Genomic DNA, 57,671 nt, shown 5'->3' on the forward strand with positions numbered 1-57,671 from the left:
GTAGGTAGTACCGACACATTAAATGCTTGTAAGAGGTTTTAGAAGTCTAAAGTGATTTATATCACAATGCTTAAACCGTTGACGACAAGAATCACCTTGCTTTAGCTGGGTGAGCTTCAAAGGCTAGATTTAATCACATTTTTAATGATATCTTTTAACTGCTCATCTTGAGTCAATTCACCATGTGAAGGGATGAGTGTCGTAGGATTATCTTGCTCCAATTGATTTAAAGACCATGTTTTAAAAGCTTGTTTATTATTAAGAATTAGCCATTTAACAACCTGACTTATCTTCAATCCTGGTGCCGCGCCTAATATTTTTTGTAAAGTACGGGCAACAGGTTGATTAGAGAGTCGTTCATAATTTAAGAAGCTGTCACAAGTGATCCAAGTACTCGTATCATCTGAGGTTTGTTTTTTTAACCAAACATCACCAGCACGGTGTCCAGGTGGAAATAAAAGTTGGTAACCTTCTGGTAACGGTGGTTGTTTTTGCTGTAAAGCAACAATATCCTGATTTTCTGAGAATGCTTTTTTCGCAATGAGTTTAGCTTTCGCTAATTCACTGGCATATAGCGTATGATTAGGAAAGGCGGCTTGCCACGCAGATACGCCCATAAAATGCCAAGCATTAGGCATAATAATATGTATTTTTGTATCAGGTTTGCGCCACTCTTCCGGCCAATGCTCTAGCAGAGATGCTCCAGGGCTGACTAGAATAAATTCATTATCATTAACTTGAATAGCCACAGAATTAGAAACAAAGTTAGGCACTATATATTGCCCAACTAAGAGTTCAGGGTGTGAAGCAACTGGCAACCAGGTATTTTTTTTCATATCACAAGTATCAAATTAATTAAAGTTAGCGCCATTGTAGGCTGACTTTTATTTTGTAATCAACAACTAAAAGTAAATAACTTGTTACTGATACGTTTAAAAATACAACATTGTTTATGCCGAAAGAAATCCCTCTATCAGCCTATAAATCTATTCTTCCGTTAGTGAAACGATTGCTCAAAGAAATAGAGTACGATGAAGATAAGGCTTGTAGAATCAACGCAGCCTTAAGTAATACTGGGGTGGTGCATGGTGCATATGGTCGAGTAGATACCTTTTACATGAAATGATTAGAGAAGAGATTAAAAGAGTTGATGAACAAGTTGCCCTTAATAAGTTAACTTGGTTTAACTTAATTATTTTTTTTCAACATATTCCATAGAGTACATGACAGCATTGTTTTCCAGACATAGGTCATAGGAAACTTGGAGTATAATCTTGCCAACTTGCAACTTGCAACATGGACCTGAGTTATTTATCATCAAGATAACTGAATTAAGAGTGAAAAATCCATGACACAGAAAGTATCAACAGAAGTGCAAACTGAATCGACACGCATTGCTAACGGTATTAAAAAACCAGGTCAAAGCAGAGAGCAGACTAAATTGATCGCGGCAGGTATTGAGAAGGGCATTGCTGAATACAAAAAACAGCATAAAGCTAAAGCTCGCCAACTTGATAAGCATAAAAAACAAAAAATAAGATCTAATACAGCGGCAGCAGAACAAGAAAATGAAGTAGAGATTGAAATTGAACAAAAAAAATCAAGTTCAAGTCGATTACCTTGGGCATTGTTAGCGCTAAGCTGGGCTGGATTTGCAGGTTATCTTGTACAAAATGGTGTGCTTAGCATAGGTTAAACATTTCTTACCAGCCACACAAACTAATAGTAACAACACCAAATTAATATGAGGAACCGTTTATGAAAGTCATCATGTTTAGCGCCCGTAGTTATGATATTCAATACTTTGAGCCGCTAATATCAGATCCCATCAGTATTAATTTTTTTGATGCTCAGCTAAATCAACAAACAGCCACATTAGCCAGAGGATATGATGCCGTTTGTGCATTTGTTAATGATGATTTAAGTGCCCCTGTTTTAATTCAACTTAATGAAATGGGTATAAAGTGTATAGCAATGCGCTGTGCTGGCTTTAATAACATTGATTTAGATTGTGCTAAAGCACTTGGGATCACCATCGTTCGTGTCCCTGCTTATTCACCAGAGGCTGTTGCCGAACATGCCATCGCGTTATTAATGACACTCAATCGTCGTATTCACAAAGCGTATCAGCGTACCCGTGACGCTAACTTTTCCTTAGACGGTTTAGTGGGATTCAATTTACACGGTAAAACGGTCGGCATTATAGGCACGGGTAAAATTGGTGTTGCTATCATGGCTATTTTTAAAGGTTTTGGTTGTAAAATTTTAGCGTCTGATCCTTATCCTTCTGAGCATGCAATTGCATTAGGTGCTGAATATGTCAACCTAGATACTCTGTTTACTCACTGTGATGTGATTAGTTTGCATTGTCCATTAACCTCTGAAAATAAATATTTATTGAATGAAAAGACGTTTGCGTTAATGAAAGATGGTGTGACGATTATTAATACCAGTCGTGGTGGTTTGCTAAATGCGAATGATGCAATTGAAGCTTTAAAATCAGGTCGAATTGGTGGGCTAGGTTTAGATGTTTATGAAGAAGAAGAACATTTATTCTTCAGTGATCATTCCAGTGAAATCATTACTGATGATACTTTTCGTCGATTATCTGCTTGTCATAATGTAATTTTTACTGGTCATCAAGCTTTTTTGACCAAAGAAGCATTAATCAGTATTGCCCAAACTACTCTCAATAATTTAAATGATATTGGAGCAGGGAATATTTGCGCTAATCAGGTGCTTACGTAGTCTAGAGTGAGAGCTTAACGAGCTACTGTTAGACTCTATACTAGATATTCTAGGGGGTAAAATTGTCATCCCCTCACGACATCTGCTATTAACGCTTAGCACAGTAAGTTAAGCTGGGCTGGTTTTACAGGTTATCTTGTACAAAATGGTGTCATTCAACGACACCATTTTTATACATAGTGGGTGTTGTTAGCTTGCTACCCTTATAAATTTTGCGTATCCAAAAGTAATTCAGCATAGCGTTCCATCGGAATGTTCATTTCTTCTTGCAGCCATTTACCTTTAGTCAGTAGTTCTGTTCTTTTTATTGAAGGGATGTTGTTTTTGAATGCGAGTACGATCGTGTTTCCACTTTCGACTTCGAAGCTGAGTAGTCGGCCTTCAAATTCGAGTGCGAGTAATTCATCTAACTCTTGACGTGATTTAAGAGTCGTATGCCAAATATTTAGTACAAGGACACCTTGTTCGTTGAGTGCATTTTTACAATCAGATAAGTAAGATGACTGTATTTGCTTTGGGTCCATGCCTGCTGAGGTGTATAGATCTGAAAAGATAATGTCGCTTTTCATGTTGGTATTTTTCATGTGGTTCACCGCATCGTCTATATGAATGAAGAGGCGGTCAGTGTCGGGCAAGCTAAAATATTTTTTTGCGGTCTTTGCCACTGCGTCACGGTATTCAACCACGTGTACGTTTAACTCGGAGAAACTACTGAGTAGGTTCTTTGCCATTGAGCCTGCACCGAGTCCCATAATTGAGACTGTTTTTAGTATAGGGATAAACAATAAACCCGTCATCATAGCCTGCGTGTAGCCGAGTGCTAATCCATTAATATTATTCAATTTCATGTAACTTTGATAGATCTTCCCATCAAAGCTGAGGATCCGGCTAGTCCTTGTTTCGTAAACATAGATAGGACCGTGTTCATCTATAGTGTGTGAAATACAGGTACCATTAATATTCATCGTATTTTTAACTTCTAACATACAGCCATGTGATCCTTAAAGTCTAAGCTTAGTTCCGTGATGAGTTCATCGTATTTAGCGAGTGTATAGTGGGGGGTGTTAAGTACCCTTGATGATAAATGACGCGTGCCCGTGTTGCAAGTTAACGAAATAAAATGGTCACAAAGGATTAAATGAATTGTAAGTTGATCTGTATCAATGATTGGTATCAGTCTATGCGTTTATAGTTAATGTGAACAGTATGTAAAGTGATTAACACATGAGTAAAAGGCGGTAAAGATGGAATTATTACACAACCCTAAATGTTACACGGACGTGTGTATTGATGGTACTTGGTACCATTACGATCACTGTGGTTCGAAAGTTTACTCTCTAAGTGGTGGCGCATCTCCCGAGTTAGACCTTGCTCGTGAACCTGTGACAGAAACAGAGCTTATTGACCTTATTCACATAGCTGTTAATTAACCTTTTTTATTTTGTAGTACATACAGTGTCATCACTCAGCGACATTCGTATTTTGGACCTTTAGATGTATTGAGCATTTAAAGGTCATTTTTTGTTCTTTACTCCTCTTTACAGTTTCATCTCTTTTCGTTTCGGATATTTTGTCATATTATGTCACTCTATTTTTATTGGAGAAAACACATATATGAAACGCGTTATGCTATTCCTTGCAACCAACCTGGCCGTAATGGTGGTTTTTAGTATTGTATTAAACATTATCTATGCAACTACTGGTATTCAATCAGGTAGCCTTTCTGGGTTGTTGGTGATGGCGGTATTGTTTGGTTTCGGCGGATCATTAATCTCATTAATGATGTCGAAGAAAATGGCGCTACGTTCAATTGGCGGCGAGATCATCACAGAGCCTCGTAACTCGAATGAACATTGGTTATTAGAAACGGTTACGCGACAAGCAAAACAAGCGGGTATTGGCATGCCTGATGTTGCAATTTATGATGCTGCCGAGATGAATGCATTTGCAACAGGCGCTAAACGTGATGCCGCATTAATTGCAGTATCAACGGGTCTATTAGCACAAATGACACGCGATGAAGCAGAAGCGGTTGTTGCTCACGAAATTAACCATGTTGCTAACGGTGACATGATCACAATGGCCTTGATGCAAGGTGTTGTGAATACGTTTGTTATCTTCTTATCACGTATGATTGCGAATGCAGTAAGTGGTTTCACATCGAATGATGAAGAAGGCGAGGGTGAAGGCGGTAGTTTTATGACTTACTTCATCGTATCAATGGCGTTAGAAATGCTATTTGGTTTCTTAGCAAGCTTCCTAACAATGTGGTTCAGCCGTCAACGTGAGTTTAAAGCAGACTCTGGCGCAGCGGAGCTAGTTGGTAAAGAGAAGATGATTGCTGCACTAGAACGTCTTAAAACAAGTCAAGAAACACAACTTGAAGGTTCGATGATGGCGTTTGGTATTACTGGTAAGAAGACGATGATGGAATTATTAATGAGCCATCCACCACTTCAAAACCGTATTAACGCATTACGTAACCTTTAATTTACGGATGTTATAAATAATAATTTCTGATGATTAAGTTAGCCCCATTGGTAGTCTTACTAAAAATAAGATTATACCTTTGGGGCTTTTTTGTTATTATTTCATACATTACTCATACATTTGAAACTATTGTAGGTGATATAGTCGTTTTAACTTATTTAAATGAGTATATTTTCTATGGATAAATCATTCCTTGTTACACATAATGATAGAACAAAGCGAGTCTGGAATTTAATCCTACAATCATCAGCTGATAAATCAGCTATTTCTAATACACTGTTTACTCCTAATCTTGGTATAAATAGAGCTGCTACGGATCTTGCATCGAAATTACATCAACATATGCAACCTGGGAATAGACCTTGTTATTTAATGATCTCGATATACGATCCAATAGACGAAGAGCAGTCTAAAAATTTAAATGATAGAAGAGCAAAGTCGGCTAGCTCAGTAGCAAACACTTTGGGTACAATAGTTACAGGTGGTTTAACTCCTGTAGCTGGACCTTGGGTGGGCATACCAGCTGGCGGTTTGACTCGATTTGCGATCTTAGACCTTATGTTGTCTATAAAACGAAATTGGAATAGCGGTGATATATTGATTACGGTAGACGGAAAAGTAAACGGTGGAATTGGACAGCCACATTCAAGTCAGTATATAGTGATATCTCGTAACAGTTATGATAAAAACAAATTGGATCGATAGCTATGGACATGTTAATTTCTATCTGTATTGCAGGTGCTCTCTATTTTATTCTCACCCGATTTTTTTCTAAAGGTATTACACTATATTCAATTTGTACAGTTTTAATCGCAATGAGTTTATACCTAACAAATACTGTGAATGAACTTTCAGATTGGGCTTATTTTGGAGTAATTATCGGTGCTGTTGCAAGTATTATGAAGTCTGATAAAAATATTAATTAATAAGACTATATCAGTGTTGATTAAGTTAGCCCCATTGGTAGTCTTACTAAAAATAAGATTATACCTTTGGGGCTTTTTTGTTTTCTGTAAAAGTGCCAACCAAAAGTATCTCTTTATGGTTAACTAAATGTTTTTATACTTTTAAAACGTGATAGACAAACGAATAATAAATATCAAAAAAGTGTATTTTATATGTTATGAATTAGTGGCTTATGAGGTTAAAGCTAATGACGAACATGACTGTAGATAAAGTACCTGTGGTTGATGATAACCATTTGTTGATGATTAGATTAGTTAAACTATTAATTGCGTTTGGCATTCCGCTGTTTTTACTCTCTGTCCCCACATCACAATTACCCTTTGATAACCTTAGTATTATTCAACATCGATTGTTAGCCATTTTTGTCCTTGCTGCCTTGTTGTGGATCCTCGAACCTGTGCCTGTCTTTGCCACATCTATTTTAATTATAACGCTTGAGTTAGTGATGCTCTCAGATCAAGGGCTTTACAGTTTTCGTTTTTTTAATGATGGGGTCGATCCTGCCGTTAATATCGAAGGGCTGATGCATTATAACGATATTTTCGCTGCCTTTTCGTCACCGATTATCGTGTTGTTTTTAGGCGGTTTCTCACTTGCTATTGCAGCAAATAAATATGCTTTGGATACAAATCTAGCTAACGTATTATTAAAACCGTTTGGCACTAAACCCGCCATGATTATGCTTGGCTTGATGATGATCACTGCGTTGTTCTCTATGTTTATGTCAAACACGGCAACGACGGTAATGATGCTATCTTTGTTAGGGCCAATCCTCATGTCTGTGCCGAAAGAAGAAAAGGGCGTTAAAGCATTAGTACTAAGTGTGCCTATTTCCGCTAACCTTGGTGGTATTGCGACACCGATTGGTACGCCGCCCAATGCGATTGCCTTGCAGTATTTAGACAGCCTTTATAATGTCAGTTTTCTTGATTGGATGATGATTGGTTTGCCCTTTGTTATCGTGTTACTGGCTTTTGCATGGTGGTTATTACAAAAGCTGTTCCCTTTTAGCGGCGATAGCTTACATTTACAGCTTGGCGGTGACTTTCAACGTAGTTGGCAAGCCATCGTGGTTTATATCACCTTTGTGTTAACGATTATCTTGTGGATGACTACGGGTCTACATGGCATGAATACCTATGTTGTTGCGATTGTACCATTGGCAATATTTACGTTAACGGGCATCATAGGCAAAGAAGAACTTAAATTGATTAACTGGGATGTGTTATGGCTGGTTGCTGGTGGTATTGCGATTGGTATTGCACTAGATAAGACAGGGTTAGCGGGAGTGATGGCAAATGCGATTGATTACTCCGTGTTACCAGCCTTGTTGGTTATCTTGGTCATGTCTTTTGTGTGTTGGTTGATGGCAAACTTTATCTCAAATACCGCAACGGCGAATTTGTTAATGCCAATCGCAGCAGCGGTCGCGACATCGATGGATGACTTATCATTATTGGTGATGTTGGTTGTGGTGGCTTGTTCTGCGTCGCTAGGAATGATACTACCTGTTTCAACGCCTCCTAATTCGTTGGCGTATGCAACAGGGTTAGTTGCCAGCAAGGACATGGCAAGAGTGGGACTTATCATGGGGCTTGCTGGTTTAGGACTCGTTTATACGGCTATTCTATTTTTTGTTACTATCAGTTAGGTTTAGCGATAATCAGTTAAATTGAGTGAGCAAATAGCTAAATTTAATCTGTAGCAGTTTCGCCTACTGATTGTTGGTGTACGATATTGACGATGTTACGCTGATTATCTAGCTCGTATACCCAATCACATTGGTTGGGTAGTGTGGCTAAACACTGCTCGGTAATGCGTTGGAAATAAGCGGTGAAGTTACGCACCTCTGCATCTGTCATGAATGTTTCTTTTTGTTTATGGTCAGTATTTTCTTTAAGTGTTTGACGTTTGTTTTCCTGCTCTAATCGCCATGCTTGTACACTGTCAAAGCTGGGTGCTTTAAGCATTATCCAATGATCAATACGTTGATATAATCCCTGGTAGTTTTGCTTTAATTGTTGATTAACATAACTGCGCCAAATCCCGTACTTGTCTTTTATTGCTTCTAATTTGTTGATCGGATAAATGAGATCTTTCATTAACTGGGGTTGCACACCCAAACACCAACCTTCCAATATAATCACATCAATAGGGCGATCAATAATTGGCCATTGTGATTGTGGGTAAGGGTTATCAGCAAACTTGTTAAATCTCGGTAATTTTACCGGTTCGCTTTCGGTTGCGCCCGCACACAGCTTATCTAATGTCGCATTAGCAAGATTCATGTCGTGGGTGCCGGGAACACCGCGGGTACGCAGTAAAGGATGAACTTGGTTGGCCAGTTCGTTGCGTTGATGCCGACTGTAATAAAAGTCATCAAGTGATAATACCGCGACGTTTAAGTCAAACTCTGTGCTTAGGCGAGTGCCTAGATAATCAGCAAGCGTCGATTTACCTGAACCTTGGCAGCCATTGATACCAACTAGAAATGTTTTTTTTGCTTTTTTTTGGTGCGCTACGATACTCAATAGTGCACTCGAAAAATTTTCTGAGGCATGGGTTAAATAGTCTGCATCCAACTGATGGCGCTGAATGAATTGGTCTAATACTGGCATTGTCTTCATAGATCACCACTTTCTTTGAATTCACTGAATGTATATCATCAATAATAACTACAACATTTAAACAGTTTTTAATAAATATTTAAATAACTAATTATTCACATTCAACAACTATGCCAGTTTTAGTACGAGTTATTTCTTGTTAATTGAGCTGGATCTAATAATTCGATGAGCTCTTGACGCGTTAGGGCTGTGTGTTCTTCGGCTACTGCCGAGTTATAAAACCAAGATATATCATTAAATAGTATAGCGAATAGCGGGTAAGATGAAGTAGGTCGATTAAGTGTTAGGAATAAGGTAAGCTGAAGCCTGTTAAATATTTGAAGTTGATTATGTTAAGTTAAACATGTGCATAATCTAATATTGAGTAGGATAAAATAATGTCATCTTTGGAAACGAATCGTTTACTACAAGATAAAACACTAAACGACGATTCACATGCTTGCGCTGTTAAACAGCTAAGTAACTTGGGTATCTCGGGCTTGATGACACTTGAAGCGATAGAATTTCAGACCCTTGAGCTTGATGCTGTTCTCGTTAGCTGTCAGCAATTGCAAGATAGCTATTCACCGTTAATCACAAATTTACAATCAAGGTTACATACTTGTTTTCAAGGTTCTGCAATCAGTAGCGAACAGCTTGCTGCATTGGTGAAGCTTATCGAAAGTGCGCCACAAGCACTGTGGTCGTTAAGGGATGATAGTTTTAATTGTTATGAAATGGATTTTCGTTTGACTGAATTACAACAGCTGTTAGCCATTTTAAAACCGTTAAACAAGAAACTCGCGCCGTTTGTGAATACCAATGCGCTAGGTTCGGTAAGCACGCTGAGATCGATTCAATGCTGTTTGGATAATGCAGGGATGTTTTGTTGGTTCTCTTCTAAATGGCGTGTTGCTAAGCAACAAGCATTAATCCTCGCAACCAATGAACAGCTCAAGCTTGATGACATACAGTTGTTATTTCCAGCTATGATCAAATACGTTGATACTCAAGTCCGCTTTAATGAGTTGTTTGCTCAAGCACCGAACTTATCTAGTTTTCATCAAGGGGTGCATACTGATGTCGCGCCACTGTTAGCGGTACGTGAATGGTATAAAGATGCTGAGTTTGCAATGGCGGAACATTTTGTAGGGGAAGCAGGGATCTTAGCAGGTTTGTCTGTTATTGATAAACAAAAAGCAGATCAGCTAGTTGAACATTATCACGCAAGTTCAGTCTTGGTGATTAACAGCATAGATAAGCAAATGAGTAAGTTAAGATTAAGCTACCCTGGTTATCAAGCACTGCAACACGTTGATGCAGACTATGTTACTGCGGTCACAGAGTTAAAAGCGATTATTGTAAATCAGCTAAGCGCTTTGAACGATGCGGGTGTTGATAGTCGTACTTGCCTATCTGAGCTTTGAAAACGCAGGATTTAAACGCTTAATACCAAGCGTTTAAATCAGTATTGCTAAAACCTGTGGTGCTAATGCCTTCAAGCTTAATGTTAACTATTCTCGATGCACTTCAAATATAACAAATGCTGAATTTTAGATATAAAAAAGCCTCGCTCATTGAGCAAGGCTTCATTATTTGGTGCGTCCTACAAGATTCGAACTTGTGACATCTAGCATGTCGAGCTAGCGCTCTACCAACTGAGCTAAGGACGCGGAATGTGGTGCTCGCTACAAGATTTGAACTTGTGACATCTAGCATGTCGAGCTAGCGCTCTACCAACTGAGCTAAGCGAGCATAATTTGGTACGTCGTTAAGACGAGACAAATATTAGCCCGCATCCAAATTATCGGCAAGTCTTTTTTAAATAATATCAGTCCTTTGCTTTAAAACTAAGCAGTTGGGTCGATATTTAGATCGTCTGACGGACCAAAGAATTCAAAATGCACATTTTCAGCTGGGATCCCTAATTTTGGTGCGAAGCCATTCATTGCTTGCATGAAAGGTTTTGGACCTAAGAAATAGAATTCTACATCACGATCATCACCGATTTTTTCTTCAAGCATGGCTAAGTTGATGAAACCTGTAGCATCTGGTTTGCATTCTGACGTTGCATCACTGTAAACGAAGTAGGGTTTGATGTTTTCGTTTTCAGCTGCAAGGTTTGTTACATGGTCACGGAATGCATGTACCTTGGTGTTCATTGCTGCATGAATAAAGTGAATAGGGCGGTCTGAGCCTTTTAAACTATTTAGCATGCTTATTGCTGGTGTAATACCAACGCCACCCGTTACCAGTACAACTGGTTTATTGTTGTCTTTTAGGATGAAGTCGCCCGCAGGTGCTAATACGCGCAGTGTGTCACCCGCTTGAATACGATCGTGTAGGTAGTTCGATACGGCGCCACCTTCTTCACGTTTAACACTGATACGTAAGTACTCTGAATTTGGTGAATCAGATAAACTGTATTGACGACGTGTTTCTTCACCATCAATGTTTAATATTAAGCCCAAAAATTGACCCGGTATGAATGATGTAACAGGTTTGCCATCAGTCGGAGTCAGATAGAACGATGTGATGTTCTCGCTTTCTGCTACTTTCGTCGAGACTGCGAATTCACGTTCACCACGCCAGCCGCCTTCTTTTTCTGCATTAGCTGTATAAGCCGCTTCTTCTGCTGCGATTAACAGATCCGCTAGTTGCCAGTATGCAAGTCCCCAAGCTTCAATCACAGCGTCTGTTGCTGCGTCACCCAGTACGGCTTTGATTGATTTTAACAAACACTCGCCAACAATCGCGTATTGCTCTGGTTGGATATTAAGTGACACGTGCTTATTAACAATGCGGTTTACTGCTGCTTCTAATACAGATAAATTTTCGATGTTACCTGCATATGCAACAAGGGCATTCGCTAGTGCTTTAGGTTGGGCATTACCCGCTTGGTTGCTTTGGTTGAAGAAACGTTTTACTTCTGGGTATTCTCTAAACATCAAAGGATAAAAATGCGCTGTAATATCATTGGCATGAACAGAAACAGCTGGGACAGTCGCTTTGATAATATCAATAGTGTGTTGCGTTAACATAATAGCTACCTTGTATAGGTTAGTGAAATTTATTGATCTGCATCAATGTTTATATTTGTTCTATTGCAGTAGCCGTGCCAAGTTTATAAGATATTGTTTTTATTGTGTTTGGTGTTTTTTATATTAAGGTTGTTGTTTTTATGACAACCAATACTGGTTGTCATAAAAACAACGTAGGTGTCTAAAGGACAACTTTGTATGTATGTGAGTTAAATGGAATGGCGGCGAAATGTTCACAGCCGTTTACCTTGTTTCTTGAAATTGGTAAGGTGTTGTTCATAAAGGAGTTAAGATCATACCCATACTGGTTGTTGAGTTGATATATTTACAAGGACGCTCAGATGAAATTGAATGTTACAGAAAACATCGAATTACTTTCTCTAGAGGAAGGTGATGCCTTAACTATATTAAATTTAGTTGAATCCAGTCGACCCCAATTAGAGATGTATCTCTATTGGGTTGATGGCGTCCGAGATGAGGTATCCGCTCATAAATATATAGTAGAGCGTTTACATAGTGGCTTGCTAGGTTCACGATGGTTCAAAATAAAATTCAACACGCAAGTTTGTGGTGTCTTTGGTATCAAGTCTATTTCAACTGAGAGTGGTGTTGCTGAGGTCGGTTATTGGTTATCACATGCTGTTCATGGCAATGGCATTATCGTTAACATTATTGCTCAGTTATCCTCTTTTTTGTTAGAGAGGACAGATGCAAAAATAATGGAATTTAGATGTCTGGAAAATAACATTTCGAGTATTCGAGTGGCAAAAAAGTCGGGTGCAGAGTTAGTGGGTTCAATACCTAACTATATGAATGCAGGTAATGAAAATCAGGACCTACATATATACCAGCTGCAATTGCAAGCCTAATATATAACAATAGGTATCACGCACCGACAATTTAAGCGCTAATCACATCTGTAATGGTTGACTTGCTTTGGCCGGATACCTCATACGCAGAAGGAACAAAATGAAATTGATAATTAGAGACGTTCAAAAAGCAGATTCACAAGGAATCATCGACATATTGAACCCTATTGTTGAGGCTGGTCTTTATACTATTCTTGACACAACCTTTTCTTTAGAAGAGGAAGAGCAATTTATCCAAGATTTCCCTGAAAGAGGGGTTTTTAATGTTGCAGTCAACTTAGAAGAATCAAACGTTGTAGGTTTTCAAAACGTAGAACCGTTTGCAACGTATACCCATGCCTTTGATCATGTTGGTATCATCGGCACATATGTTGATAGTAGCTATAGAAGACAGGGTATTGCATCTAGCTTATTTAACGCCACGTTTGAACGAGCAAGATCCAAAGGTTATGAGAAACTGTTTGCTTATGTTCGGGATGATAACCAAGATGCATTGGCAACGTATCTAAAACAGGGATTCGAAATAATAGGCATAGCTAAAAAGCACGCTAAAATCCGCGGTAAATATATCGATGAAGTGCTGATAGAAAAGCTACTGTAAGACATATTTACAAGATATAGTCGAAGTTTCATTTTATATATGTAAGTACTAAGTCTTCCTCAGTCGTAGAGGAAGGCTTAGTACTTAACTCTCTAAGAGCTGTATAGCAAAAATTAAGCTGGCTATACTACTTAGACTGTTTCCACTTCCAATGCAGATGAACGCGATCTCATCCCTCTCTCAACGTCTACAACTTGAGACGTAGGCATGATTGGCGCCCCTAAAGCACTTAGCACTTTATCATCCATTGCAGCAAGAATCGCAGGGGCCAATTGACCGTCTTGTCTAACCCATTCTGGCACATGCAAGTCGGGTGATTGCAGTATGTCTTTGTCTTGGAGTAAACCGAATAAAATAGTACCTAAAGCATGCGTATCTTCATTACCACCTGTAAGTATTTGCTCATTTTTAAACTCAGTTAGCCAAAGTGTTAGCGCTTCAATCGTGCCTGGTAAACCGGTAATGTCCATCGCGTTCGCGACATCTTTAGTCCAAAAGTTAAACCAGACGGCTTGTTCTTTTTTACTTACTTTTGACGAGGAATAACGAGATGAAAAACGAATACCTTCACAAACAAATACGGCGATGATCATACGAAATTCGTCTGCAAAATCTTGAGTAGAAATACCAGCGCCAGCATGTGTCTGGTTAATGCGTTGTAGTGCTTTACAATCCGCACCTTTTTCAACAACACTCCAAAGTAGTTTTAGTGTTGAGACAAATCGTTCTTTAGGAAACTCTTCAATATAACCAACTTGTCGATCGGCACGTGCTGTTACTGGTGCCGCAAAAAACCAACCAAATGCCGCAGTCATGGCCCAGAAAAACATTTCAGGTCTTTCCTCCATTAACGTTTCTAATGCTTCGGCTTCGTTTGATTTTGCTAATTCCTTCATTCTTCTCTCTCCATGAATATGACTAAATACGTAGTCTTACAGAACTTTATGACAATTATTGTGATGGAGTCGTTAATTTGATACCCAGTTAGAGTTAAATTAAGCTGTTGATAAAGATGAATAAAAATTAATCGTGTTAGCCGCTATTACGACTAGGAATGGCGAGGTAAACTGTGACTATTAACGTATAAATATACGTTAATAGTCATTTAAACTGCATCCTAGGAAACTACTGTGTCATTATTTTTTATATCTCAAGCCTTAGTGATCATCGCTATTGCTTTTGACCTAATGTCTTTTCAGTTTCGAGAAAGGAAGAGGATTGTTGCTTGTTTATTTTGTGCAACGGTTTTAATTGCTGGTCATTTTGTGTTACTTGAGCATTGGACGGCTGCAAGTTTAATGTTTATTGCGAGTATTCGTTATTTGACGAGTGTTTTTTCGACGTCATCAAAACTGAAGTATTTTTTCTGTACGGCATCATTAATTGCTACCTTGTTTACTTTCTCTGGACTGTTAAGTCTTTTGAGTTGTTTAGCTTCACTTCTTCAGACTGTGGCTGCTTTTAATAAAAACGATAAGCGCTTGAGAGTTATGATGGTCGTAGGAACTGGCGTTTGGTTATTACATAACTGTTTGGTGGGATCTCCGACGGCCGTAATAATGAGTATATTGTTTATGAGCAGCAATTTAATTGGCTATTATCGCTACTATTACAAAAAAGAGGTGGTGGCATAAATATAAAATTTGCGTAAATAGTATCGATAACCCTGTAAATGCAACTTATACAAAAGCATTTACAGGTTTTTCGTAAATAACTTAAGACTTGCAAAGCTCGGCAACTACTTTCAATCGACGTGCTGGTTCTGCGACAAACGGATTGGTTTCATCCCACGCATAACCCGCTAAAATCGAACAGATCATTTGTTTAATCTTCGGATTAGGATTTTCGTGTAAAACCACATCTTGGAATTCACCAGTATACCAGCCTTCAACATAACAACGGAATGCGTTAACCCCGGTCATGAGCGTATCTGAATACTCAGTTTGCCAATTAACGGTTTCATTATTGAACTGTTTTATCAATAAGTTAGTTGCAAGCTCAGCTGATTTCATCGCAATCGTCACACCAGACGAGAATACCGGATCTAAAAACTCACCCGCATTACCAAGCAAAGCATAATTGCGATCAAACAACTTAGTCACGTTCGCAGAATAACCCATGATAGAGCTACAAGGGTTAGGGTAGCTTGCTTGTGCAAGTAACGCGGCAAGGTTGTGTTCTTCACTGACTAATTGCTTTAACGCTTCAAGATGGTCATCTGGATAGTTGGCAAAAAATTCAGGTTCACCCACAACTCCAAACGAACAGGTACCGTTACTAAATGGAATGAGCCAATACCAAACCTTACTGTCGTCTGGATGTATGGACACTAATATTTTATTACGGTCATAGTGAAGCGCAGTAATGTTATCTTCAATATGGGTGAAAATAGCGCGTCTTGGTGGCAGCGTGGATGGTTCTTCCAGTCCGAGTAAACGCGGTAATACACGACCAAAACCACTGGCATCAAGGATGAAATCAGCTTCTATTTCATAGCTATTTTTATTTTTATCTAAGATTGTTAATAACGGTTTGTCTCTATCAACATCAATGTTTTTAACTTCGTGCTCATAGCGAATCGTGACGCCTTGTTGCTCTGCACAATCGGCTAGCAATTTGTCAAAGTGTCCACGCTGTACCTGGAATGTAGTACCTTCACCTGCGGTGTATTTATCGGTGAAATCAAACTCAGTGTATTTGCCAGAAGCATGAAAAGCAGCGCCATTTTTAAACTGGAAACCAGCGGCGTTGACAGCATCAAACATATCGGCTTTTTTAAGTGATTCCATACACGCGGGCAATAAACTCTCGCCAATAGAAAAACGTGGGAATATAGATTTTTCGATAATAGTTGCGTTAATGCCTTGCTTGTTTAGTAGTGCAGCAGCGAGTGAACCTGAAGGACCTGCGCCAATAATGACGACATGTGCTGGTTGTGTTGAAGACACAAAAAATTCCTTATTATGTCGAGTCTTAGCCCGGCAGATTGATTTAGTAAAATATTTTATAGCTGTGATTTTACCACATGTTCGATACTTGGCTAAAAAATATTAGCAACTCAATAAATATAGTTGATATAAATCAAGCTAGGCTGGTGGATTTATAACTCTAAGGTGGTTATTTAACTTCTTGGTTTTTATAAAAATATAATTATAGTATTTTACGTTGTCACTATGACTACTCAATGCTATAACTAATACTTATTGAATGACCGATTTAAGGACTAGTTACAATGGAAAATCTCCGTTTTATCGAGAGCATAGATACGATTATCTATGACCTTTCTCGAGAACTACCTAAGCACCAAAGATATAACCGATTATTGCAGGCATGGCGGGATATTTTTTCATGTGACGCGTGTGTATTACTCAAGCTGGAAGGCGATAATTTGGTGCCTAAATCGGCCAATGGTTTACAAATAGAAGCAATGGGGCGACATTTCCCCATTGTCGAACATCCAAGATTTGAGCAAATTCTAGCTAACTACGAAAATGAAGTGCAAAAAAAAGTACTCCGTTTTGATGCTGCCTGTGATCTGCCCGATCCTTATGATGGCTTGATCCAAACGCCAGACGGGCAACTTAATGTCCACGATTGTATGGGCGCGGTCTTAGTGATTGATAACAAGCCATGGGGCATTGTTACGATGGATGCGCTTAATCCACAACGCTTCGATTTCCTCGACCCACAAATCCTGAATTCCATGATTGGCTTGACCGAAGTTGTGATAAAAACCGCCAACTTAATCTTTGCATTAGACCAAAAAGTGCAACGACAAGAGCAAGTGACTGCCAGTTTAATTAGCGATAAGTTCAGTGAGGAAATGATTGGCTCAAGTTCTGCGATGAACATGCTTAATTTAGAAATAGACTTAGTGGCTGATTCTGACTTGGCAGCATTGATATATGGTGAGTCTGGTTCGGGAAAAGAGCTGGTCGCGCGCCGAATTCATATGGCATCAAAACGTGCCAAGGAAGCATTAATTACAGTGAACTGCGCTGCATTACCCGAAACCATGGTCGAAAGTGAGCTGTTTGGTCATGTCGCAGGTGCGTTTACCGGCGCAACTAAAAACCGTTTGGGTAAATTTGAACTTGCTGATGGTGGCACGTTATTCTTAGATGAAATCGGCGAATTACCTATGTCTATTCAAGCCAAGCTATTAAGGGTAATTCAGTTTGGCGAACTGCAACGCTTGGGCAGTGACAAACAGCATAAAGTAGATGTGCGTTTAATCACCGCGACTAACCGAAATTTAGCTAAAGAGGTAGCGGAAGGGCGCTTTAGAGATGACTTATACCATCGTTTAACTGTGTATCCCTTAAAAGTACCAAGCTTACGCGAACGTGGTAATGATATCTTGTTATTAGCAGGTAATTTCCTTGCTAAAATTCAGCGTAAAGTCGGCATTAATAACTTAACGTTAGCCAAAGATGCTGAGCGTGCATTATTGGCGTATGAATGGCCAGGTAACGTGCGAGAACTAGAGCATCTATTGAGTAGGGCATCATTGCGTGCAGCTGCTCGCAACCGCAAAGATGATCGAGTTGTGATACTAGAAAGCCGTGATTTAGATATACAAACAGCGAATGATAGCAGTAAGTTAACGTCTTCTTTATCGATAAACAGATCGGTTTCAATGGCGATTGATAGCAATCCAGAACAAGACGAAATTGTGATTAACCCGAGCGCCAATGATAATAACTTGAAACAAATAACCGATGACTTTCAGACTCAGTTTATCAAAAAGATGTTAGCTGAAAATAATGGTAATTCGGCGGCAACAGCGCGTGCGATTGGGGTTGATAGAAGTAATTTACATCGCTTGATGAAGCGACTTGATATTCAGTAAATCATGGTGTTCGTTTAATTAAACTTCAGTAAAAGTCGTATAAAAAAGGCGGTAGAGATGTGAATCTCTGCCGCCTTTTTATTCAGCGTATCTTGCTAACTAAATAGTCATAGCGATTAAGCTGTGGCTGCTAACTCAGGTGTATGACCGTGCGTTGTTTTCTTATAAACACTTGCAAGTTTGATTGATAACAATATCGCCGCCATTGTGAGCCCTGAAATAAAGCCAATCCAGAAACCAGCTGCGCCCATTGCTGGCACAATGAGATCTGTTAACGCCAGTGTATAACCAATCGTCATCCCCACAGCCCAATAGGAAAATAGGGTGATGTAAAAGATCACACTTGTTTCTTTATAACCACGTAATGCGCCGGCTGCAATCACTTGTACTGCATCCGAGATTTGATACACGGCTGCAATCAACATTAACCCTGTTGCAATGTTAATGGTGGTCATGTCTTCGGTATAAATTTCCGCAATCTGATTACGCAGTACGATTGTTAAGATCGCTGTAATAACAGATAGACCAACGCCCATCCACATTGCTGTTATACTGGCAAACTTCGCTTGTAGTGGTTTTTTTTCACCGACATATTGTCCAACGATAATTGTCGCTGCAATACCCAGACTAAGCGGTAGCATGAATATCATTGATGAAAAGTTTAACGCAACCTGATGCGCAGCGACCGTGATCGCGCCAAGTGGTGCTAATAGAATGGACACAACAGCAAACAGGGTTACTTCGCAGAACATAGACGCGGCGATAGGGAAACCAACACCAATGATGTGCGACATTTCTTTTTTATCAATACCATAAACTTGATCGAATAATTTGATCTCTTTAAAGTCTTTATGAAAATAGCTATAAGCAATCATCGAGAAACACATCGCCACAAATACTAATACAGACGCAACAGCACAACCAACACCACCCAGTGCAGGCATACCAAAGTGACCATTAATGAAGATGTAGTTTGCTGGTATGTTTACCATGATACCGATCAAGCCAATCACCATGGTTGGTTTGGTAATACCTAACCCTTCATGGTAACTACGGATTACTTGATAACCACATGCAAACGGTAATGCTAATGAAATAACGCGTAAATAATCTGTTGTTAGCTCGGCTAATCTATCTTCAACATGCATGAATTCTAGGATCATCGGGCTGTAATATAGCAGCGCCATCATTGGCAGAAAGATGATTAATACAAACCAGACACCTTGCTGTACGACTTGCGCAATTTCACTTTGTTTTTTAGCGCCATAAAGCTGTGCAACGATCGGTGTGATCGCCATTAAAATGCCAACTAAAAACATTAATACTGGGAACCAAATACTGTTGGCAATCGCGACCGCCGCCATGTCTGTTGCACTTACTGCGCCAGCCATTACGGTATCAACAAAGCCCATGACAGTGAACGCAAGTTGTGCGATCAGAATTGGAACCATTAATCTAAATAAGTTAGAAACCTCAGATCGATATTTCTGCACTGTTACTCCGAATATTTTTTGGGTTGTTATGTTGTGTATTCTAAGAATGGACGTTGCTGAAAACGAAAGAAATGATTATGAATGTTGTGATATTCGCGTTCGTGAGGGCATACCTGATCCAGCTAGGAGCATAATAATCCTTTATGGCTGGTATTTACAGATGTATTTGAAATTATTTTATTCGATATTAACATCAGGTTATTAACTAGATGAATTATCTAAACTAACACGATATAGTTAGGTATATTCGTTTAAGTAGTGATAAAGGTCATTTATGTTTACTGGTATTGTACAAAGAAAAGCAAAGATTATTAGTATCGACAAAAAAGAGCAATTACATACGTTAGAAGTTGCGCTAGATAAAGTACATCAAGACGGTTTAGTTATCGGCGCAAGTATCGCGAATAACGGTACATGCTTGACGGTAGTAAAGATGAATGACAACAGTGTTTGTTTTGATGTGATTGAAGAAACACTTAAAGTGACGAACCTTGTAGACCTTGAAGTCGGCGATGAAGTTAATCTAGAACGCGCTGCAAAGTTTGGCGATGAGATCGGCGGGCATTTATTGTCGGGTCATGTACATACACAAGCTGAGATTGTCACCATTAACCGCACTGAAACTAACTGTGATATCTGCTTTAAAATAGCCCAAGAATGGCAAAAATACGTATTACCAAAAGGTTTCATCTCGATTGATGGTATCAGCCTCACATTAGGTGATGCAGCAGACGGTCATTTTTGGGTGCATTTAATACCAGAAACGTTAGCTGTAACGAACCTAGGCAGTCGTCGTATTGGTCAGTTTGTAAACATCGAAATTGACAGCCAGACACAAGCGATTGTTGATACTGTAGAACGTATGATGGCAAACAAGTAATTAGCGTTACTTTACTATAGCTGATAGAAATAGCATAATAAGAGCGATATTCAGGCTTAGCAATCTTTATTCAAACATGCCGCATCGCTCTAAATTAACACACTCTTCTAATATGACCTCATTTATACAATTTGTATTCAAAAGCATTTTATTTAAAGCTTCTGATTTAAAATATTTGCTCATCATCCGCATCAATAAATAATTCAAACTTCTCATGAGCTTGATCATGCAATAATTTAAAGTGAATACTATTGCAGCAGGCACTGCACTCATCATAAAAATCTTGCGCGCCATTGCTGGCATCAATATCAGCCGTGATAAATTGACCACAATGTGGACACACAACTGTTCTATGGGAAAATTGTTTCATGATAACCTCCGCAGGTTATATCGCATCCTCTAAGCTTATTTTAGCTGAAGATTGTACTTTTGCATGTTTGGAGTGTTAGGCATGGGTAGCGATGAAAATAGGCACTGATATATCTCGATATCAGTGCCTCAATGAATGGATATTATGTGGCGATACTAGAGCATCCAACTGAGTAGGTAAGGGTACAGAATCGGCGCAATAATAGATGTTAATACGCCGCTAATGAGCAATGCTGTGGTGCTAAATGCACCGTGAGTACGACTCAACTCCATCGCCTTAGAAGTACCAATAACATGTGAACCTGCACCAATAGCAAGTCCTTGGGCTTCGGGGGTGTGAATTCGTAAATGTTTCAATAAAAATGGTGCGCAGACGTTACCAAATATGCCGACCATCATAACCATGATCGCAGAAATAGCAGGGATCCCACCGATCGTTTCGCTAATTGCCATTGCAATTGGCATGGTTACTGCTTTAGGGGCAAGTGAGGCCACAATTTCAGGTGGAGCTGAAAAGCTAATAGCGACGAATACAGTAACGACCAACCCGACAACTACGCCGACACTACAGGCAATTAATACGGGTACTATTTTCGCCTTAACATGGACAAATTGTTGATATAGGGGAAAAGCGAGGGCAATAACGGCAGGTTCGAGCAAACGCGTTAGTATCGTCGTACCTTGTTCGTATTCTTCAAGCTTAAATCCAAATACCATCATGATGGTAATTAACGTACCAACACAAAGCAGGATTGGATTAAAGAGCGCAAGTGCGGTTTTATTATAAACCCATTGCGCCAGAAAATAGATAATAAGGGTTAATGGGATAGCTAAATATACGATCATTTATCGTCACCTTGTTTTTCATTTAACTTTTCATTTAGTGCTTTATTTGATTTGGAGGCACTTGCTCGATTTAAATAACAATAAGTATGTCCAACGGAAAGAAAGATAACAACAGTACCAATGAAACTCGCCATGACGAGGGGCAGCAAGTTTTGTTGTACTAAATCAAAGTAACCCATGAGGGCAACACCTGCGGGTACAAATAAGATACCTATGTAACGATTAAGTTGAAGGCATACTTTTGCTACATACTTTTTCTTTAGCATGCCACTGCTTAATGCGAAAAATAAAAGTAATAAGCCGATGATGCTTGAAGGAAGTTCGACAGGTAATAATAGACTAATTCCCCGACTTAAAATGACAAAACAAAAAATAGTGAAAATATTATACAGCCATATTTTCATTGATTACCTACCTACTAATTATGCGATTGCTAAGCAATTACTGTGCGATCGAAAGCGCCCTATATAAAATGTTAAAAATATACAGGGCAGATGATACAATAAACGTTACTTGAAGTTTATTAGGTTATAAAAATGCAGTATCCGGTTAATGAAATTTTTGAAACAGTACAAGGTGAAGGCCATTTTACTGGTTATCCCGTCATCTTTATTCGCCTACAAGGATGCGATGTAGGTTGTTCGTGGTGTGATACCAAACAAACATGGACAGTTGATCCCGAGATGCAAGTGTCACAACAAACGGTGAACAAAGCTTGCGATGATAAACCACATTGGGCGAACTTTACTGCACAAGAATTCATTGCCATGATACAAAAAAATGGTTTTGTTGCAAAGCATATTGTTATTTCGGGTGGTGAACCTTGCCAATATGATCTTGTTGAATTAACGCGTGAATTAGAACATGCAGGGTATTTCTGCCAAATTGAGACTTCGGGTACATCCGAAGTTCGCGCAACAGACACGACGTGGGTGACAGTATCACCAAAGATCCAGATGAAAGGTCAGTTACCCGTTCTACAGAGTGCACTGCGACGTGCAAATGAAATTAAACATGTGATCGCAATGGAAAAACACATTGAAGAGCTGGACGAGCTAATCGCTAATATAGACACCGCGGACAAGATTATGTGTTTACAGCCTATCTCGCAGCAAAAACGTGCAACAGATTTAGCGATCAAGCTGTGTATTGAACGTAACTGGAAACTGTCTGTTCAAATGCATAAATACATCTTTATCGATTAAGCAGTGTTACATTTGTTGATATTCGCCTACCTTCTGCTCATTTATCCGTAGCGGGGATGGCGGCATAACGTATCGTTAAAATAAGTATTAATAGAACGCAGGGACAGGTATGAATCATTTTTACACATCAGACGCTGGACTAATCGATCGCTTTAAACAACGTGAAGAAACCTTATTGCATACTGATTTTTCGAAATCACCCATGCAGCTTGATGAGGTCTTACACCCTGAATTATTTGAGATATCACCAATAGGAACCTATACCTCACGTAGCGAGATAGTGGCATGGTTATTAGCCAAGTCACCGACGCAACGTTGGAGATTGACTCAGTTTAAAGTTGTTGAGTTGGCAGCGGATACAATGCTGGTTTGTTATCAAGCGAATTCAATTAACGATGGTAAGGTAAAAGAAACAGGCAGCTTACGTAGTTCAATTTGGCGTTTTAACAACCAGCAATGGCGACTTCAATTCCATCAGGCAACAAAAAACTAACAAGTACGCATATTAATTAATTCATGTTTAACCTACCTATCTAGTACTATTTCTCTGTTTACCTCCTCTTTAGGGGGGTTACTTCCTCGATATAAAGTTTTTACATCTACTGTAATTATTTGACATAGCTCGCATAAAATATCGTCATGGCTTCGATTGACAATAATTTGGCGCGTTTAGCCTATAGCTGACACTGTGTAGTAAAAGTATTATGTGAATATAATACTTACAACCTAATTGTTAACGGAATGAAAACAAATTAAAGGTGTAGCATGGATACTATTATGAAAAATACAACTCAGAAGAAATTCTTTAAAACAACACCAATTGCTCTTGCGCTAATTGTCTCAGGCTATACAGCCGCGCCACATGCAATTGAATTTAACTGGGGTGATGTTGAAGGTTCATTTAACTCACAAATTACAGCGGGTTCAAGCTGGCGTGTTGAAAACCCAGATGCTAAAAATGCGGGTGTGGGTAACGGTGGTTTACCTGGTAATACACCAACGGGTGATGACGGTAACTTAAATTATGCTAAAGGTGATGCTTTTACTCAGACGATTAAGGGACTTCATGATCTAGGCTTAACGTACGAAACAGAAGAAGGTACAACTTTTGGTGCCTTTGTCCGTGGTAAGTATTGGTATGACTATGCATTAGATAAAAATGATGTCATACACGGTAGTGGTACCAATGGTTATGTTGCTAACCAACCGATTAATGATGATGACTTTAATGATTTAACTAAGTCGAAAGGTGTCGCATTACTTGATGCTTATATCTTCACTGGTTTCTACTTAGGCGAGACTGCTGTTGATTTACGTATTGGTAAACAAGTGGTTAACTGGGGTGAAAGTTCATTCATTCAAGGCGGTATTAATGCGGTCAACCCTGTTGATGCAGCCGCTTTCCGTCGTCCTGGCGCAGAAGTGAAAGAGGGTTTACTGCCAGTAAATATGATTTTTGCTAATATTGGTTTAACTGATAATTTAAGTGTGGAAGCATTTTATCAATTAGAGTTTGAACCAACAGTGATTGATAGCTGTGGTACTTATTTCTCGACAGCGGATTATTTAGCTGAAGGTTGTAACACGTTAGTTGTTGATCCTGGCACTGGTGTAACAGATAAAGGTCTATATGATGCAGGTATTTATGCAACTCGTGGTACGGATGAGATGGCATCAGATGATGGTCAATTTGGTGTTGCATTCAAATATTATGCTGAAAGTTTAAACGCGACAGAGTTTGGTTTTTATTACATGAACTACCATTCTCGTTTACCCTATGCGAGTGCCGAAGCTGGTGTTTATAATACTACACCAATCAATGACCCTTCTACGGGGGCTCCATTACCATTTATCCCAGGCGTTGATGCATATAACCCGCATTATCATACTGTTTATCCAGAAGATATTCAGTTGTTCGGTCTTAGTTTTAATACCACTGTTTCAGAATGGGCAGTATCAGGTGAAGTGAGTCATCGTCTGGATATGCCACTGCAAATTAATGGCGCAGATCTTCTCGCTTCTGCACTATCAGATGCCGATGGATCACCGTTAACGCCTGAATACCGAAAGGCAAATGCTGGTGATACTGTAGATGGTTTCGATCGTTTTGATTATAGCCAAGCACAACTGACATTTATTAAATTTTTCGATAAAGTACTGGGTACAGATCGTATTACCGCAGTTGCTGAACTGGGTTATGGTCACGTATGGGACTTAGATGAATCAGACGATGCCATTAAATATGGCCGTGCAACGGTTTATGGCGTTAGTTTTGATGGCGTAGGTGATGATAAAGATGGCTTTACAACGTCTGACAGTGCCGGTTATCGTCTAGCAGTAAAAGCCGATTACCGTAATGTTTTCGCTGGTGTTGATTTAGCACCGTCAGTGGCTTGGTCTCATGATGTTTATGGTTACAGCCCTGAACCACAAGGTACATTCCAGGAAGGTCGTACAGGTATCAATGTTGCCTTAAAAGCGGATTACCTAAAAAAATACAATGCGTCAGTGAGCTATACCCAATTTGGTGGTGATTTTAACCCGCTATCTGATCGTGATTATGTTTCTGTTGCCGTTGGTATATCGTTCTAATTAGGCATTGATAAGTATATTAAGTTTTAGAGAGTAAATTCGGATAGAGCGAATAGAAGTTATCGAAAAGGATTTTAATATGAAAGTTTTAAATAAAGCATATAGCGTAGCGGCGATTTCAGTAGCTATGGCATTCTCGGCATCAGCACTTGCAAAAGTAAGTGAGGCAGATGCGGCTAAATTAGGGAAAGAGTTAACGCCAGTTGGTGCGGTTACGGCGGGTAATGCTGACGGTTCTATTCCAGCATGGACGGGTGGTATTACTAACGCAATCCTAGGGACTGACATTGGTAAAAATGATCGGGTCACGAATCCATTCGCAGCAGATAAACCGCAGTTTGTTATTACAGCGGCTAATGTTGATCAATACAAAGACAACTTAACACCTGGCCAGCTGGCTATGTTTAAGAAGTATCCTGATACTTATACGATGCCTGTTTATAAAACGCGCCGTAGTTTTGCTCAGCCAGATGATATCTATGCCACAATTAAAGATAACGCGTTAAATACGAGTCTTTCGGCGGGTGGTAATGGTTTAAACAATTTTAAAATATCAATTCCGTTTCCAATTCCTGAAAATGGTTTAGAAGTAATCTGGAATCACATTACCCGTTATCGTGGTGGTCACGCTGAACGTGTCATTACCACTATTCCAGTGCAGCGTAACGGTGCTTATACGGCGGTAAAAGTACAGGATAAATTTTATATTCCTGAAGCGCTGAAAGGCGGTCGTGATGCGAAGAAAGATGACAATATTTTGTTCTATTACATGCAGCGTATTATCGCACCTGCACGTCTAACAGGTACGATTGCCCTTGTACATGAAACTATTGACCAAGTGAAAGAACCACGTAAAGCATGGATCTATAATTCAGGCCAACGTCGTGTTCGTCGGGCTCCAAACGTATCGTATGATGGCGAAGGGATTGGCGTAGAAGGTTCACGTACATCAGATAACTATGATATGTACAATGGTGCTCCTGACCGTTATAACTGGACGCTGATTGGTAAAAAAGAGCTATATATTCCATATAACTCTTACAACCTTTCTTCTACCGATCTTGAATATAAAGATATTGTGAAGCCTGGCCATATCAACCAAGAATACACTCGTTACGAAAAGCATCGTGTGTGGGAAGTACAAGCAAAAGTAAAAGATGGCCAACGTCATGTTTATGCACAGCGTAACTTCTTTATTGATGAGGATAGTTGGCAAGCCGGTGTGATTGACCATTATGATGCACGTGGTAACTTATGGCGTGTTGCTGAAGCACATTCAGTTCAATACTATAACGCAGATGTGAACTGGTTTGCTGCAGAAACGCTCTATGATATTATCGCTGGTCGTTACCTTGTGACAGGTCTGAATAATGAAGAGCGCAAAGGTATTCAGTTCGACGTTAAAGCGAAACGTAAAGATTTTTCTACGTCAGCATTGAAACGTATGGGCCGTTAATTTTAGTCAATTTGTTTGATTAGTATTACAATTATAGCGAGAGCGTTAGTACTTAATAAAAGTATTAACACTCTCGTTTTTCGTTTCCAGGCCCTTATTTTTCGAGGCGCTAGGACTGAATTTTCTAAACTGTTTTTCTGCAGACATCAAATGCAGTGTTGAATTTTGTGGTCATGTTTTGAAATACAATTATAGTGGTTAATTCAACAATTTCATCATCATTATAATAACAACGTAATTGATCTATATGTCTGTCAGTCACGTGTAATGACGTGTTTGTAATTGCGTCGGTATAGGCCAGTACTGCACATTCTTGAGGCTTGAAATCACTGCAATTTTGCCAATCTAATAATTTATCTTTATTCAACCTTTCTTTAAGACTGCGTAATACTTTAGAATCATGTTCGATGGTGAATTCACACTGATTTAGCTGTGCCACGCGTACACTCATGAGTGCGTGAATATAGAGTTGAATAGGGGAACTTTTTCTATTAATGGTTTTATATAATAGAAAGACGGCAGCGAATAGCCTAGGCTTACGCCCCAGTATTTGTGCGGGTTTTAAGGTCTTATTTTGTTTTCTCGCAAGTAACCACAAGATCGGACGTATAAACCACGAGTATTGGCTTGATTGTAATTTGGGGATACGCATAACTAACCTCGATGCACTACATAAGCTTTGCAACACTAATTATGGTTTAAATTAAGCAATAGGGTGAATTTGTGGTAGATTATTAGTTGCAAAGCATAGGGCAGTTTTTAAATAAGGGTTTAATTAATGACGACGTATTATACCGCGGCGGATCTTGCTGAAGAGTTCTCGATCACGCGACGAGCTATTCGTTTTTATGAGATGAAGGGATTATTACAATCCGAACGTCGAGGACGGTTTATGTATTATGATTATCGTCAGCGTGCCCGTTTAATTATTATTTTACGTAGCAAACGTCTAGGTATTAGCTTGGCATCAGCAAAGCATTATTTGGCGCTGTATGATGACAAACCGGATAGCCCACCTCGTATGTTGTATATGTTACACCAGAGTCGTACAAGATTAGATGAACTACGTGAGCAGCAACTTGCATTACAAGAGAATATAGCTGAATTAGAGTTATTAGAAAGCATTGCAATGAAAGATTTAACCGCATGTGATATCGACATTGAATCAAGTTATCAAGCATACCTTGGCGAACTAACCCATCAAGATAAACTCGAGCCTATCGAGTGATAACCGGATGAATCACTCGACTAAATAGACATAATCCATCAAAATAGATTACGCCGATTATTGTTGGCTATAATGCACGATAAAGTCAGTGATGACATTGATGTCGTTCAATTCTAAATAAGTTAACTCTCTCTCTAATAAAGCCGTTTTATCAATCGCTGCATCCGTGGCGATTGCAATAATGTACTTATCTTCATTCGCTAATATCGGCTTGCCTAAGCTAGGGCGATGCAATTCTATCTTGGTAAAGTTTTCATGCCTAAACCCTTCGACTAACACCAAATCCAATTCATTGGTGTTAAGCCAATTCAACTGGGTGATTAATGCGGGTTCTGCTGGTTCATCTTGTTCTGCAAATAGAATAGTTCGGTGTGGTGATGCGAGTACCATCTGGCAAGCACCTGCCTTTCTTAATTTATAACTGTCTTTGTTAGGATTATCCATTTCGATATCATGATGACTGTGTTTCACCATGCCAATACGTAGGCCTCGTTTGGTTAACTCAGGTAGCAACTGGGTGATTAATGTTGTTTTACCTGTGCCACTGAATGCGGCGAAGCCAAGCAAGGGAATAGGGAAGTGTTCTAAAGACGTCATGATGAATACTCAATTACAGGATGAAGAAGGTTAAAATTCACTAGGTGTTTAATATACCTTTGAACTGAAGTGATGGGTAAAAAAGAGGCCGCATAAGCGACCTCTTTACATCAATTCTAACTAGATATTGATTTAGAACTAATTACGGCATGATTTAGCTGCCGTTTATATGCTGGAATTAACTTGCTGGTTTTTCTTCGCAAGCTACTTTAGCACACGCAATAGCATGCTGTTTATCACTTTCTTCTAACTCTTCATCTTCAACGAAAACCGGTAATGGTTTGTGCTCCGTCGCAAGGAATGAATAAATTACAGGTAAGATGAATAGGGTAAACAGGGTACCAATTGCAAGACCAGATACGATCACTAGACCAATACTAAAGCGCTGCTCAGCACCTGCACCAGTGGCATACATTAACGGGATAAGGCCCGCAATCATTGCTGCTGTTGTCATTAGGATTGGACGTAAACGTACCTTAGCTGCTTCAATTACAGCATCAGTTCGGTTCTTACCATGATGTAGCTGTTCTTCTTTTGCTACTTCACAAATCAAGATACCGTGCTTGGTAATAAGACCGACGAGGGTAATCAAACCAACCTGTGAATAGATATTCATGGTTGAAAGACCCCAAGCAAGTGATATTAGCGCGCCTGATATCGCAAGTGGAACAGATACCATGATAACTAATGGGTCACGTGCTGATTCGAACTGAATAGCCAGTACTAAGTAAATGATTGCGAGTGCTAGAGCAAACGTCATATACAAGGCACTACCTTCCGTTACGAACTGACGAGATTCACCCATAAAGTCATAACTATAACCTTTTGGTAACTTAGTTGATGCTGTGTTTTCGAACCATGAAATTGCATCACCCATCGCAACACCAGGACTAGGAACAGCACCAATTGTTGCTGAGTTTAGCTGGTTGAAGTGAGGAAGTGAGCGTGGTTCAGCAACAACATTAATGCTGATTAAGCTGCCTAGTGGAACGGCGCGGCCATCAGCAGCTCGTACGTAGTAGCTGTTCATGGATTCTGGGTTTAAGCGGTATTTACGTTCAACTTGAGGGATAACCTCGTATGAACGACCATTTAAATCGATACGGTTAACATAACCATCAGACATCATCGTACTTAGCGTAATACCAATGTCTTGCATGGTAATGCCGTAAGCGCCAGCTTTGTCTTTATCGATCTTGATCTTCATTGTTGCTGAATCGTAGTTAAGATCTAAATCAGAATAAACAAATAGTGAATTAGATTGCACCTCAGTCAATACGTCAGTCGCTACTTGGAATAAACTTTCAAAGCTATTCGGGGTAGTAATAACAAATTGCACTGGTAACCCAGAACCCGCACCTGGTAATTCAGGCATTTCGAAAGCAATAACCGACATGCCAGGAACGTCTTTCACTAGGCCTGTTACACGCTTAACTATCTCAGCTTGACTTGCTTCACGCTCACTCCAAGGGACCATAGACGCAATACCAAGTGCTTGGTTTGAGTTAGGAATACCAGAGAAAATCTGTGCGTAGGCAATTTCAGGTTGTTCGTTTAACTTGGTATTCACTTCATCCATGGAGTTTTGAATGTAATCCAAGTTAGCATTTGATGGCGCAGTACCCAGCATCATCATTACACCTTTATCTTCAGACGGTGCTAGTTCACTTGGAATAAATTTAAACAACATAGGTAAAGCTGCAAATACGATAACAGAAAATGCGATCATGACAGGGCGCTTTTGCATCACTGCGCTGATCATTTTCTCATAACCGTTAGTCATGCGTTCGAGGAAGGCATGCACTGTTTTTTCAAACTTGTTCGGCTTCGCATTCGCTAATAATATTTTAGAACACATCATTGGTGACAATGTGAGGGCTAAAATACCCGAAATGAATACCGCGCCAGCAAGGGTAAGGGCAAACTCTTTAAAGAGTGCGCCAGTAATACCACCCATTAACGCAATCGGCGCATATACTGCACCTAACGTTACTGTCATCGCGATAACGGGTACTGCAATTTCACGGGTACCAATCACGGCGGCTCGGAAAGGAGATTCACCGAGTTTAATGTGCCGGTCAATATTTTCCAATACGACAATCGCGTCATCTACTACCAGACCAATCGCCAGTACCATTGCAAGCAGTGTCATGAGGTTCCATGAGAAACCAAACATCTGCATTACCATAGCAACACCGATAAGCGACAATGGAATTGTAACAATAGGAATGATTACTGCACGTAATGAACCTAAGAATAAAGTAATTACTACGATCACGATCAAGGCTGCTTCAATGATGGTTTTAATTACTTCTTTAATCGATTCATTAATCGCCACTGTCGAGTCATACATCACGTTCATGTGGATGTTAGTGGGTAAGTTACGTTCAAGTTCAGGTAATATAGCTAATACATCGGCAGCAATGTTGATCGGGTTGGCTGTTGGCGCGGCGTTGACCGCAGCAACAACGGCTTCTTTACCATTTGCGGATGCACGATACACATCATGACTTTTTTCTAGGGTAACTTTAGCAATGTCACTTAAACGAATCACTTGGCCTTTGTCAGTAGACACAACAAGACGTTCGAGATCCTCGATGCCTTTCACTTGCGTGTCAGCATTACCATTATAAAGAACGAATTCACCAATCGCTTGGCCTGTTGCAGACTGATAGTTATTACTATTCAGTACACCCATAATTTCGGTTGCAGTTAGGTCATACGCTGCCATTTTTAATGGATCTAACCAAACACGTAGTGCGTATTTAATACCACCGTACATGTCAACTTTTGATACACCGTTAATGGTAAATAGCTGTGGATTGATCACACGGTCAAGATAATCGGTTACCTGACTGGAAGATAATTCATCACTGCTAAAGGCAATATACATTACCGCAGTCGTTGAACCCGTAGACATAGTTACGGTTGGATCTTCAGATTCTTTTGGGAGTAGTGAACGAACTGAGTTCGTTTTAGCTAAAATATCGGATAAGGCCGCATTGGGATCGGTATTAAGTTTCATCGTGATGGTAATCGTTGATTTACCTAATACACTCGATGAAGTCATAAAGTCGATATTATCGGCTTGGGCAACGGCTTGTTCTAAGGGCTGAGTAATAAAGCCTTGGATCAAATCGGCACTGGCACCATAGTAGCCAGTAGATACGGTAACAACCGTATTGGTCATGTCTGGGTATTCTCGAACCTGCATTTTGAAAATTGCTTGTACACCAAGCAATGCAATCAAAAAGCTGATAGATACCGCTAAAACAGGACGCTTGATAAAAATATCAGTAAAGCGCATGTATCCTCCGGATTAAAGCATTGGTGTTTCAGCTGGCACATTCAATGTATCGTTTTCAATAACGCGTACTTTAGCGTGATTACTTAAACGAACTTGACCAGATGTAACAATTTTATCGCCTGCTTTAACGCCATCTAAAATATGAGCGATTGCATCGATACGCTCACCGACTTTAACAACAGATTGTGTTACACGTAAATCACCATTCTCATCTTCACGAACGATATATACATTGTCACCGTACAGTGTGAAGGTGATTGCTGTTTGTGGCAGTGTAATTTGATCTGTTACTGTCGGTAGGATGATGTTAGCGCGAGCAAACATACCTGAACGCAGTTGTGAATCGTTATTTGGAATATCAGCTTGAATTTGAATTAAACCACTTTGGTAATTAACCGCAGGTTCGATTGCACTGATTTTACCGCTAAATGCTGTTTCTGGATAAGCATCAACGAAAATTTCAACGATTTGGCCTAAATAGATTTTAGAGATTTGTGTTTGTGGCACAGTGAAGCGTAAACGCATCACACTTGTGTCTTCCAAACGAACAATCGTTGTACCAGTAGATAAAAATTCACCTAAGAATACATTACGTAAACCAATTTCACCATCAAACGGTGCCGTAATTTGGCGGCGTTCAATCACTGCTTTTTGACTTTCGATATCAGCAAGTAGTGAAGAGTAAGACGCCTCAGATTCATCCAATGCTTCTTTCGATACTGCATTTTTTTTGTAAAGTGCTTTGTATCGTAAATATTTCGATTTAGCTGCGTTAAGTTTTGCTTGTGAACTCTTTAGATTCGCTCTTTCTACTCGTGAGTCTAGATTAACCAATAATTGACCTTTGGTTACTTTAGTACCTGAGTCAAAGGCGATACGATCGATTTTACCAGCAATTTCGTTGGCAATATCGACACCTTGGTTAGGCTCAATGAAACCAATAGCTTGAATTGTTGGGATCCAATCAGTTGTTTTAGTATCAACAACAGTAACTGGGAATTCAGGTTCAGGTCTGTTGGCCATATATTCTGCAATCTTTTTTTGTTTGAAAAGATTAAAACCAATTACACTACCAAACAAGGCAAGTGCGATTAGTAACATGACGAAGGTCCACTTTTTCATGAATTGATAAACTCCGGGGTTTTATATAAACGTTATATAAGTTCTGAGGTGAGGCTGAGCCAGTCTATAAATATCTACCATGGCTCGTTCAGATGATGTATTTATACTACTCATTCTAGATGTTAACGGGTCCCAATCAAGTCTTTTATAGATTAAAAGTGCTTATTTACGTATATTTACCAAATAGGTGATTTTAGTAGTTTTTTCTGTTGACAATACCTCTAAAAGAGTGACAGCCAACTGCTTTTTTTTTAAACTTTTATGACTGTTTTTCAAGCTTTAGTGACTTAGGAATGCTTTATTGCTGATTGGCTTTTCGGTAATTCCCTTTGTAGTCAAATATACGATGTTCGATTTTCCAGAAGTATTTTTCTTTTTTTGCAATGACAAAGTCTGGCGCGACAAAGCTTTGAATTTGGGCTGTGATTTGCTCGGCAGTGGTCGCGCTAATCGGTGACCCTGTGACGGTTCTAGAAAAAATACTGAAAAATCGTTGGCGTTGTTTGTTATTACTAAAATAGAAGGTCTCTTTGACAACATCACCATCTTCATCATGGTAATTTATTTTGATTTTATCGCCATCAGCTAGCGCTGAAATACCCGAGCAGCGTAACACCTTACGGTCTTTAAGTTGCAGCGCTTTTTTCAATTGATTATCAGGGTCGATCAAATCGACATGACATTGTTGGCACTCGCGAGCGGCTATATCATTTTCAGCATTACATTGTGGGCATTGCTTGTATTTAAAACGGTAGTTGCATTGTGCTTCACTGCCATTACTGAGTTCAACTAATCCTTGGCAGCGTCGACCATAATGCTCAATGATATCACCGTCGGCATCGGTTATACCCCAAAACAAGTTGGCAAAATCACAGCTCGGGCAGGGTACTTGTACCAAATCGCTATTACTATTTGGCTTGGTTGATCCGATCTCTGGCTGATATAAATCAAATCCATTACCGGCGTAATCAATGATTAAACAATCTGTTTTTCCTTCCGCAAGTCGTAGTCCTCTACCCGCAATTTGTTGGTATAAACTCACTGAATCTGTACGGCGTAAAATGGCGATAACATCGACATGTGGTGCATCAAAACCGGTTGTTAATACAGATACATTGACGAGGTATTTTACTTCTTTGGCTTTGAATTGGCGGATCAGTTCATCACGTTCTTTAATGGCGGTTTTACCTGTGATGATAGCGGTTTGTTCGTCTGGCAATAGTTTAAATATTTCTTGAGCATGTTTAATACTGGCGGCAAAGATCATGATGCCTTCACGATTGGCGGCAAGTTCGATCAATTGCTTACAGATAGCTTGTGTTACGCGCGGGCTTTTCGCTAAAAACTGATCCAGTTGCACTTCATTGTATTCCCGTGGCAAGTCGTCAAACTGATAACGCGCAACTGGTGCATCAATAACTGCGGGTGTGGTTAAGAATCCTTTTTGCACAAGATAGCGTAAAGGCAGTTCGAATATGCAACTTTCAAAGGGTGTCTCATCTTCTGTTCTTACATAGCCTTGATAGTGTTTTCTATATATCCAGCCTTTATCTAAACGATAAGGCGTCGCTGTGAGGCCCAGTACTTTCAGCTTGGGATTCGTCTTTTTTAAATGGCTGATGACTTTTTGGTATTGGCTATCTTCACTTAAACTAACACGATGACACTCATCAATAATTAATAGCGAGAAAAAGCCGTCAAACTTATCTAAATTACGGCTTAAAGACTGCACACTTGCAAAGGTAGTTTTGAAGCTGTCTTGTTTTTTACCTAAACCTGCCGCGAAGATACCGGCTTCAAAACCATCATGTTCAAATTTACTGTGATTTTGTTCTACCAGTTCTTTTACATGGGCAAGGATAAGTACTGGATGTCTCGCTAGACGTGCTAATTCTGCCAATACGTGACTTTTTCCTGCGCCTGTCGGTAAGGTGATAACTGCGGGCTGGTCTGATTTTCTAAAGTGAGCTAAAGCTGCATCTACTGCTGCTTGTTGGTAATCTCGAAGAGGCATAGTTATCTTGTTTAAGAATTTATTATTGGATGGATTATCTTATACATAAGCGATAAAAGTCCAGCTGGATATTGATAATCATCACCTAATAATTCAATAGCCTTTAGCTATCAATGTTTTTAGAGTGATAGCCTTTACCATTCAATAACTTAGGTTATAACGTTTTAACTTATGCAAATAATCATTCTAGACTGCGAACTCAATTATATATTTAATAATGTGAGTGAGACAGAAAATGAATTTAAATAAAAAGTATTTAGTGATTGCCTTAAGTATGAGCCTTGCCTTTAATGCAGCTGCGGTAACTCTTACTCGAGATAATGGTGCACCTGTAGGTGACAACCAGAATTCAATGACAGCTGGAAACAATGGCAGTGTTTTATTAGAAGATGTACAACTGATACAAAAACTTCAACGTTTTGCGCGTGAGCGTATCCCTGAACGAGTTGTACATGCCCGCGGTACTGGTGCTCATGGTGTATTTGTTGCGACTCAGGACTTCAGTGCTATTACAGCAGCTGCACCGTTTGCAAGTAAAGATAAAGAAACGTCTGTGTTTGTGCGTTTTTCTTCTGTAATACACAGCAAGGGCAGTCCTGAGACATTGCGTGACCCTAGAGGTTTTGCAACTAAGTTTTACACGGATGAGGGAAATTGGGATCTTGTTGGTCTTAACATGCCTGTATTCTTTATCAGAGATGCGATTAAATTTCCTGATATGGTCCACTCGTTAAAACCATCACCTGTTACTAATATTCAAGATCCTAATCGCGTTTTTGATTTCTTTTCAAATGAACCTGGTTCTACTCACATGTTAACTTGGCTCTACAGTGATAATGGTACACCAGCAAGTTACCGTAAAATGGATGGATTTGGTGTTCATGCATATAAGATGATTAACGAATCCGGTGAAGTTAATTATGTTAAGTTTCATTGGAAGAGCCTCCAAGGTATTGATAATTTAGATCTAGATGAGGTTGCTAATGTTCAATCGAAGGACTTTCAGCATTTAACACGAGACTTATATGACAGCATTGCGGAGGAACAATATCCACAATGGGATCTTTACATTAAGGTGATGAACCCATCTGATCTGAATAACTTTAAATATAATCCGTTAGACGTAACTAAAATGTGGACTAATATTCCTGAAACGAAAGTTGGAACGATGACATTAAATCGAATGCCAACAAACTTTTTCCAAGAAACGGAACAAGTAGCAATGTCACCTGCAAACCTAATCCAAGGTATTGAACCGTCAGAAGATAGATTATTACAAGGACGCGTATTTTCTTACTCTGATACGCAAATGTATCGCTTGGGTGCAAATCATCAGCAATTACCGATTAACAGACCTATTGTGAATGTGGTGAACTATAACCAAGATGGCGCCCATAATATGGGCGTAACAATGTCTAATATTAATTATCAGCCAAGTAGCGAAGGTGTTGTCGAAGATAAAAAAGCACGTCATTCTACGCCTTCGTTAACGGGTTATGTGCAGCAACTCGCTATAGATAAGCAATCTAACTTTGCGCAAGCTGGCGAACTTTACCGTAGTTTTACTGGACAGGAACAGCGTAACTTAATTCGAAACCTATCAGGAGATCTTGGTGCGGTTAAAAATGAGAATGTGAAGTACACGATGCTGAGTTTTTTCTATAAAGCTGATACTGAATACGGTACACAATTAACAAAAGCGGTAAACGGTGATCTTGCTAAAGTTATAAAAATGGCGATGAGCTTATAAGTTAATTTGAATAGTAATGCGAAAGGACTTCCTTTCGCATTCACATCCACATATTGAGTATTATCACATGTTTTATTTTAAAAAATGGTCACCAATAAAGTACCTTCTTATTCCTGTCGTATTTTTATTTTTCATCACGAGCTTAAGTGCTAATGAGTTATCTGATAACGCTGAATATAATACGCTGCTACCGTATTATTATGCTGCTGCGAGAACAGGTGATGATGAGGTTGTTAATGAATTTTTAAATGCAGGGTTACCAATTGATGTAAAAAATAATAAAGGCTATACAGCTTTAATGGTCGCAACATATAACGGTAAAATATCTATTGTTAATACATTAATTAAACGAGGCGCAAATGTGTGCGCCAAGGATAACAGGGGGAATACTGCATTAATGGCGGCGATTTTTAGAGCCGAATTTAAAATTGCAAATACACTGATGAAAAGTGATTGTGATACAAATCAACAAAATAATGCAGGGCAGACTGCTGTTATGTATGCAACACTGTTTGGTCGTGATGAGTTAAAAAAGTTACTTATCGCTCGTGGTGCAGATGTTGAGTTACAGGATAAGAGTGGAAATTCGGCAAAAAGTATTCAAGCTTATTGATAAAATATCAGCTTAAATCCTATGATCTGCCGCACCATTGCTTCAGTTTTGTTGTGCTATTGTTATTGTTGTGCGCTGCTTTTGTTTCAACTAAGATAATAATATAAAGAGTAGAATTCACTAAAAAACGCATTCTTTTATTTCTATCTAGGAGGTATCGATGATCCCCCAAGCATTCATTTATGACGCGATCAGAACGCCGCGAGGTTTAGGTAAACCAAGTGGTGCTTTACACGAAGTTAAGCCCGTTAACCTGTTAGCTGATTTACTTAACCATTTACAGACTCGCAATGGTTTTGATACTGATGCGGTGGATGACATCGTGTTAGGCTGTGTTACGCCTATTGGGGATCAAGGTGCTGACATTGCTAAAACAGCTGCATTAGTTGCAGGTTGGAAAGATAACGTTGCAGGGGTTAGCTTAAATAGATTTTGTGCGTCAGGTCTAGAGTCAGTCAATATAGCAGCAATGAAAATACGATCGGGTTGGGAGCACCTAGTCATTGCAGGCGGTGTTGAATCAATGTCGCGTGTAAAAATGGGCAGCGATGGTGGCGCTTGGTCGATGGATCCTGAAACAAGCCTAGCCACTGACTATATGCCACAGGGTATCGGCGCTGACTTAATTGCGACACTGGATGGCTATAGTCGTGAAGATGTTGATGCTTTTGCTGTTCGTTCCCATCAACGTGCTACAGCGGCTTGGCAGCATAACGCATTCGATAAATCAGTTGTTCCTGTATGTGATCGCAATGGCATGTTACTACTTGATAAAGACCAGCTTGTTCGTCCAGATTGTTCTCTCGCTACATTAGCAAAGTTAAACCCTTCCTTTAGTCGTCTTGGTCAAACTGTTTTTGATAGTGTTGCTAAACGTCATTATCCACAAGTAGGGCAAATTCAACATGTACATACACCAGGTAATGCCTCTGGGATTGTCGATGGCGCGGCGTTGGTTTTACTCGGTAGTGCTGAAGCGGGCGTTAAATGGGGATTGAAACCAAGAGCAAGAGTCGTTGCTACTGCTGTGGTCGGCGCTGATCCAACAATCATGTTGACTGGACCCGTACCCGCGACCCAAAAAGCATTAGCAGTGGCGGGATTAACCATCGACGATATTGATTTATTTGAGGTCAACGAAGCCTTTGCTGCCGTTGTAATGCGGTTTATGAGCGAACTTAATATCTCGCCAGATATTGTTAATGTCAATGGCGGTTCTATTGCTATGGGTCATCCACTTGGGGCTACGGGGGCAATTATCTTAGGGACATTGTTAGATGAATTGGAAGTGCGTGACTTGAAACGTGGGCTTGTCACTTTATGTGTCGGTGGCGGCATGGGGATCGCAACAATTATTGAACGTGTAGAGGGGTAAAGTATGTCATCAATCTGTTTAGAGCAAGACGATGCAGGGATAGTCCATTTGATTTTTGATAAGCCTAACTCAAAGGTTAATCTACTTGATCGTGTGTTTATTGATGACTACATAGTGACGATTAATAAACTAAAGGATATGCAGTTTGCTGGGGTCATATTACGATCTGCAAAATTAAGTTTTTTTGCTGGTGCTGATATAACGGCGCTTAGCGCATGTGCAGAGCAAAGTGTGGAGGACACTTACTTATTATTGTCTTCGCTGAAAGCGGCAATGCGATGGCTAGAAACATGCGGAAAGCCTGTGGTTGCATGTATTAATGGTGCAGCACTTGGCAGTGGTTGGGAACTCGCGTTAGGCTGTCACCATCGCATAGCATTATCGAAAAAAGTAGTGCTAGGCTTACCAGAGGTCACATTAGGCTTAATGCCAGGTGTGGGTGGTGTTGTCAAAATGACTCTATTGATGGGTGTCGAGGCAGTAGTACCTTACTTACTCAAGGGTAAATTATTTGATTGCCAAGAGGGTTTAGCGCTTGGATTAATAGATCAAATAGCGGCATCAAATGTTCAAATGATGGCCCAAGCAACGAACTGGATCTTGTCGCAATCATTGCCTGTGAGACAATGTTTTGATAATAAGGGTTATCAGCTTCCAGACGGTGATGTTAGCGATCCGCATATGGTTGTTGTTATCGCTACCGCCCCTGCAATACTGAAGAAAAAAACACAAGGGAACCAACCTGCACCTGAAGCGATATTATCAGTGATGATCGAATCAACAGACGTTGATATTGACACCGCATTACGGATAGAGACACGATACTTTATTCATGTCATCCGCAGTCAAGTCGCTAAAAATATGATGAATACGTTTTGGCATCAGCATAACGAGATTAAAGCTGGTGCGTCGCGACCGAAGGAACCTGCGTTAACGACATTCAGTAAAATCGGTGTATTAGGTGCGGGTATGATGGGGGCTGGTATTGCTTATGCTTTAGCAAGCCATGGTATTACTGTCATATTAAAAGATATTAGTCTTGAGAAAGCGGTATTTGCAAAGTCATATACCGCATCCATTCTGGCCAATTGTAAATTGACGAATGATGAAAAAGGGGCAATATTGAATCGCATTATTCCGTCAAAAGATCCCATTGACTTAATTGGCTGTGAAATGGTGATTGAAGCGGTATTTGAAGATCGGAAAATTAAATCTCAAGCAACAATAGAAATATTACAGGTTGTTGGTGATGATATTATTATGGCATCCAATACATCAACATTGCCGATTACCAGTTTAGCTAGTTCGTCTACAAAACCTGAAAACTTTATTGGTCTGCACTTTTTCTCTCCTGTGGATAAAATGCCACTTGTTGAAATTATTAAAGGTGATAAAACATCGTCAGCTACTTTGGCTGCGGCTTATGATTTAGTGCTACAGATTGGTAAAGTGCCCATTATTGTTAATGATTCTCGTGGTTTTTTCACATCACGGGTATTCTTTACGTATGTATCGGAAGGGATGCGCATGTTAAGTGAAGGTATTCCAGGAGAAGTCATTGAAAATGCGGCAATTCAAGCAGGGTTACCCGTAGGGCCTTTAGCCATTATTGATGAGGTTAGCTTGTCACTGATTGATAATGTACGTAATCAAGCTCGAATTGATTTAAAAGCCGAGGGTAAAACGCAATTTGATAATCCTGCCGATGGGGTGTTAGATCAATTACTTGCCCTAAAACGACTTGGTAAATCGGCTGGCGCTGGATTCTATGATTATAGCGGAAGAGGACAAAAACGGTTGTGGTCTGGTTTAGTTAACTTATTCCCGACAACGGATGACTGGGATATTAATACTGTTAAAGACCGATTATTGTTCGTGCAATCATTAGAAGCCCTTAGAGCATATGAAGAAGGCGTTGTGACGAGTAGTCGTGATGCGAATATCGGTTCTATTATGGGATTGGGTTTCCCTGCGTGGACGGGTGGTGTTTTACAATTCGTTGACCATTATGGTGCGGATAACTTTAAACAGCGCGCAGAGCAATTGTGTGAGCAGTTTGGTCCGCAATTTACGCCAGTAGCTATTTTATCAGCGTGGTAAACCGCGAATGACATGAAAAACTCTATAGTGTCGTTCATAAATTAGGCGGTAGTCTTTTAAAACAAATTCACTTAATGTTATTATCCTAGGTTCATGTAACGGTTAACTAGGGAATAACAACTAGTGAAAGTGCCTCAAAGAATACAACCTCTTGTTGATGACGGGCTTGTTGACGAAGTATTACGTCAGTTAATGAGTGGTAAAGAAGCAACGGTATACGTTGTGCGTTGTGGTCAGGAGATCCGTTGCGCGAAGGTTTACAAAGACGTAGAGAACCGCAGTTTTAAACAAGCGGTGCAATATCGAGAAGGTCGTAAAGTTCGTAACAGTCGACGTGCTCGTGCAATGGAAAAAGGCTCTAGCTTTGGGCGTAACGAACAAGAGAAAATATGGCAAAATGCTGAAGTTGATGCATTATATCGCTTAGATAATGCGGGTGTGCGCGTTCCTGAACCTTATGGTTGCTTCGACGGTGTATTACTCATGGAGCTAGTCACCGATGCTGATGGTTTTGCTGCGCCGCGTTTAGCGGATGTTGAATTAAGCCCTGAACAGGCTGTAATTGATCATGATAAAGTGATCCATTATGTAAGGCTAATGCTTTGCGATGGACTTATTCATGGTGATTTATCCGAATTTAATGTGCTTGTTGATGAACATGGACCTGTTATTATTGATTTGCCTCAAGCGGTTGATGCGTCAGCAAACAATAATGCCAAGTGGATGCTGGAACGTGATGTTGATAATATGACCCAGTATTACGGACAATATGCACCTGAATTACTTAACACAAAATATGCTAAAGAAATGTGGGCTTTATACGAAGCTGCAGAACTTACTGTTGACGTTAAATTGACGGGTCAGTTTATTGAAAGTACAGAATCTGCGGATGTAGAAGGTATTTTAGATGAAATCAATGCGGCAAGAGAAGAGGAATTGGAACGCTTAGCGCGTATTCAATTTGCGGAAGAAGAAGTCGAATAAAACCATTAACCCCTTGGTTAAATTGAAACTAAGGGGTTTTTTAATGTATTCATTCTATTATTAGACATATTTATTAGCTGCTTATGTTTTCAATCTAATCTGATGTAACGGTATCTTTCTCCATATTTGTTAAGCTTTCCTCTGACACATATCGATTTGGGCGTAAACCAATACAGTTTTTCGGTAGATCTTGCTCACGTTCTAGATACAAAGTACAGGCGTATAATTTCTTACGCAGTTCTGCATCCTTGATTAATGTGTTCTCCTCCCAATAGTGTAATTCAAAAATGAGAAACCAAAATATCTGCTCTTTCTCCCCTGATACTTTTTCGTCGATGACATCTAGAGATTGCCAATCTTGTAAAACATCCCACACCAAGTTACTTAATACTGTGTAATTGATTTTATGCATGAGAAATTTATTCACATTGTCGGTTAATAATACAGATTTCTCATTTATAAATGCTGCTGCTTGCATTGGCTTATCTCCACTTGTTTAAGATTAATTCTAAGTCTAGCCTCAAACTCTGGTTTAGAGAGGTTTAGAACGTACAAATAATGCCTAAAAAGTAATAGTTCGATCTCGGTCACATTTTTTCGCTAAATGATTAAAATGTTCCCTTAAGAAACTCAATAACACCCTATGTTTTTTCGAACCCGCGCTTCCAGGTGGAAAAACGCCATATAGATCAATGTTCGAGAGTTTATAATCAGACAACAGTTGTTCTAGTTTGTTGGCTGCGATTTTTGGGGCTGCATCGTAAAAAGGAATACGTGCAATGCCATGACCGCCTTCTACAAACGCTGTTCTTGCTGCTGCATTATTGGTGCTAATACTTCCTTTTGGTTTTACGCTGTAAGCTCGACTTCCTTTCGTTAGTGTTAATGTACTTGAACTTAATTTGTATAACACCCAGCTATGCTCGACAAGTTCGGTAGGGGTTGTTGGCCGACCGTGCTTGTTTAAATAATCAGGTGATGCACATAGACAGGTTTTCATCGATATTAGTTTGCGAGCTTGTAAGCCTGAATCAGTAAGTGGTGCGCCTCTGATCGCAAGATCAATGCCTTCCTGCATAATGTTAACGATATCATCGGTAAGTATTATGTCCAATTCAATCTTCGGAAATTGGATCTTGAACATGTTTAAAGCTGGGACAATGATCTGTAATCCGACATTAACCGGACATGTTACCTTTATCAATCCTTCAGGCTCGTGCTTTAAATTCTCGATTTGTTGATTTGCGGCTTCAGCTTGCTGCGCTATTTCTTGACAGTGTTGGTAGTACTGTTGACCCGCTTCTGTAAGTGTAAAACTACGGGTTGTTCGGTTAAGTAACTTGAGGCCTAATTGAGTCTCAAGCTTTTTAAGATGGTAACTGACAACGGCGCGAGATAGGTTTAAATGCCGAGCGGCAGCTGAAAGCGTGCCTTGTTCGACAATCTGTGCGTATACAACCATGCTTTTTAACTGTTCAAAAGAAACATGCATAAATGAATCCTGATAATGAAGATAACAAACTGATTGTATCAAAATATTGAACAGTGTAATCAATTTACTCTGCATTGTTAGACTTTATTTTGAGGTGTAGACTGTCTCTATTCGCTGTTAACGCGCATACAGTATGCATAGCAGCTCAGACAGAAATCATTGACGCAACTTTAAAGCGAGAGGAATTATCATGAATAAGAACAACACAAGTAAGAATATTTTAGTGGTATTAACATCACATGCAGATTTGGGCAATACAGGCGAGAAAACAGGTTTCTGGGTTGAAGAACTTGCTGCACCTTATTATGTATTTGTTGATGCTGGAATGACAGTTACTTTGGCATCACCAGCAGGTGGTAAGCCACCAATTGATCCTAAAAGTGCGGATGAAAGCATGCAGACGGACGCAACTCGTCGATTTGATGCTGATGATGTCGCACAGCAAGCGCTAGCGACAACAGTTAAATTAGTGGATGTAAAAGAACAAGACTTTGATGCGGTATTTTATCCTGGTGGGCACGGTCCATTATGGGATTTAACTGACAACACGACATCAATTGATTTATTAGCTGCGTTTATTGCGAATAACAAACCAGTATCAGCTGTTTGTCATGCAAGTGCGGCGCTACTAAACGTTAAAACGCCTGAAGGTGAGTATGTAATTAAAGGTAAAGCGGTAACAGGGTTTTCAAATACAGAAGAAGATGCTGTACAATTAACTGATATCGTACCTTTTTTATTAGAAGATGAGCTTGTAAAGCGTGGCGGAGACTATCAGAAAGTTGCTGATTGGACGCCGTTTGCGGTACAAGATGGTTTAATCATCACAGGTCAAAATCCAGCGTCTTCAGCATTAGTTGCTGAAAAACTAATCGCACATGCTTAATACTAGGAAACAAATATGTTGAACTTTACGTTTCAAAACCCAACTCGCATTCATTTTGGTGATGACCAAATTAAAGCGATCAGCAAAGAAATTCCATTAGATGCTAAAGTATTAGTGACTTACGGCGGTGGTTCTATTAAGTCAAATGGCGTATATGATCAAGTTGTGACAGCATTGTCAGAACATAACTGGGTTGAGTTTTCAGGTATTGAACCAAATCCAACATATGACCAATTAATTAAAGCATTAGACGTAATTAACGAACATGATGTGGACTATATTCTAGCTGTTGGTGGTGGTTCGGTTGTTGATGGTAGTAAATTTATTGCTGCAGCGGCAGTATTTGAAGGTGATGATGCCTGGGATATCCTAAGTAAACATGCGCCAATTACTAAAGCATTACCTATGGGCGCTGTCTTAACATTACCAGCAACGGGTTCTGAGTCAAATGGTGGTGCTGTTATTACACGTGATGGCAGCAAGTTATCATTTGGTAGTCCATTAGTACGTCCAACGTTTGCGATTTTAGATCCAGCAGTGAGTTTGAGCTTATCTGATCGTCAAATCAGTAATGGTGTTGTAGATGCATTCGTTCATACTATGGAACAGTACATGACTTATAGCATTAACGCGAAAGTACAAGATCGTTTTTCTGAAGGGCTACTGTTGACGCTTATCGAAGAAGGGCCAAAAGCATTAAAACCTGAGACTAAAGATGATTTAGAGATCCGCGGCAATATTATGTGGTCGGCAACGATGGCGTTAAACGGTCTTATTGGTGCTGGCGTACCGCATGATTGGGCAACACACATGATTGGTCATGAATTAACAGCCGCACACGGTGTTGATCATGCGCGTAGTTTATCAATCGTGTTACCTGCAGTCATGAAAGTACTACGTGAAGACAAGCGTAGTAAATTACTGCAATATGCTGAACGTGTCTGGAACATTACAGTTGCTGATGAAGATGAAAAAATCGATCAAGCGATAGCAAAAACAGAAGCATTTTTTAAAGCCATGGAAGTACCGACAACGCTTACGGAGGCGGGTATTACGTCTGCTGATATTGACAATTTAATTGCGAAATTAGAGAAACACGGCATGGTGGCACTGGGTGAACGTAAAAATATCACCTTGGAAGTAAGCCGTCAGATTTTAGAAACCGCATTGTAAATACTTGGTATAACTACTTTATTTAAATAGTTAACCAGCAGTAAATAGCGTACTAATAGTAAAGGTTGGAATGATTATTCATTTCAGCCTTTTTTTTTATTATAAAATGACGATTAGTCATTTATCAGTCCCAGTGTCATACTTTTTTAATTCAACGGTGTTATAACTCAATGATATTGTTCTTATTAAATAATCTTATCGTGTTGTTATCGATACTTAAGGAAGAGTAATGGCTGATTTAGAATGGATGTTGGGTGTAATTATGTTATCGGGATTTTTATTTGCCGCTATCGCGAGATTTAATTTACACCGGTATTTACAGCAGAAAAAAATATTGGCAAGCGTGGATAGGGAACAAGCCCAAGTGCAATTAAAAAATACAACACCCGAAGTTATTTTAGATAATGGTGTACATCAATTATTCAAATATTTTATTGCTGGCATGATTATTTTTCTAGTTGGTAGCGCCACATTAGTCGATCACGGTGCTTTAAAAGCGTTGGTCTCTTTATTTTTTGATTAGGTATAATGCTTTGTTGATTTAAGCGCTAACGATCGTAACCTGAATTCGTTGGTATTTGCTGTAATACTTGTTGCTGCTCTCTATCGTATTTTTTATGTAGCGCGGCAATAAGTTCCTGATCTAACTTCGCATAGAACATATCTTCTTCGGCTTGACCTTTCTGGCGCATCGTTTCGTTAAACACTGACATATTGATTACCTCTAATAACCCGCATATTAATAATTTTAGTTTATTTTAGACAGAAGCGTTATTAGAGGCAGAGCTGATAATTGAACGTTATTGATTAAGCAGCTTGTTTACTTTGTTTTAGAATCTCTAAAACGTCTGATAAAGAGGCGCTTACAGTATGACCCAATGTTAGAACTTCAGCACTGGGTTGCACGAGATCTGGGATTTGAAATGTCTGCATATTAGCGCTTACGGCAGATAAAACGCCGTTATTGGAATCTTCAAAGGCTAAACATTGTTCCGGGTGAATATTTAAACGACCTGCTGCAAGCAAATAAATTTCTGGATCGGGTTTGCCATTTTTAACTTCGCAACCTGTGGTTAAATTATCGAAAAAATGGTCTAAACCAGCAAGCTTTAGTTTGATTGTTGCCACGTCTTGTTGTGTAGACGTCGCAACTGCAGTGGGAATATTATTATTTTTTAACCAAGTGAGTAACTCAACAACACCTTCTTTAACAGGAATAGCTTGGTGTTTAACGACGGCGTTGTAACGTATACGCCATGCTTCATGAAGTACTGGATAATCTAAATCACTGCCGTAACCAGCACGGATTACTTTTTCTATGCCTTGAGAATTACGACCGATAATATCGAGATAAACATCTTCTAAAAATGGAATCGATAATGATGCACATGCTTCTTCAAAGATCCCTTTGCAAACACGCTCTGTGTCGAGAAGAAGTCCATCCATATCAAAAATAGCTGCTTGGTAATTCACTTTACGTATCCTATATTGATGACAATTTATTTAATGAAATGAGTATAACAAATCTAATCGCGATAATTAATTTAAGTTCACATACTGTTGGTACTATCGTAATTTCGTTTGTAAGAGTATGTAATACTTATTAATATTCAGTAAAACTTAATATAAAGTATCACTAATAACGTAATGGACTAGAACTATATTAACAATTTGAATAATAGGGAATTTATGAAAGGTTTAATGAGTGGTTTATGTTTGGCGCTCTTAGTTGCCGGTAATGTATCAGCAACTGAATCCAAACCGGTGACGGTCGAAGTATTAGCAAAGTCGACAACGAGCTGGGACGGTTCTGTGCTTCCGAGTTATCCGAAGGGTAAGCCGGAAGTCACCATCTTAAAAATTGATATCGCACCTGGTGTTAAGTTGCCTTTGCATGAGCATCCGGTGATTAATGCTGGTTATTTAGTGAGTGGGGAATTAACGGTAGTAACACAAGACGGTGAGGTTTTGGAGCTTAAAGCGGGCGATACGCTTGTTGAAGTTATCAACAAATGGCATTACGGAATAAATAAAGGCGATGTGCCAGCCGAAATTGTTGTTTTTTATGCTGGTGTTGAAGGGGAGCCTTTAACAATTAAGCATAAATAATTAAAGTTAAAGGCTAGGGTTTTTATCCTAGCCTTTTGATAAATTACTTTCTTATTATCTTTTTTTAAATTTAGGTTATCAAACTAAGCATACATAGGCACAAGTACCATCGTCCCTGCAATAACGGTAATCAGGCCAGCTAATACGGGTACGGACGTGCGTTTAACAACTTCAAATGGACTGATTTTTCCCATGCCACTTGTTGCGACAATGACACCCGCTACCGGTGAAACAGTTCGACCAAGGTTCGATGCTTGTAACATCGGGATAATTAAGAACGCTGGGTTTAAGCCCATTTTACCGGCTAGTGTAGGCGCGAGTTCAACAAATGCGTAGAAGGGGGCGTTGCCTGAGCCTGTTGCTATTGCCGCTGCTACAGTGAGACCTGTTAGAATTAGCATTAATGCAAAACCGCCAGCACCTGCTGCTTCTGCAAGTCCGATTAAATTATCAATAGCACCAATCGACATCAAGCCCTGTGCAAAGACACCTGCAGCGACTAATAGCATTACAACACCTTTGAATGCGTCAGCCATCCCTTCATAGCAAGACTCTAAGTCTTCTAAGGTTGCCTTCCCATCTAACCGTTTAGTGATAAAGTCGATAACAGCACTAATGAAAATGGAAAAAACTACGATAGTGTAGATATCAAGTTCCAGCCCTTTAATTGTTGAACCGTTAAATACAAAGACACCGATGATAGGTAGAAATGGCAGGATGGAATAATAACCCGGTGCAGTTACGGTTATTTCTGATATATCGGTTTTTTCCATTGGCGTATTTTCTTTTTTGTCTAAATAACGATTCCAGAAAAATGCCGCTGCGGCCATCACGATGATGGCACTGATTGATACAGGTAATACGGTTTCAACAGAAAATACATGCAATGGTAATCCAGACTTTTCGGCAGCGACAACTACATCGCCAGATGTTGGTGATAAAATAATAGCAGCAGGCGATGCACAAACAGCAACGGCGGCTGGTCGAGATATCCCCATTGCCGTCATCATTGGGAATAAAGTGGCCATGAGCAATACGCCAAGTCCAGTTGCAGAGCTTACCGCTAGTGACATTAAGCAAGCCACAATATAAGCAGCAACAAGTAGGGTATAAGGTGACTTGATAAAGGATAGGGGTTTCGAAAATTGTTTCACAACAACATTGTTCGCATCAATCTTAGTCATGTAAGCTGCAAAACCACATAACAACATAATTTGCATGCCTAAGCCGCCCCCTCGATATTGCAGCATGTATTTAACAAATTCTAATGAGTCTGTAATGGTATTCCCTGTGCTTGTTATGCTTGAAGGGAGAATTTGCTTGCCAAGTAAGCCTGTTATAATGAGTAGTGTAATACCAGCTGTGAGTAATACTCCCGCCGCTTTGTATTCTTTGACGATGAAGTAACCGACACCGACTGTCACGATTAAACCAATGAATAACGCTAACATTGAAACCTCTTAATTGTATTCAAATGCATAATTAACATTATTTTAACCTTTAAAATAATGTTTCCTTTGCAGCTGAATGTACCTATAAAGAGAGGTTTTTGCGATGGTTAACAGTACTATTAATGATCTAAATCAGTTTTCCCCAATCACATAATAAATCGAGTGTTGGCGATAACTTATCGGCCAGCGGCGTTAAGCTGTATTCGACTCGTGGCGGGATCTCTGCGTAGACATGACGGGTGACAAGTTTGTTTTCTTCCAAAGCCCTTAACTGTTGGGTGAGTGTTTTTTGGCTAATGTTAGGGATGACGCTCTTCAATTCCCCAAAGCGTAATGTTTTATGGCGTAGTTGATAAAGTATTACTACTTTCCATTTACCAGAAAGCATGTTTACCGCAGCGACAATTGGGCTTGTAAGTTGAGCATTACAGGTATGAACTGAATTTTTTTCTAAATTATTTTTTATTAAAGAACACTGTGATTTAGCCATTAGGCACCTTTAAGTAACTATGTATCATATATGTACCTACTTGTTTGGAACATCTGCGAATGTATATTATCAACCTATACCAACTCGGTATAATATTCAATCCAATAGGTGAGCACATGTCATTACAACAAATAGAATTAATTAGCTTTGAACTCTGTCCTTTTGTTTTACGCTCAGTGATAACATTAAAGAAAAAAGGCATCGATTTTAACATTACGTTTATCGATTTAGAAAATAAGCCTGAATGGTTCTTAAAAATATCACCGTTAGGTAAGGTTCCAGTACTTAAATATGGTGCTGATGTTATATTTGAATCAGCGGTGATTAATGAATTCCTCGATGAAATCAGCCCACCGATGCTGATGCCAGCAGATCCACTTCAAAAAGCAAAAGACCGTGGATGGATAGAATATGCAAGCGCACTAACTGTAAACCAATATATGTTAACCATGGCTGACAGTAAATCTGATTTTGACACGCAGAGAATCGAAATGTTGAGTAAATTACAGCGTTTAGAAAATGTAATAACGGGTAGTAATTTTTTTAATAATGTAAACTTTTCATTAGTCGATGCGGCATTAGCCCCTTTATTATATCGTTTTACATTGATCGAAAAATTATTTGGGCAATTTTTTCTTCATCAATTTCCAAAGTTGCAAAAAATATCAGATAAAATTGTTGAACAACCCTATGTTAAAGGGGCAACAATCGATGATTTTGAAATGGTCTTTATTGATTATTTGAAAAATAATAACAGTTACCTAAGTACACTAATTTCTAAATTTTAACTTACTATCTTAATTTGTTGCGGCAGATCAATCTATTGATTTTACAGACTCATTAGCTTCGGTTAAAATTAGTACTTAAATTCAATATGCTATATGGAATAAACATGACTAAAGCTAAAATCGGTATTGTGACAGTAAGTGATAGAGCCAGTGCTGGTATTTATGAAGATCTTTCCGGCAAAGCCATTATAGCTGTATTGAATGAGTACCTGACTTCCGAGTGGGAACCTGTTTATGAAGTTATTCCAGATGAGCAAGATGTGATCGAAGCAACGTTGATCAAAATGGCTGATGAGCAAAACTGTAGTTTGATTGTGACTACGGGTGGCACTGGCCCTGCTAAGCGTGACGTAACGCCAGAAGCGACAGAAGCGGTTTGTGATCGTATGATGCCTGGATTTGGCGAGTTAATGCGTGCAGAATCGCTAAAATTTGTTCCAACTGCAATTCTTTCTCGCCAAACGGCAGGGTTACGTGCAGATTCATTAATCATTAACTTGCCGGGTAAACCAAAATCAATCCGTGAATGCTTAGATGCGGTATTTCCAGCGATCCCTTATTGTATTGATTTGATGGATGGCCCTTTTCTTGAGTGTGATGAGTCGGTGATTAAACCGTTCCGCCCAAAAGCGAAATAATTACTCGCCCATTTAATGCAACGGGTATAAATTGCGGTTGGTCTAAATGATACGGTCTGTATAAATATAGATGCCATGTATTTTCACTGCCTATGATGAAAATACATGGTTTACGTTGTAACTAGCCGTTTATATATGCCAGTTAATATTAGTCCGCTCCCAGATCCGAGGCGCGCCCATATTCATACCTCGAATATCACCATGTGACATGTCCTCAACTAAATCGTTGTATTCGTTATTGCTGAATTTGAGGAAATTCCGATGATCTCCAGATTCGATATAGATGGAATCTGCAGTGAGTAAACTATCATCCACTATCATACTCATGTTATAGGCTGCCCCCATTGCAGGGATCGCACCTTTAGCACAGTCCGGAAATAATTCCTGTAATTTTTGTTCGTTGGTTAAATAATAATATTTACCCATTAGATTATTCACGTCTGTCAATGATACTCGGCTATTAGCTGGTAACGAAGCCATAAGGTAATCACCCGTTACACTTTCTAGTACTACGGCTTTAGCGACATTTCCTGCGGGAAGGTGAGCGGTGCGAGACGAATCCAGAGTGGTAAATGTTCGGCGGTGTTTAATCGTGTCATAGTGAATATTTTCGTGTTCGAAATATTCTTTTAATGTGATTGCAATGGCCATCATGTACCTCCTAAAACCACTAATAACACGCACAGAGTATAGCATAAACATGCTTACCAATATGAAGGTGGGAGGAATTCAGCTGTTTATACATCTGAGTTTAGCGCTTTTCACATCTTGAACTAATTTAGTAGTTATACCCATTAGAATAAATACATGATCATTTTCTGACTAATATAGGATCTCTTATGGCTACAAATCCATCCACTCAATATCTGAAAATAAAACAAAGACACCCACAGTTGATTAGTGCTGTAGAGTCACTTGGTAAAGTGGCAAAACAGGGAGGACCAATAGATGAAAAAACCGCACAGTTAATCCAATTAGCAGCCGCTGCAGCCATTCGTTCTGAAGGCGCTGTTCATAGCCATGCTAAAAGAGCGCTTGACGCTGGCGCAAGCGTTGATGAAATTCGCCATGCATTACTGCTGCTCACTAGCACATTGGGCTTTCCCTGCGTTATGGCAGCAATGAGTTGGGCAGATGAAAAGTTATAGTTTAAACCTATAGATTACGCATTACCTTGTGAATGACATTATCTACATCAATTTTAATATGTTGTGATGCGTCTTGGGCATAGACGTTGATATTTTTGTATAGCTCACCAATCATTGTGATACCGCTGCATTGAATCGTGAGGACTATATTGGCGGTGATGATGTCTATCACCGCTTGTTCATCAGAATTTGATTTAAGTGCATCGATCTCTTGTTGCCAGTTTGATTGACCTTTTATTTTAGCTAATGTACTTTCTGAACTTGTTAATAACGTGCCGCAAATCCTCATGACTTAAAGTTCCTCAGGTAGTTGATAGGAATTACTTAGCGTGTTTTTAATGCCTTAATTTACCTTGCCTAGCATGTTCATGATGATAACCACTGCCTGCTTTGTTAAATCCACAGCTAATTATTATTGGCTGCACTAAGTCAATGAGATCTGCCGTTTTCATTTTGATGGTTTCAGAATGGTCGCCTGCATTAAAACTGATTTCTTCTTGCTTCACTAATGTTTCTGAAATATAAACTGGCATGTTAAAAAGATGACCAAACGGTGGCATTGCACCTGTGTCACAATCTGGAAACATGCTACTGAACTGATGCTCATACGCTAAATTGACATAATGGGCGCCAATAGAGAAAGCAATATTATCAAAATCAATGGTGTAAGGGGCGGGCATAACAACCATAACGAGTCTTGTATCTGCGGTAATAATGACAGTTTTAGCAAAAGACATGCCACTGGTTTTACTTAATTCAGCTACATGCTGCGCAGTATAACCGGGTGGGTGATGATCACTTTGGTAGTTTATATAAGCCTGATCTAAATAATGGGTGATTTTTCGCATGAGCATAATCAACCTCCCTAGCGGTTAATGCGCTAATACATTTATCAAGAATGTTTAGGAGCTTTAATTATAGTTGTTAATTATTGTATTGCGGATAATGATTATCCCTCTTGTCTTGAGATTCCTGTTTCTTGCTTATCTTTTTTAATCATATTATATTGAATGCGGATAAGTTTGGTTATTACCCATTTTATGATAAGGAAATCATAATGTTTAACATTAATATATATGACAATAATACAGCGTTAAAAGAATCAATAAACACACTTCTTTTAACAGCGGAGAGTTTACAAGATATCGCCGAATACATTAGCATCAAAATAAAAGAGGATGGAATACACATTCACGCGATGGGTGATGCAAAAAGTATCTTTACTAGTGCGTTTATAAGTAGCGGTGTGTTCTCAGAGATGGTAGTACATGATGAATGTGTTTTGAATGTAAAGCCGAAGGTATTATTTAATGCCCTCAAAAAAATCGACATTGAAAATGCCGACACGTTAAATTTAACAATGGATTATAATGATCAATCAATAAAAGTGTTGGCCCAAAATAGAACATTAGCGCAGCGTATTAGTATAAACTATATGACTAATCAAGTTGATGAACGTTCTGAGCCTCGTTCGTATTTTGATGCGCAAGCTATCATTAACACCAATCATCTTTTAAAAATAAATCAAATAGCTGAAACACAAGATGAAACCTTAGCTATCGCTATTTGTGAAAATAGTATAAGTTTTAGCATTGAGAATGATGACGTAACGTATCATATGGATGTAATAAATAATGATGAATCACAACTGAGTCTATATGTAGAAAACCCAATGAGACGAGTTATAATATTAAAAGATTTCAATTGCTTATTAAAAGCTGCATTATTAAGTGAACAAGTAACAATATCTCTCCAAGAAGAGGCTGCTACTTGTTTTGAAATAAATCTTGGTGATTACACATCTATAAAATACTACCTTTTTACCGTATAGAATCATAAGAAATCATAGGGGTATTAAGCCCCTCTGATTTCAGTCCATCATTCAAGTCTTTTTTGGCCTACGTGAAGTAGGCCGTAAGAATGCCTAGCGCTTGTTACTGCGTTTAGCTTGCTGGCCTTGGCCACCTTTATTTTCTGACTTGTTAGCGCTTGGACGGCTGCCTGATGGTTTCTTGAATCCGCCACCCTTGGTACTGCCGTTCGCATTCTTGCTACCGTTGGCGCTGCTATTGCCACCTACAGTTGGCTTTTTACGGTTCGGCTTGTTACCACCTTTGTTACCGTTTTCGTTAATACCAACACCTTCTTGTGGCGCTAGACCTGTGTGTTTCGTTAACGCCTTAGTGAACTGCTTAGTACTAGGCTCTGCACGTTGCTGTTTAACGCCTTTATTACTCGTATTTGGTTTGTTTTTACTGTTAGCACCACCTTTACCAAGATGCGGCTTCGCATTACTGCGTTGTGCTTGTTTTTCGGCCAAACTTTCTGGCGGTACTAGCTGTTTTGGACCGCGACCAATCAGATGACGGTTACCTGTTTTAAGCAGGAATTCGCGAATGATTGGCCAGTTAGCTGGATCATGGTAACGTAAAAGCGCTTTGTGCAGACGACGTTGGCGCGCACCTTTTGGCACAACGACTTTTTCATCTGTTTCACGTACTTTATGTAATGAGTTAAGCTCTGTGTGATACACGGCTGTTGCATTAGCAAGTGGTGAAGGGTAGAAGTTTTGTACTTGATCAAGCTTGAACTTATACTGTTTTAACCATAAGGCTAACGTCAGCATGTCACTATCATTGGTACCTGGATGCGCAGAGATGAAGTACGGAATAAGGTATTGCTTCTTGCCTGCTTCTGCAGAGAAACGATCAAACATTTCTTTAAACTTATCGTACGTGCCCATGCCAGGCTTCATCATAATATCAAGCGGTGATTTTTCGGTATGCTCTGGGGCAATTTTTAAATAACCACCGACATGATGCTGTACTAATTCTTTTACATAACGTGGATCTTCAATCGCTAAATCATAACGTACACCCGATGCAATTAAGATTTTTTTAATGCCAGGTACTTTACGTGCGCGACGATACAAGTTAATTGTTGGTGTATGGTCTGTGTCCATGTGCTTACAAATGGTTGGGAAGATACAAGACAGGCGGCGACAAGTCGCTTCTGCTTTTGCACTCATACAACCTAATTTGTACATGTTTGCTGTTGGTCCACCAAGGTCGGAGATAACACCGGTAAAACCAGGTACTTTATCGCGAATGGCTTCCATTTCTTTTACGATAGAATCTTCTGAACGACTTTGAATTACGCGACCTTCATGTTCGGTAATCGAGCAGAAAGAGCAGCCACCAAAACAACCACGCATAATATTAATCGATGTTTTAATCATGTCATAGGCAGGGATCTTTTGATCGCCATAGCTTGGATGTGGAACACGAGCATATTCTAAATCAAATACGCCGTCCATTTCACCTTCTGCAAGCGGTGCCGCTGGTGGATTTAACCATACTTCACGTGCGCCGTGTTTTTGGATCAAGGCACGTGATGAAATAGGGTTCGTTTCCAGATGGAATACACGTGATGTATGCGCATATAACATTTTATCTTTTTTGACTGTTTCTAGATCGGGTAGGCGAATATAGGTTTCGTGCCAAGGCATTTGCTTAGGCGCTTGCATCACGATAGGTTTCGCTACATCTGCATCAGAATTATCGATGATCTCTTCTTTATCTTGTTTCGAGCAGGTTTCATCAATTTCGGTGTACGGGCTGATAATCGGTTCAATTTTACCCGGGGTATCTAATGTACGAGAATCAATACCTTTCCAAGTCGGTAGTGGTTCTTTTAGCATGACAGCCGTACCACGAACATCTTGAATGTCTTTAATTGATTCGCCACTTGCCAGACGATGTGCCACTTGGATCAATGGGCGTTCTGCATTACCGTAAATCAGCATATCCGCTTTTGAATCAGGTAATACTGAGCCACGTACTTTGTCTGACCAATAATCATAGTGCGCAATACGACGTAGACTGGCTTCGATACCACCAATCACAACGGGTACATCTTTAAATGCTTGCTTACAACGCTGCGTATACACTAATACTGCACGATCAGGACGTTTACCACCGATATCACCTGCGGTATAAGCATCATCATGACGTAACTTAAGATCTGAAGTATAGCGGTTGATCATTGAGTCCATGTTGCCCGATGTGACACCGAAGAACAGATTTGGACGACCTAACTGTTTAAACGCTTCTGCATCTTCCCAATCAGGTTGTGAGATAATACCCACACGAAAACCTTGTGCTTCTAAGGTTCTGCCGATAATAGCCATACCAAAACTTGGGTGATCGACATATGCGTCACCTGTAACAACAATAACGTCACAGCTATCCCAACCGAGTTGATCCATTTCTGCACGTGTCATGGGCAAAAATGGTGCGGGTTTTAATACCCGATTCTGAAATTTTGGATATGAAAAAAGATCTTTGGCAGTTTGCATAAAGTACTCTTGGGTATTAATTTTAGTGCGCAAAGTTAATTGCGAAGGCTATTTCACGACTGGAATAAATACAATAAAGAGGAAGCCAGTCGTTACTGAGGGCGGATTATAGCCACTTACAACGTCTTTTGCGATTAAAAGCGGCAATAAATATTTAGCTTGCTTGTAACAAGTTGAAAAACTGAGTCAAATTATTTGCTTCATAATCGGCTTTATAGTCAAGATCCGGTACCACTTGCTCTGAACCGGATAGCCAAACCGTAGTCATACCAAGGGTTTTAGCCGGTTTAAGGTTACGCAGTTGGTCATCAAAGAAGACGGTGTTATGGCGATCAATTTCGTGTTTTTCACAGAGTGTTTGATAGCTTGAACTGTGTGGTTTTAGCTCATAATTTGCGTCTTCTAATGAAAAAATATCATCGAAGCAATCGATTAACGCTAATTCCGTTAGAATTTTAGTCGCGTAATGTTTTGGTGAATTCGTATAAATTATTTTACGGCCGGCCAATTGATCGATCTGTCGCCCTAAATTGGGCTGTGCTTTCAGCGTCGTCATATTGATGTCGTGGCAATAATGGATGAAATCATCACGATTCACATGATGATGCTTGATTAACCCTTTTACTGTACCGCCATATTGTCTGTAATATTGGTTAGATAAAAGTGTGGCCTCTGGAAGTGGTAGAGACAGTGCGTTAGCTATAAACCGGTGCATTCGTGATTCGACCTGCTTTAATATGCCTAAGGAAGGGCTATAAAGCGTGTCATCTAGATCGAACAAGTAAGTATTGGCTTGGTTAATTTTCTGCATATTACTTTCTCTACTTTTGACTCTGCTCAATGCATTAATAGTATATTTGTTATGTGTGATGAAAATCTGAATGAGCAGTAAACGTTATAAGGCTGCAATATTAGTGTAAAAGTACAATAATGCAAATGTATCCTATTTTGTTTGCTTAAATAGCGTCTTATTTTTGTGGTTAGAACTCCAACCAGATGAAAAACGTTAAAAAAATAGGTGCTTAATTTTTCAGA

57 protein-coding genes and 2 tRNA genes are annotated in these 57,671 nt (G+C 39.5%); 31 read left to right on the forward strand and 28 right to left on the reverse strand.

The window, feature by feature from the left end; all coding sequences use genetic code 11:
* Positions 1–116: 116 nt before the first annotated feature.
* Positions 117–836, reverse strand: coding sequence for a hypothetical protein (locus AKG98_RS20520; protein ID WP_067050591.1), 720 nt, complete (start codon positions 834–836; stop codon positions 117–119).
* 512 nt (positions 837–1,348) lie between these two features.
* Between AKG98_RS20520 and AKG98_RS20525 the strand changes: the two genes are divergently transcribed.
* Positions 1,349–1,696: a DUF2956 domain-containing protein gene (locus AKG98_RS20525; RefSeq protein ID WP_067050595.1), complete on the forward strand. Its 348-nt coding sequence runs from the start codon at positions 1,349–1,351 to the stop codon at positions 1,694–1,696.
* 62 nt (positions 1,697–1,758) lie between these two features.
* Positions 1,759–2,748, forward strand: coding sequence for a 2-hydroxyacid dehydrogenase (locus AKG98_RS20530; protein ID WP_067050598.1), 990 nt, complete (start codon positions 1,759–1,761; stop codon positions 2,746–2,748).
* Between the two features lie 203 nt (positions 2,749–2,951).
* Here AKG98_RS20530 and AKG98_RS20535 read toward each other — a convergent pair whose 3' ends face one another.
* On the reverse strand, positions 2,952–3,713 hold the full coding sequence (locus tag AKG98_RS20535; protein WP_067050786.1) for a spermidine synthase: 762 nt from the start codon (positions 3,711–3,713) through the stop codon (positions 2,952–2,954).
* Between the two features lie 279 nt (positions 3,714–3,992).
* Between AKG98_RS20535 and AKG98_RS20540 the strand changes: the two genes are divergently transcribed.
* From AKG98_RS20540 to AKG98_RS20560, 5 genes are all read left to right on the forward strand, one after another.
* Complete coding sequence (locus AKG98_RS20540) at positions 3,993–4,178, forward strand: hypothetical protein (RefSeq protein WP_067050601.1); 186 nt, start codon at positions 3,993–3,995, stop codon at positions 4,176–4,178.
* 184 nt (positions 4,179–4,362) lie between these two features.
* Entirely contained in the window at positions 4,363–5,238 is an 876-nt protein-coding gene (htpX, locus tag AKG98_RS20545; protein WP_067050605.1) for a protease HtpX, read from the forward strand.
* 177 nt (positions 5,239–5,415) lie between these two features.
* On the forward strand, positions 5,416–5,943 hold the full coding sequence (locus AKG98_RS20550; RefSeq protein ID WP_067050608.1) for a hypothetical protein: 528 nt from the start codon (positions 5,416–5,418) through the stop codon (positions 5,941–5,943).
* A gap of 2 nt (positions 5,944–5,945) precedes the next feature.
* Entirely contained in the window at positions 5,946–6,164 is a 219-nt protein-coding gene (locus AKG98_RS20555; RefSeq protein ID WP_067050611.1) for a hypothetical protein, read from the forward strand.
* Between the two features lie 236 nt (positions 6,165–6,400).
* Positions 6,401–7,855, forward strand: coding sequence for an SLC13 family permease (locus AKG98_RS20560; protein WP_198155586.1), 1,455 nt, complete (start codon positions 6,401–6,403; stop codon positions 7,853–7,855).
* A gap of 43 nt (positions 7,856–7,898) precedes the next feature.
* Here AKG98_RS20560 and AKG98_RS20565 read toward each other — a convergent pair whose 3' ends face one another.
* Positions 7,899–8,831 carry a hypothetical protein gene (locus AKG98_RS20565; protein WP_067050614.1) on the reverse strand — a complete coding sequence of 311 codons (933 nt, stop codon included), beginning with the start codon at positions 8,829–8,831 and terminating at the stop codon, positions 7,899–7,901.
* Positions 8,832–9,208: 377 nt separating this feature from the next.
* Here AKG98_RS20565 and AKG98_RS20570 point away from each other — a divergent pair, with 377 nt between their 5' ends.
* The gene (locus AKG98_RS20570; RefSeq protein ID WP_067050617.1) at positions 9,209–10,237 is read left to right on the forward strand and encodes a hypothetical protein; all 1,029 of its coding nucleotides are present in this window, start codon (positions 9,209–9,211) and stop codon (positions 10,235–10,237) included.
* A gap of 170 nt (positions 10,238–10,407) precedes the next feature.
* Here AKG98_RS20570 and AKG98_RS20575 read toward each other — a convergent pair.
* The 3 genes from AKG98_RS20575 to hmpA all read right to left on the reverse strand — a co-directional run bounded on the left by AKG98_RS20575 (position 10,408) and on the right by hmpA (position 11,851).
* Positions 10,408–10,483, reverse strand: a tRNA-Val gene (locus tag AKG98_RS20575).
* 6 nt (positions 10,484–10,489) lie between these two features.
* A tRNA-Val gene (locus tag AKG98_RS20580) sits at positions 10,490–10,565 on the reverse strand.
* Positions 10,566–10,660: 95 nt separating this feature from the next.
* Complete coding sequence (gene hmpA / locus AKG98_RS20585) at positions 10,661–11,851, reverse strand: NO-inducible flavohemoprotein (RefSeq protein ID WP_067050620.1); 1,191 nt, start codon at positions 11,849–11,851, stop codon at positions 10,661–10,663.
* Positions 11,852–12,192: 341 nt separating this feature from the next.
* Here hmpA and AKG98_RS20590 point away from each other — a divergent pair, with 341 nt between their 5' ends.
* Together AKG98_RS20590 and AKG98_RS20595 are read left to right on the forward strand one after the other, a co-directional pair.
* Positions 12,193–12,720, forward strand: a complete 528-nt coding sequence (locus tag AKG98_RS20590) for a GNAT family N-acetyltransferase (protein ID WP_067050623.1) — start codon at positions 12,193–12,195, stop codon at positions 12,718–12,720.
* A 100-nt stretch (positions 12,721–12,820) separates the two neighbouring features.
* Positions 12,821–13,321, forward strand: a complete 501-nt coding sequence (locus AKG98_RS20595) for a GNAT family N-acetyltransferase (RefSeq protein ID WP_067050625.1) — start codon at positions 12,821–12,823, stop codon at positions 13,319–13,321.
* 131 nt (positions 13,322–13,452) lie between these two features.
* On the opposite strand, the gene AKG98_RS20600 is transcribed toward AKG98_RS20595, so the two are convergent.
* Positions 13,453–14,217 carry a hypothetical protein gene (locus AKG98_RS20600; protein ID WP_067050628.1) on the reverse strand — a complete coding sequence of 255 codons (765 nt, stop codon included), beginning with the start codon at positions 14,215–14,217 and terminating at the stop codon, positions 13,453–13,455.
* A 234-nt stretch (positions 14,218–14,451) separates the two neighbouring features.
* Here AKG98_RS20600 and AKG98_RS20605 point away from each other — a divergent pair, with 234 nt between their 5' ends.
* A complete protein-coding gene (locus AKG98_RS20605) occupies positions 14,452–14,955 on the forward strand; it encodes a YgjV family protein (protein ID WP_067050631.1) in 504 nt (167 codons plus the stop codon).
* An 81-nt stretch (positions 14,956–15,036) separates the two neighbouring features.
* Here AKG98_RS20605 and AKG98_RS20610 read toward each other — a convergent pair whose 3' ends face one another.
* Complete coding sequence (locus AKG98_RS20610; protein ID WP_067050634.1) at positions 15,037–16,269, reverse strand: NAD(P)/FAD-dependent oxidoreductase; 1,233 nt, start codon at positions 16,267–16,269, stop codon at positions 15,037–15,039.
* A 284-nt stretch (positions 16,270–16,553) separates the two neighbouring features.
* Between AKG98_RS20610 and norR the strand changes: the two genes are divergently transcribed.
* A complete protein-coding gene (gene norR / locus AKG98_RS20615) occupies positions 16,554–18,173 on the forward strand; it encodes a nitric oxide reductase transcriptional regulator NorR (RefSeq protein WP_067050637.1) in 1,620 nt (539 codons plus the stop codon).
* A gap of 116 nt (positions 18,174–18,289) precedes the next feature.
* Here norR and AKG98_RS20620 read toward each other — a convergent pair whose 3' ends face one another.
* Positions 18,290–19,666, reverse strand: coding sequence for an MATE family efflux transporter (locus tag AKG98_RS20620; RefSeq protein WP_083544033.1), 1,377 nt, complete (start codon positions 19,664–19,666; stop codon positions 18,290–18,292).
* Positions 19,667–19,940: 274 nt separating this feature from the next.
* Here AKG98_RS20620 and AKG98_RS20625 point away from each other — a divergent pair, with 274 nt between their 5' ends.
* On the forward strand, positions 19,941–20,546 hold the full coding sequence (locus AKG98_RS20625; protein ID WP_067050643.1) for a riboflavin synthase: 606 nt from the start codon (positions 19,941–19,943) through the stop codon (positions 20,544–20,546).
* 166 nt (positions 20,547–20,712) lie between these two features.
* Here AKG98_RS20625 and AKG98_RS20630 read toward each other — a convergent pair whose 3' ends face one another.
* From AKG98_RS20630 to AKG98_RS20640, 3 genes are all read right to left on the reverse strand, one after another.
* A complete protein-coding gene (locus tag AKG98_RS20630; protein WP_067050645.1) occupies positions 20,713–20,916 on the reverse strand; it encodes a CPXCG motif-containing cysteine-rich protein in 204 nt (67 codons plus the stop codon).
* A 155-nt stretch (positions 20,917–21,071) separates the two neighbouring features.
* Entirely contained in the window at positions 21,072–21,761 is a 690-nt protein-coding gene (locus tag AKG98_RS20635) for an LrgB family protein (protein WP_067050648.1), read from the reverse strand.
* Positions 21,758–22,165, reverse strand: a complete 408-nt coding sequence (locus AKG98_RS20640; RefSeq protein ID WP_067050651.1) for a CidA/LrgA family protein — start codon at positions 22,163–22,165, stop codon at positions 21,758–21,760. The genes AKG98_RS20635 and AKG98_RS20640 overlap by 4 nt, the downstream gene beginning before the upstream one ends.
* Before the next feature lie 132 nt (positions 22,166–22,297).
* On the opposite strand from AKG98_RS20640, the gene queE reads away from it, so the two are divergent.
* The 4 genes from queE to AKG98_RS20660 all read left to right on the forward strand — a co-directional run bounded on the left by queE (position 22,298) and on the right by AKG98_RS20660 (position 27,014).
* Positions 22,298–22,966 (forward strand): 7-carboxy-7-deazaguanine synthase QueE, encoded by a 669-nt coding sequence (gene queE, locus AKG98_RS20645; protein WP_067050654.1) that lies wholly within the window; start codon positions 22,298–22,300, stop codon positions 22,964–22,966.
* Positions 22,967–23,075: 109 nt separating this feature from the next.
* Positions 23,076–23,459: a DUF4440 domain-containing protein gene (locus tag AKG98_RS20650; protein ID WP_067050657.1), complete on the forward strand. Its 384-nt coding sequence runs from the start codon at positions 23,076–23,078 to the stop codon at positions 23,457–23,459.
* A 284-nt stretch (positions 23,460–23,743) separates the two neighbouring features.
* On the forward strand, positions 23,744–25,558 hold the full coding sequence (locus AKG98_RS20655) for a DUF1302 domain-containing protein (RefSeq protein WP_067050792.1): 1,815 nt from the start codon (positions 23,744–23,746) through the stop codon (positions 25,556–25,558).
* Positions 25,559–25,637: 79 nt separating this feature from the next.
* Positions 25,638–27,014, forward strand: coding sequence for a DUF1329 domain-containing protein (locus AKG98_RS20660; protein ID WP_067050659.1), 1,377 nt, complete (start codon positions 25,638–25,640; stop codon positions 27,012–27,014).
* Between the two features lie 124 nt (positions 27,015–27,138).
* Here the strand turns inward: AKG98_RS20660 and AKG98_RS20665 are convergent, their stop codons facing one another.
* The gene (locus AKG98_RS20665) at positions 27,139–27,666 is read right to left on the reverse strand and encodes a carboxymuconolactone decarboxylase family protein (protein ID WP_067050662.1); all 528 of its coding nucleotides are present in this window, start codon (positions 27,664–27,666) and stop codon (positions 27,139–27,141) included.
* Between the two features lie 126 nt (positions 27,667–27,792).
* On the opposite strand from AKG98_RS20665, the gene AKG98_RS20670 reads away from it, so the two are divergent.
* Positions 27,793–28,242, forward strand: coding sequence for a MerR family DNA-binding protein (locus AKG98_RS20670; protein WP_067050665.1), 450 nt, complete (start codon positions 27,793–27,795; stop codon positions 28,240–28,242).
* 57 nt (positions 28,243–28,299) lie between these two features.
* Here AKG98_RS20670 and mobB read toward each other — a convergent pair whose 3' ends face one another.
* The 4 genes from mobB to AKG98_RS20690 form a co-directional block, all read right to left on the reverse strand.
* On the reverse strand, positions 28,300–28,839 hold the full coding sequence (gene mobB, locus AKG98_RS20675; RefSeq protein WP_067050669.1) for a molybdopterin-guanine dinucleotide biosynthesis protein B: 540 nt from the start codon (positions 28,837–28,839) through the stop codon (positions 28,300–28,302).
* Positions 28,840–29,017: 178 nt separating this feature from the next.
* Positions 29,018–32,146, reverse strand: a complete 3,129-nt coding sequence (locus AKG98_RS20680; RefSeq protein WP_067050672.1) for a multidrug efflux RND transporter permease subunit — start codon at positions 32,144–32,146, stop codon at positions 29,018–29,020.
* Positions 32,147–32,158: 12 nt separating this feature from the next.
* Complete coding sequence (locus AKG98_RS20685; protein ID WP_067050674.1) at positions 32,159–33,268, reverse strand: efflux RND transporter periplasmic adaptor subunit; 1,110 nt, start codon at positions 33,266–33,268, stop codon at positions 32,159–32,161.
* A gap of 298 nt (positions 33,269–33,566) precedes the next feature.
* Positions 33,567–35,282, reverse strand: a complete 1,716-nt coding sequence (locus AKG98_RS20690; RefSeq protein WP_067050676.1) for a DEAD/DEAH box helicase — start codon at positions 35,280–35,282, stop codon at positions 33,567–33,569.
* Positions 35,283–35,517: 235 nt separating this feature from the next.
* Here AKG98_RS20690 and AKG98_RS20695 point away from each other — a divergent pair, with 235 nt between their 5' ends.
* The 5 genes from AKG98_RS20695 to AKG98_RS20715 all read left to right on the forward strand — a co-directional run bounded on the left by AKG98_RS20695 (position 35,518) and on the right by AKG98_RS20715 (position 42,104).
* Complete coding sequence (locus tag AKG98_RS20695) at positions 35,518–37,032, forward strand: catalase (protein WP_067050680.1); 1,515 nt, start codon at positions 35,518–35,520, stop codon at positions 37,030–37,032.
* 67 nt (positions 37,033–37,099) lie between these two features.
* Positions 37,100–37,645 (forward strand): ankyrin repeat domain-containing protein, encoded by a 546-nt coding sequence (locus AKG98_RS20700; protein WP_228140384.1) that lies wholly within the window; start codon positions 37,100–37,102, stop codon positions 37,643–37,645.
* Between the two features lie 160 nt (positions 37,646–37,805).
* The gene (locus tag AKG98_RS20705) at positions 37,806–39,020 is read left to right on the forward strand and encodes an acetyl-CoA C-acetyltransferase (RefSeq protein ID WP_067050684.1); all 1,215 of its coding nucleotides are present in this window, start codon (positions 37,806–37,808) and stop codon (positions 39,018–39,020) included.
* Between the two features lie 3 nt (positions 39,021–39,023).
* Positions 39,024–41,120, forward strand: a complete 2,097-nt coding sequence (locus AKG98_RS20710) for a 3-hydroxyacyl-CoA dehydrogenase NAD-binding domain-containing protein (RefSeq protein WP_067050687.1) — start codon at positions 39,024–39,026, stop codon at positions 41,118–41,120.
* A 123-nt stretch (positions 41,121–41,243) separates the two neighbouring features.
* On the forward strand, positions 41,244–42,104 hold the full coding sequence (locus AKG98_RS20715) for a PA4780 family RIO1-like protein kinase (RefSeq protein WP_067050690.1): 861 nt from the start codon (positions 41,244–41,246) through the stop codon (positions 42,102–42,104).
* A 94-nt stretch (positions 42,105–42,198) separates the two neighbouring features.
* Here the strand turns inward: AKG98_RS20715 and AKG98_RS20720 are convergent, their stop codons facing one another.
* Positions 42,199–42,582: a hypothetical protein gene (locus AKG98_RS20720; protein ID WP_067050693.1), complete on the reverse strand. Its 384-nt coding sequence runs from the start codon at positions 42,580–42,582 to the stop codon at positions 42,199–42,201.
* An 84-nt stretch (positions 42,583–42,666) separates the two neighbouring features.
* On the reverse strand, positions 42,667–43,596 hold the full coding sequence (locus AKG98_RS20725) for a LysR family transcriptional regulator (protein WP_067050695.1): 930 nt from the start codon (positions 43,594–43,596) through the stop codon (positions 42,667–42,669).
* 190 nt (positions 43,597–43,786) lie between these two features.
* On the opposite strand from AKG98_RS20725, the gene AKG98_RS20730 reads away from it, so the two are divergent.
* The 3 genes from AKG98_RS20730 to AKG98_RS20740 all read left to right on the forward strand — a co-directional run bounded on the left by AKG98_RS20730 (position 43,787) and on the right by AKG98_RS20740 (position 46,178).
* Positions 43,787–44,482, forward strand: a complete 696-nt coding sequence (locus AKG98_RS20730) for a type 1 glutamine amidotransferase domain-containing protein (protein ID WP_067050698.1) — start codon at positions 43,787–43,789, stop codon at positions 44,480–44,482.
* A gap of 15 nt (positions 44,483–44,497) precedes the next feature.
* On the forward strand, positions 44,498–45,655 hold the full coding sequence (locus AKG98_RS20735; RefSeq protein WP_067050701.1) for an iron-containing alcohol dehydrogenase: 1,158 nt from the start codon (positions 44,498–44,500) through the stop codon (positions 45,653–45,655).
* Between the two features lie 229 nt (positions 45,656–45,884).
* On the forward strand, positions 45,885–46,178 hold the full coding sequence (locus tag AKG98_RS20740) for a hypothetical protein (protein WP_067050704.1): 294 nt from the start codon (positions 45,885–45,887) through the stop codon (positions 46,176–46,178).
* Between the two features lie 25 nt (positions 46,179–46,203).
* On the opposite strand, the gene AKG98_RS22560 is transcribed toward AKG98_RS20740, so the two are convergent.
* Positions 46,204–46,368, reverse strand: a complete 165-nt coding sequence (locus AKG98_RS22560) for a hypothetical protein (protein ID WP_198155584.1) — start codon at positions 46,366–46,368, stop codon at positions 46,204–46,206.
* Between the two features lie 94 nt (positions 46,369–46,462).
* Entirely contained in the window at positions 46,463–47,128 is a 666-nt protein-coding gene (locus AKG98_RS20745; protein ID WP_067050707.1) for an HAD family phosphatase, read from the reverse strand.
* A 216-nt stretch (positions 47,129–47,344) separates the two neighbouring features.
* Between AKG98_RS20745 and AKG98_RS20750 the strand changes: the two genes are divergently transcribed.
* Complete coding sequence (locus tag AKG98_RS20750; RefSeq protein WP_067050710.1) at positions 47,345–47,764, forward strand: cupin domain-containing protein; 420 nt, start codon at positions 47,345–47,347, stop codon at positions 47,762–47,764.
* 83 nt (positions 47,765–47,847) lie between these two features.
* Here AKG98_RS20750 and dcuC read toward each other — a convergent pair whose 3' ends face one another.
* Together dcuC and AKG98_RS20760 are read right to left on the reverse strand one after the other, a co-directional pair.
* Positions 47,848–49,215 (reverse strand): anaerobic C4-dicarboxylate transporter DcuC, encoded by a 1,368-nt coding sequence (gene dcuC / locus AKG98_RS20755; RefSeq protein ID WP_067050712.1) that lies wholly within the window; start codon positions 49,213–49,215, stop codon positions 47,848–47,850.
* A gap of 127 nt (positions 49,216–49,342) precedes the next feature.
* A complete protein-coding gene (locus AKG98_RS20760) occupies positions 49,343–49,705 on the reverse strand; it encodes a helix-turn-helix domain-containing protein (RefSeq protein WP_067050715.1) in 363 nt (120 codons plus the stop codon).
* A 116-nt stretch (positions 49,706–49,821) separates the two neighbouring features.
* Between AKG98_RS20760 and AKG98_RS20765 the strand changes: the two genes are divergently transcribed.
* Both AKG98_RS20765 and mog read left to right on the forward strand, forming a co-directional pair.
* Positions 49,822–50,493, forward strand: a complete 672-nt coding sequence (locus AKG98_RS20765; protein ID WP_067050718.1) for a glutathione S-transferase family protein — start codon at positions 49,822–49,824, stop codon at positions 50,491–50,493.
* A 104-nt stretch (positions 50,494–50,597) separates the two neighbouring features.
* Positions 50,598–51,131 carry a molybdopterin adenylyltransferase gene (gene mog / locus AKG98_RS20770; RefSeq protein WP_067050721.1) on the forward strand — a complete coding sequence of 178 codons (534 nt, stop codon included), beginning with the start codon at positions 50,598–50,600 and terminating at the stop codon, positions 51,129–51,131.
* A 129-nt stretch (positions 51,132–51,260) separates the two neighbouring features.
* Here mog and AKG98_RS20775 read toward each other — a convergent pair whose 3' ends face one another.
* A complete protein-coding gene (locus tag AKG98_RS20775) occupies positions 51,261–51,785 on the reverse strand; it encodes a YbaK/EbsC family protein (protein WP_067050723.1) in 525 nt (174 codons plus the stop codon).
* A 185-nt stretch (positions 51,786–51,970) separates the two neighbouring features.
* Between AKG98_RS20775 and AKG98_RS20780 the strand changes: the two genes are divergently transcribed.
* A complete protein-coding gene (locus tag AKG98_RS20780) occupies positions 51,971–52,279 on the forward strand; it encodes a carboxymuconolactone decarboxylase family protein (RefSeq protein ID WP_067050726.1) in 309 nt (102 codons plus the stop codon).
* Positions 52,280–52,286: 7 nt separating this feature from the next.
* Here AKG98_RS20780 and AKG98_RS20785 read toward each other — a convergent pair whose 3' ends face one another.
* Positions 52,287–52,568: a hypothetical protein gene (locus AKG98_RS20785; protein ID WP_067050729.1), complete on the reverse strand. Its 282-nt coding sequence runs from the start codon at positions 52,566–52,568 to the stop codon at positions 52,287–52,289.
* 46 nt (positions 52,569–52,614) lie between these two features.
* Positions 52,615–53,133 carry an aminoacyl-tRNA deacylase gene (locus tag AKG98_RS20790; protein WP_228140385.1) on the reverse strand — a complete coding sequence of 173 codons (519 nt, stop codon included), beginning with the start codon at positions 53,131–53,133 and terminating at the stop codon, positions 52,615–52,617.
* A gap of 203 nt (positions 53,134–53,336) precedes the next feature.
* On the opposite strand from AKG98_RS20790, the gene AKG98_RS20795 reads away from it, so the two are divergent.
* A complete protein-coding gene (locus AKG98_RS20795; protein WP_067050733.1) occupies positions 53,337–54,110 on the forward strand; it encodes a hypothetical protein in 774 nt (257 codons plus the stop codon).
* 93 nt (positions 54,111–54,203) lie between these two features.
* On the opposite strand, the gene AKG98_RS20800 is transcribed toward AKG98_RS20795, so the two are convergent.
* Together AKG98_RS20800 and AKG98_RS20805 are read right to left on the reverse strand one after the other, a co-directional pair.
* A complete protein-coding gene (locus AKG98_RS20800) occupies positions 54,204–56,636 on the reverse strand; it encodes a YgiQ family radical SAM protein (protein ID WP_067050736.1) in 2,433 nt (810 codons plus the stop codon).
* Between the two features lie 154 nt (positions 56,637–56,790).
* On the reverse strand, positions 56,791–57,447 hold the full coding sequence (locus tag AKG98_RS20805) for a pyrimidine 5'-nucleotidase (protein ID WP_067050739.1): 657 nt from the start codon (positions 57,445–57,447) through the stop codon (positions 56,791–56,793).
* Positions 57,448–57,671: the final 224 nt, after the last annotated feature.

Source organism: Moritella sp. JT01, from assembly GCF_001574435.1.
In the GTDB taxonomy this organism is placed as follows: Bacteria; Pseudomonadota; Gammaproteobacteria; order Enterobacterales; family Moritellaceae; genus Moritella.

Coding starts and splice junctions, on each gene's coding strand:
- AKG98_RS20520 (WP_067050591.1), bottom strand. CDS start 836: ATGAAAAAAAATACCTGGTTGCCAGTTGCTTCACACCCTGAACTCTTA.
- AKG98_RS20525 (WP_067050595.1), top strand. CDS start 1,349: ATGACACAGAAAGTATCAACAGAAGTGCAAACTGAATCGACACGCATT.
- AKG98_RS20530 (WP_067050598.1), top strand. CDS start 1,759: ATGAAAGTCATCATGTTTAGCGCCCGTAGTTATGATATTCAATACTTT.
- AKG98_RS20535 (WP_067050786.1), bottom strand. CDS start 3,713: ATGAATATTAATGGTACCTGTATTTCACACACTATAGATGAACACGGT.
- AKG98_RS20540 (WP_067050601.1), top strand. CDS start 3,993: ATGGAATTATTACACAACCCTAAATGTTACACGGACGTGTGTATTGAT.
- htpX (WP_067050605.1), top strand. CDS start 4,363: ATGAAACGCGTTATGCTATTCCTTGCAACCAACCTGGCCGTAATGGTG.
- AKG98_RS20550 (WP_067050608.1), top strand. CDS start 5,416: ATGGATAAATCATTCCTTGTTACACATAATGATAGAACAAAGCGAGTC.
- AKG98_RS20555 (WP_067050611.1), top strand. CDS start 5,946: ATGGACATGTTAATTTCTATCTGTATTGCAGGTGCTCTCTATTTTATT.
- AKG98_RS20560 (WP_198155586.1), top strand. CDS start 6,401: ATGACTGTAGATAAAGTACCTGTGGTTGATGATAACCATTTGTTGATG.
- AKG98_RS20565 (WP_067050614.1), bottom strand. CDS start 8,831: ATGAAGACAATGCCAGTATTAGACCAATTCATTCAGCGCCATCAGTTG.
- AKG98_RS20570 (WP_067050617.1), top strand. CDS start 9,209: ATGTCATCTTTGGAAACGAATCGTTTACTACAAGATAAAACACTAAAC.
- hmpA (WP_067050620.1), bottom strand. CDS start 11,851: ATGTTAACGCAACACACTATTGATATTATCAAAGCGACTGTCCCAGCT.
- AKG98_RS20590 (WP_067050623.1), top strand. CDS start 12,193: ATGAAATTGAATGTTACAGAAAACATCGAATTACTTTCTCTAGAGGAA.
- AKG98_RS20595 (WP_067050625.1), top strand. CDS start 12,821: ATGAAATTGATAATTAGAGACGTTCAAAAAGCAGATTCACAAGGAATC.
- AKG98_RS20600 (WP_067050628.1), bottom strand. CDS start 14,217: ATGAAGGAATTAGCAAAATCAAACGAAGCCGAAGCATTAGAAACGTTA.
- norR (WP_067050637.1), top strand. CDS start 16,554: ATGGAAAATCTCCGTTTTATCGAGAGCATAGATACGATTATCTATGAC.
- AKG98_RS20625 (WP_067050643.1), top strand. CDS start 19,941: ATGTTTACTGGTATTGTACAAAGAAAAGCAAAGATTATTAGTATCGAC.
- AKG98_RS20630 (WP_067050645.1), bottom strand. CDS start 20,916: ATGAAACAATTTTCCCATAGAACAGTTGTGTGTCCACATTGTGGTCAA.
- AKG98_RS20635 (WP_067050648.1), bottom strand. CDS start 21,761: ATGATCGTATATTTAGCTATCCCATTAACCCTTATTATCTATTTTCTG.
- AKG98_RS20640 (WP_067050651.1), bottom strand. CDS start 22,165: ATGAAAATATGGCTGTATAATATTTTCACTATTTTTTGTTTTGTCATT.
- queE (WP_067050654.1), top strand. CDS start 22,298: ATGCAGTATCCGGTTAATGAAATTTTTGAAACAGTACAAGGTGAAGGC.
- AKG98_RS20650 (WP_067050657.1), top strand. CDS start 23,076: ATGAATCATTTTTACACATCAGACGCTGGACTAATCGATCGCTTTAAA.
- AKG98_RS20655 (WP_067050792.1), top strand. CDS start 23,744: ATGAAAAATACAACTCAGAAGAAATTCTTTAAAACAACACCAATTGCT.
- AKG98_RS20660 (WP_067050659.1), top strand. CDS start 25,638: ATGAAAGTTTTAAATAAAGCATATAGCGTAGCGGCGATTTCAGTAGCT.
- AKG98_RS20665 (WP_067050662.1), bottom strand. CDS start 27,666: ATGCGTATCCCCAAATTACAATCAAGCCAATACTCGTGGTTTATACGT.
- AKG98_RS20670 (WP_067050665.1), top strand. CDS start 27,793: ATGACGACGTATTATACCGCGGCGGATCTTGCTGAAGAGTTCTCGATC.
- mobB (WP_067050669.1), bottom strand. CDS start 28,839: ATGACGTCTTTAGAACACTTCCCTATTCCCTTGCTTGGCTTCGCCGCA.
- AKG98_RS20680 (WP_067050672.1), bottom strand. CDS start 32,146: ATGCGCTTTACTGATATTTTTATCAAGCGTCCTGTTTTAGCGGTATCT.
- AKG98_RS20685 (WP_067050674.1), bottom strand. CDS start 33,268: ATGAAAAAGTGGACCTTCGTCATGTTACTAATCGCACTTGCCTTGTTT.
- AKG98_RS20690 (WP_067050676.1), bottom strand. CDS start 35,282: ATGCCTCTTCGAGATTACCAACAAGCAGCAGTAGATGCAGCTTTAGCT.
- AKG98_RS20695 (WP_067050680.1), top strand. CDS start 35,518: ATGAATTTAAATAAAAAGTATTTAGTGATTGCCTTAAGTATGAGCCTT.
- AKG98_RS20700 (WP_228140384.1), top strand. CDS start 37,100: ATGTTTTATTTTAAAAAATGGTCACCAATAAAGTACCTTCTTATTCCT.
- AKG98_RS20705 (WP_067050684.1), top strand. CDS start 37,806: ATGATCCCCCAAGCATTCATTTATGACGCGATCAGAACGCCGCGAGGT.
- AKG98_RS20710 (WP_067050687.1), top strand. CDS start 39,024: ATGTCATCAATCTGTTTAGAGCAAGACGATGCAGGGATAGTCCATTTG.
- AKG98_RS20720 (WP_067050693.1), bottom strand. CDS start 42,582: ATGCAAGCAGCAGCATTTATAAATGAGAAATCTGTATTATTAACCGAC.
- AKG98_RS20725 (WP_067050695.1), bottom strand. CDS start 43,596: ATGCATGTTTCTTTTGAACAGTTAAAAAGCATGGTTGTATACGCACAG.
- AKG98_RS20730 (WP_067050698.1), top strand. CDS start 43,787: ATGAATAAGAACAACACAAGTAAGAATATTTTAGTGGTATTAACATCA.
- AKG98_RS20735 (WP_067050701.1), top strand. CDS start 44,498: ATGTTGAACTTTACGTTTCAAAACCCAACTCGCATTCATTTTGGTGAT.
- AKG98_RS20740 (WP_067050704.1), top strand. CDS start 45,885: ATGGCTGATTTAGAATGGATGTTGGGTGTAATTATGTTATCGGGATTT.
- AKG98_RS22560 (WP_198155584.1), bottom strand. CDS start 46,368: ATGTCAGTGTTTAACGAAACGATGCGCCAGAAAGGTCAAGCCGAAGAA.
- AKG98_RS20750 (WP_067050710.1), top strand. CDS start 47,345: ATGAAAGGTTTAATGAGTGGTTTATGTTTGGCGCTCTTAGTTGCCGGT.
- dcuC (WP_067050712.1), bottom strand. CDS start 49,215: ATGTTAGCGTTATTCATTGGTTTAATCGTGACAGTCGGTGTCGGTTAC.
- AKG98_RS20760 (WP_067050715.1), bottom strand. CDS start 49,705: ATGGCTAAATCACAGTGTTCTTTAATAAAAAATAATTTAGAAAAAAAT.
- AKG98_RS20765 (WP_067050718.1), top strand. CDS start 49,822: ATGTCATTACAACAAATAGAATTAATTAGCTTTGAACTCTGTCCTTTT.
- mog (WP_067050721.1), top strand. CDS start 50,598: ATGACTAAAGCTAAAATCGGTATTGTGACAGTAAGTGATAGAGCCAGT.
- AKG98_RS20775 (WP_067050723.1), bottom strand. CDS start 51,785: ATGATGGCCATTGCAATCACATTAAAAGAATATTTCGAACACGAAAAT.
- AKG98_RS20780 (WP_067050726.1), top strand. CDS start 51,971: ATGGCTACAAATCCATCCACTCAATATCTGAAAATAAAACAAAGACAC.
- AKG98_RS20785 (WP_067050729.1), bottom strand. CDS start 52,568: ATGAGGATTTGCGGCACGTTATTAACAAGTTCAGAAAGTACATTAGCT.
- AKG98_RS20790 (WP_228140385.1), bottom strand. CDS start 53,133: ATGCTCATGCGAAAAATCACCCATTATTTAGATCAGGCTTATATAAAC.
- AKG98_RS20795 (WP_067050733.1), top strand. CDS start 53,337: ATGTTTAACATTAATATATATGACAATAATACAGCGTTAAAAGAATCA.
- AKG98_RS20800 (WP_067050736.1), bottom strand. CDS start 56,636: ATGCAAACTGCCAAAGATCTTTTTTCATATCCAAAATTTCAGAATCGG.
- AKG98_RS20805 (WP_067050739.1), bottom strand. CDS start 57,447: ATGCAGAAAATTAACCAAGCCAATACTTACTTGTTCGATCTAGATGAC.